Raw genomic sequence first — 57,671 nt, 5'->3', positions numbered from 1 at the left:
ATCAACATCCCGATTTCAAAGTAAAATTTGCAGATACTTTTTACAATTTCCATTTAATTTAAATCTCGTTTCTAACTTCAGCAAATAAAAAAAGCCCAGGGTAGTTTCAAAACTACTCTGAGCTTAGCAATTATTACTTCTTTGGCCGCATGGTTGGGAAGAGCAAAACATCCCGAATCGACTTAGCATCAGTCAAGAGCATGACTAACCGGTCAATGCCAACCCCGAGTCCCCCCGTAGGTGGCATTCCGTATTCGAGGGCTTCCACGAAGTCTTCATCGATTGGTTGGTATTCATCATTCCCTTGAGCATGTTCTTCGGCTTGCTTTTCAAACCGTTGCCGTTGATCAATTGGGTCGTTTAATTCACTAAAGGCGTTAGCAAATTCACTACCTAAAATATAAAGTTCAAATCGGTCAGTAAACCGTGAATCTTGTTCGTTAACTTTAGCCAATGGTGAAATTTCAACTGGGTGCCCATAAATAAAGACTGGTTCTTGGAGCTGGTCTTGGACCTTTTCTTCAAAGAAGGCGTTGATAATGTGGCCAACCTTCCACCAATCTTCATATTCAATTCCATTTTCGTCAGCGAGCTTCTTAGCGTCATCGTCTGACATCGGTTCCCAGAAATCAATCCCGGTGTACTTCTTAATTGCATCCACCATGTGCATCCGGGCAAATGGCTTGGTAAAGTCCATTTCATGCCCTTGATAAGTAAACTTAAGGTTCGGGTGAACAGCCTTAGTAGCGGCCTTGACGATCCCTTCCGTTTCTTCCATCACATCATTGAAGTCAAAGTACGCAGCATACGTTTCCATCGTATCAAACTCAGGATTGTGGCGCAGATCCATCCCCTCGTTCCGGAAAATCCGCCCTAGTTCATAAACCCGTTCCATTCCCCCAACAATCAACCGCTTCAACCGTAATTCGGTCGCAATCCGCATGTACATATCGATATCAAGGGCGTTATGGTGCGTAATAAATGGCCGAGCTTCAGCACCAGAAGCCACATTTTCCAAAATTGGGGTTTCTACTTCCGTAAAATCATTGTCATCCATGTACCGCCGAATGGCCTTGATGATTTTAGTCCGGTTTTGGAAACGTTCAAAGCTTTCCCGGTTGGTAATTAAGTCCAGGTAACGTTGCCGGTAAACCAATTCAGGGTCTTGAAGACCATGGTACTTATCTGGTAATGGCCGTAATGCCTTCGTTAAGAAGGTGATTTCAGAGGCCCGGACAGTCAATTCACCAACTTTGGTCTTAATAACATCCCCCCGGATCCCCCAGAAGTCACCAATATCAGATTCCTTAAAAAGCTTATAAGCTTCTTCGCCAACCCGGTCTTGCCGAATGTAGAACTGAATCCGCCCACCACGGTCAAGCAGGTCACCAAAGCTAGCCTTACCGCTTCCCCGCTTAGCGATCATCCGTCCAGCGATCGTAACCATGTTACCCTGTTCAAGTAAGAGCTCGCCACTGAGTTCGCCATACTTAGCGCGGATATCCGTTGAAATATCATGGTCAGGAACAAACCGGTGGCCAAATGGCGCAACACCAGCATCCCGCAAAGCTTGCATCTTTTCTCGACGAACGATCATCTGGTCGTTCAATTTTTCTTCTGCCATCTTAAAGTGATCCTCCTCTACTGTGCTCGGCGCATTTGCTTTCTTTGCTCCAGGCTTTCAATAAATTCATCAAAAATATCGTTAACTTCTTGTTGAGTCTTGGCTTCCATGACCTTAACCTTGGTCCGGGCTGACCGCGGAATTCCCTTTAGGTAATATGCTGCTTGACCGCGGAATTCAGGAACCGCATTGTGCTCTCCTTTAAGCTCAATCAGCCGGGCGAGGTGGTCCTTAGCCGTTTGTAACTTTTCCGCTGGGGTAGCTTCTGGTAATAATTCGCCCGTTTCAAGGTAATGAACCGTTTGGGTTAACATCCAAGGATTTCCCATGGCAGCTCGGCCAATCATAATTGCATCAGCGCCAGTATAATCCAAGACATACTTAGCATCTTCAGCTGAGCGGATATCGCCGTTTGCCATAAATGGAATCGTCAACTGGCTGGCAACTTCTTTTAAGATATCCCAGTCGGCATGACCAGAATACATTTGTTTCCTGGTCCGGCCATGCATCGCTAAAGCAGCAGCTCCCGCTTTTTCAGCTGCCAGGGCGTTTTCAACGGCATAAATATGCTTGTCATCCCAACCAGTCCGCATCTTAACTGTAACTGGCTTTTTAACAGCGTCCACCACATAGGCAACCATTTCGTAAACTTTCTTTGGATCAAGTAACCACCGGGAACCCGCATCAATATTAACTACCTTGTTAACTGGGCATCCCATATTAATATCAATCACATCGGCGTCGGTATTTTGGTCAATAAACTTGGCCCCTTCGACTAAGGTTTCCTTGGTTCCCCCAAAAATTTGAATTCCCATTGGGTGTTCTGATGGATCAACCCCCGTCATAGAAAGGGTCTTTTTGTTTTTGTACATGATCCCCCGGTCAGAAATCATTTCACAAACGACGTATCCAGCGCCAAACTTTTTACAGATGACCCGAAAGGCCTTATTGGTTACCCCAGCCATGGGTGCAACAACAACCTGATTTGGGATTTTAACATCCCCGATTTGCCATTCCATCTTTTCCCCCTTTATGCCCAAATAATGATTAATTTTCAGGTTCGACTTTTATATACACAATGACTAACTTACCATTTTTTTCTAATAATGACCAGTCTCGTTTTTATTTCTGCTTCTTTTGTATATCTTGATACTTTAGCATGCCTTTTAATTCAGCTTCACTGAACTGGTATTTCTTCCCACAGAATTGGCAAACAGCTTCTGCTCCATGATCTTCATCGATCATCGCCTGAATTTCATCTGGGCGTAAGGTTGCAAGTGCCCGGGTAAAACGATCCTTGGAACAATTACACTTAAATTGTACCGGCATCGTTTGATGAAGTTTTAATTCTTGATCCTTAAAAATCATCCTTAAGATCTCTTCTGGCGTTTTACCGTCTCGCAGTAACTCTGAAACCAATGGAAGATCCTTAATCGAAGCTTCAAGTTGGGTTAAGGCCTCATCGGTCGCGCCGGGTAAAGCTTGAACCAAAAAGCCCCCCGCAACGTCAATTGAATCGTCTTGATTAACAAAAACCGAAAGGCCCATTGCGGATGGGATTTGCTCGGATTGCGCTAAATAGTAAGTGAAATCTTCACCAAGCTCACCCGAAACCAGGTTTACTTCGCCGGTATATGGCGTTTTATCAGTTAGCGCCATCTTGGTGACCGACAATACCCCAGTCGTCCCAACGGCTCCCTTCACATCAATTTTACCTTGCTTGTTAAGTGGCAAGTTCACGTGGGGTTGCTTTACGTAACCACGGACATCCCCATTGGCCTGCCCATCACAAACAATAAAGCCGACTGGACCGTTTCCTTGGATCTTAACCGTTAAATGGCCATCGCCTTGCAGACCAGAAGTTGCTAATAGAATTGTCCCAACTAAGCTCCGGCCGAGGGCTGCTGAGGCGGCTGACCACGTATCATGAATTTCATGGGCATCTTCAACAACTTGACTAGCCCGAACTGCATAAGCTCGGAACATTCCGTTCATCGCCGTTCCCTTTACCAAATAATCCTTTGTCATTTATTTGCTCCCTTTCTTTTTTCTCATACCCTTAAGCATACCAATTCCCTAATGGAAGGGCAACTCAACGGTACCAGCGATAATAAAAAAGAGACTGGAGCATTGCTCCAATCTCTTTTTGGCTAATCTTCATCTGAACTCGAATCACTATTAGCTGAAGAACTAGCTGATTCATCTGTTTCCGAACTAGGGGTTGCAGGTGCCTTTGGTTCTTCACTAGCTGACGTTTGCTTTGGCTTAGGTTGATCCGCCGCTGAATTAGCCAGTTGTTCAACTGAATCTGCCGTTTGAGCTTCATCATTAGCTTCTTCGGTCGCAGTTGCCCGGGCGTTTTCCCGCCGTTCAAGTTCTCGCTTGGATTCTTCAAAAGTTTGGGCGCGGTGTTCTTCTTCCGCCACTTCAACATCCTTTTCTGGCATCTTTCCCGTCTTGTAAAGACTAAGAATTTGCTTTTCATCCAAGGTTTCGTACTCAAGTAGGGCTTCTGCAATGATCCGGTGTTGTTCCCGGTGAGTCTCAATAATGTGCAAGGCTTCTTCATGCCCTTCATTCAAGATCCGGCGAACTTCTTCATCGATTAAAGCCGCTGTCCGTTCAGAATATGGTGATTGACCAAATTCTTGGCCAGTAAAGACCGCCCCGGAAGATTGTAATTCAACCGGTCCAATCTTTTCAGACATCCCATACTGGGTAACCATGGCCCGCGCAATCTGAGTTGCTTGTTCAAAGTCGTTTGAGGCCCCAGAAGATTGGGACTTGAAGATTAATTCTTCGGCAGCCCGACCACCCATCAAACCAGCAATTTGTTCTTGGGCATTCTTCTTTGACATCAGCATTTGATCCTCTTTTGGCAACATAATTGCGTAACCGCCGGCCCGGCCCCGGGGAACAATCGTAACCTTGTGAACAACCCGGGCATCGTTAAGTACCAGCCCAACGATCGTATGACCAGCCTCGTGGTAGGCCACTGTCCGCCGTTCTTGCTTTGAAATAACCCGATCCCGCTTAGCTGGACCAGCAATTACCCGATCTTCGGCTTCATCAACGTCAGCGGCGTCAATTTCAGTCTTATTCCGCCGAGCAGCCAGCAAGGCCGCTTCGTTTAAGAGGTTAGCAAGATCAGCCCCAACGAAACCAGGCGTTTGCTTAGCGATTTCCTTTAAGTCAACATCGCTAGCTAATGGTTTATTCTTGGCATGAACCCGAAGAATAGCTTCCCGGCCTCGCACATCAGGCCGACCGACAAGAATCTTCCGATCAAACCGTCCTGGCCGTAGTAAGGCTGGGTCTAAGACATCTGCCCGGTTAGTAGCAGCCATTACAATGACCCCTTCATCACCTTGGAACCCATCCATTTCGACCAAAAGTTGGTTTAAGGTTTGTTCACGTTCATCATGACCGCCCCCCATACCATTACCACGCCGCCGACCAACGGCATCGATTTCATCGATAAAGATGATCGCTGGAGCAGCCTTCTTGGCTTGTTCAAAGAGGTCCCGAACCCGGCTAGCCCCGACCCCAACAAACATTTCAACGAAGTCAGAACCAGAAATGGAGAAGAATGGAACCCCAGCTTCCCCGGCAACGGCCCGAGCAAGCAAGGTCTTCCCAGTTCCGGGAGGGCCTTCAAGCAATACCCCAGATGGAATCTTTGCGCCTAACTTCATAAATTTCTTTGGGTTCTTCAAGAACTCAACGACTTCGACCAATTCCTGTTTTTCTTCTTCTTCCCCAGCAACGTCAGAGAAGCGAACCTTGTTTTCCTTGGCATCGGCAGGCTTGGCCTTGGATTTACCAAAGCTCATCACCCCACGTCCACCGCCACCTTGGCCGGCTTGACCCATCATCATGTAGAAGAAGAAAATCATGATTACCAATGGCAAGATCATCGTCAAGAGGTTAGCCCAAAAGCCATTACTTTCCTCTGGTTTTGTCGTGACCTTTACCTTATCATGATCAGCATATTTTTGGAGTTGGCCCATCGTAACTTCACTTTGAAGCACCGAACTTTGGAAGTTCTTAGTGGTCCCGCTTGCTTGACTAGCAAAGGAGAAACCACCCTTATCACTGCTACTTACCGATTGAGCTTTTCGATAGGTCCCAGTAATCTTGTAAACGCCCCCGTTTGGTTGCACCGTAAAGTCCTTGACCTTATTATCCTTTAATTCAGTAATGAACTCACTTTGGGAGACTTCCTTTGTTTGACCAGAATGCGTGCGACCCCCGAAAAAGTAGTACGCAATCCCCATAATACAAAGGAAAATTACTGAGTAAAAAAGGACGTTATGAGTGAACCCGTTGTTTTTCCGATTGTTGTTCATAACAACCTCCTCATCCAACGGCTATCTGCCATTCATAATGGCCTTAATATACCACACTTGACTAACATTGACCATTAATTTAAACAACAAATGTCAGTCTTGTAAAATTACTTGCTGTAAACAGCTGGCTTCAAAATCCCAACATACGGTAAGTTCCGGTAAAAGCCATCGTAATCAAGTCCATATCCAACTAAAAATTCGTTTGGCACAGTAAAGCCGGCATAATCAGCTTTAACTGTTACGGCTTCATCACGCCCGTCTGGTTTATCAAGCATGGTGGCAACCTTAATTGACTTAGCACCCCGTTTTTTTAATAAATCAACTAAGAATTGAAGCGTCCGCCCGGAATCAATGATATCTTCACAAATTAAAATATCTTTTCCCTTAACATCCGACTTTAGATCGCGGACTAATTCAACTCGACCAGATGATTCGGTTCCCCCAAAATAACTTGAAACATCGATAAAATCTAAAGTGGTATAAACATCCAACTTTTCCAGTAAGTCAACCGTAAATAAAATTGCTCCGGTTAAAACTGAAATTACCACTGGTCGCTTGTCAGCATAGTCATTTTCAATTTGCTTTGCCATTTCAGCAATCCGGCTTTGAATTTGGCTTTCACTATACAAGACACGCTCAATATCGTTATTCATGATTTTCTACCTTTCTTTGAAAGAATCGTAACTGTTGCCATCCGTTAGTTTGTTTTGGCCAATCCCACCAAGCAGTTTTATAACCAATTAACCACCAAACCCGCCCAGACTGATCAACTAAAACTTTAGCTTTTTGCCGTTGATCAACGGGAACTTTTTGATTAATAAAAATTCGCCGTACCGTCTGAAATCCCCCATTTTTCAACCGGAGACGATCTGTGAGTTTGGCCGGGCGGATCATCAACGGTAAGTCGCTTGGACGAAGCCAGACCGTTGCCACTAAGTGGTTGAGTGGTAAATCCGTTTGCCGATTGGCACTAATTAAAATTGCTCGGCTTGAATTTACAGTTTGCCAATGAGCAAATTTTACCATATTTTGCCCCGAATCATTCGGCTTTTGATTCAATTTATCCAAATTTTCCAAATAAAGCAAATGGTAGTTCCGAATTAATCGCCATTTTCCTGGTAAAGCGAAAGTTTGGTTCGGTAATTCTCCCGGTTGGAGCCGACGTTGAAGTTGTACCAAGGCCGTCCACTTATAATTTACGATTCCGTTTTGATGGAGCCATGTTTGCAATAACAACCGCTGGGTAGCCGCCGAAGATTGCCACCATAAGCGCAAATCAAGCCCCTTTTCACTAACTAATGACTGTAATTGAGTTTGTAGCTGGGTTTGCGCAAAAGTTAACCAGTCTTGCAATTGAGCCGCAGTCTGACCAAGATCCGAAATAATTTGGGGATTTTCGGTGGCAAGCTCTGGTAGATATTGATGGCGATACCGATTACGAGTAATTGATAAATCCTGATTCGTCTCATCTTCATACCACTTAACCCCGTGAGTTTTAGCATAGTCAATTAAGATCACTTTGGGGATGGTCAACAAAGGACGGATCAGTTCACCACCTGCGAAGGGCCGTTGAGGACGGAGGCCAGCTAATTGGTGGGGATCACCACCGCGAACTAGTTTCATCAAAACTGTTTCGGCTTGATCATTTGCATGATGGGCAGTTAATAAAATTTTAGCCTTGGTTTCAGACATAATCGTAGCAAAAAATTGATACCGCGCCTGACGAGCTGCCGCTTCAAGACCATTTTTAGGATGATCTTGCCACTGCATCACTCGTAAGGTTAGCTGGTGTGCTTGGCAATATTGGCGGAGATAGCGCTCTTCAATTTGACTTTGGGATCGCAAGTGGTGGTTAACATGGGCGACAATCAAACGTTCCTTCGGCACCAAATTTTGGACTAAGGTTAATAGCACCATCGAATCAACCCCGGTTGAAGTTGCCACAATGATTGGAGTTGGGGTAGCAAAAAAGCGACTCCCTTCAAGGTGCCGCTTAATTACCATTTCTAAATTCGTTACCATTAGCTTCGCCGACCACCACGGCCACCCCGTTTACCATCGGTTTGCCGCTTCAAAATGGAAAGCCGGGATTCACTTTCCTTCATAAAAGAAGCTAACATACTGTTAAAGTCATCATTTTGATGGTGGCTTGCGTGAGGCTTAAAACCCGCTTGTGAACGTGGCTGGGAATTTGTAGTTTCCCGGCGAAAATGTTCATGCCGTTCATGTCCCCGACTGCCTTCATGGTAATTATGCCGACCTTCCTGTTCGCCATGCCTTGAACGAGCTGGCCGTTCTTCAACCGCCTTCATCGAAAGGGCAATTTTTCCATCTGGGGCAACCTTAACAACTTTTGCGGTAACTTCATCCCCAACTGCCAAGACATCATGGATATCCTTAACAAATGAGTTTGAAATCTGACTGATATGCACTAATCCCGTTTGATTATCATCTAAATCTACAAACGCTCCAAAGTTAGTAATTCCTGAAATCTTTCCAGAAACCTTAGCGCCTTCTTCAACTGCCATGAACAGTAAATCCTCCTCAATAATTGTGGTAGCACCTAGAAAGAAGGCTTTCTCTGATAGCGCTCTGCGCACTAAATCTTACTTCCTAGCCGAAACCCTTAAAAATCCTTAAATTCATTGTAGTTGAGTATACCATACTCACTACTTAATTTGATCGCTTTACTTAACAAAGTTGTAGATAATTTCACCTTTCTTAGCGTAGTTATACTTTGAGCGCAGTAACTCTTGTAAGTAAGTTGGATCTTTTAATAACTTTTGTTTTTGCGTTAATTCTTTATTTTGCACCTGCTTTTTTTGCAACGTTACCTTAGCGGATTTGATTTGGCTATCAACTTGACTGATTTGACGATGCGTCGACCATAACTGAATCCCTAAGGTAGTCGCAATCACCAAAAATATGCCTAGGATTACGCTTGCTCGTCGGATATGAACTCGTTTGCGCTCTTCACGTTGGATTTGTGCCAGCTGACCAACGGCCCGAGTATATTCGTTATCTAACTTTGTTACCCGTTTATTTACCACGACCCATACTCCTTTCGACTAATCACTTCTAGTCGTAAGTATGACACACGATACTAAATAATGTCTAGCCGACATCCAAAATTAAATTCATTTTTTATTTAGTAATTTTTAATGGGAATCTCAATTACCAGGTAAGGCGCATGGAACCGCTAAACAGCCTTTGAAATAAATTAACTGCCTTGAACTTGGCTTGCTTATCATCGCAAAATTTTCGGCAAAACCTTCTTAATCATCAAACGTCTCCGCATACTCCTCGGAAAGGATGGTGTACATGGCGTCGGCGTCGGCCTTCTTAGTAGTTTCTTCAATCCGATCAATCCGGACCTTTTCAGTTTTATTGCCAAATTTGATGGTTAAAACATCCCCAATAGCCACCTTCGAAGCCGATTTTGCTTCCCGATCGTTTACCAAAATTCGCCCTTGATCGGCAATTTTCTTAGCGATCGTCCGCCGTTTAATAATTCGCGAAACCTTTAAGAATTTATCTAATCGCATCTTTTTCACCTTTCTTTTGTTCCATTATGATCACTTTTAAGTTTTCCACAAAGGTAATTAGTTGTTTCAACCAATCAGCTTGCGTCATCCGGGGCTGAATTACCAAGCGGATCGTTAGGCGCCCAACTTCATCTTCTCCCATTGTGGCTTTAAAACGAGTTTTTGATAGGGCCTGAATGATTTCTGGTGCCGTTAATTGATGGGAAGCTGCTGTTGTTAACCGGATCAAAAGGTTATCTTTTTGCCGGTGAATATAATCCAACCGGGCAAGATCAGCGTCAAGCTTTAATTCCGCTACCTGTAAGAGGGTTGCCACGGCAGCAGGATAATCACCATAGCGATCAATTAGGTCACCCGTAAGCTCCGTTAATTCCTTGGTGGAGTTAATGTTTCGTAAGGCTTTATATAGTTCAATCTTTTGACGTTGATCTTGGATATAAGTTGATGGGAAATATGCTTCTACGCCCAATTCTAGTTCGGCATCGGAAAGTTTTGGTTTAGCTTTTCCCTGCTTTTTCGCTACCGCATCCGCTAACATCGTTGAATACAGGTCATACCCAACAGAATCGATAAAGCCATGTTGTTGTTTTCCTAGCAAACTACCAGCCCCACGAATGGAAAGATCCCGCATGGCAATCTTAAAACCACTCCCTAACTCAGTAAAATCACGAATCGCCGCTAAACGCTTCTCCCCAAGTTCAGTTAAAACTTTATTAGGCTGATACATAAAGTAAGCGTAGGCGACCCGATTACTCCGGCCTATTCGACCCCGAATTTGGTATAACTGAGCCAATCCCATATGATCGGCATTCTCAACAAAGAGGGTATTAACGTTGGGAATATCTACCCCAGTTTCAATAATCGAAGTCGTAACCAGAACATCATATTCGCCCCGAATAAAGTCGTATAAGACTCCCTCCAGTTGAACCTCTGTCATTTGACCGTGAATATAGCCAATCCGCGCCTCAGGAACCAAATCTTGGAGCTGTGCAACGGTTCGTTCAATATCACTCACCCGGTTGTGTAAGTAATAAACCTGGCCTCCCCGTTGCATTTCCCGCCGGATACCGGCTTGAATTGCTCCTCCATTTTGTTCTAAAACGTAGGTCTGAATTGGATAACGTCCATCTGGTGGAGTTTCCAAGACCGAGAGATCCCGGACGCCAAGCATCGACATGTGCAAGGTCCGGGGAATTGGCGTTGCCGTTAAGGTTAAGACATCAACATTAGTTTTAAGTTGCTTTAACCGTTCCTTATGTTTGACTCCAAACCGTTGCTCTTCATCAATGATTAATAAACCAAGATCTTTAAAATGGACATCTTTTGAGAGAATCCGGTGGGTCCCGACAACTACGTCAACTGTTCCATCGGCCAATCCTTCTTCAGTCGCCTTTAGTTCTGCCCGGGTTTTAAACCGTGACATCATGGCAATCTTAACTGGGAATCCTTCAAAGCGGTCGGTTAAGGTGTCAAAGTGTTGTTGGGCAAGAATCGTGGTTGGAACTAAAAAGGCAACTTGCTTACCACCAGTAACCGCCTTAAAAATTGCGCGCATCGCAACTTCGGTTTTTCCATAGCCAACATCCCCCACCAACAACCGGTCCATTGGCTTAGCCTTCTCCATGTCAGTTTTAATTTCATCAATACTTTGTAATTGGTCTGGTGTTTCGGCATATGGAAAATTATCATCAAATTTTGCTTGCAGATAATCATCGGGTGGAAAGGCAAAGCCCTTGGCAACCTTGCGCTGAGCGTACAGATCCACTAATTCATCCGCAATATCTTCAACCTTTGCGGCTACCCGGTGCTTGGTTTTGGCCCATTCACTCCCACCTAAGCGGTTAATCCGTGGTTGTTTTCCTTCTGCGGCTACATACTTTTGGACCAGGTTTAATTGGGTAACGGGGACAAAAATTTGGGCATGGTCCCGGTAGTCGATCACGATATAATCTTGATGGACACCATCAACTTCCATCGTCTTGATCCCTGCAAATATCCCAATCCCATGATTAACATGGACCACAAAATCACCAGGCTTCAAATCGGTATACGACTTAATTCGTTCCGCATTTGATAAACGTTGGGCCCGTACCCGCCGCTTTTTTAATTGGGCAAATAATTCACTTTCAGTAATTACCACTAGTTCAGCCGGCGGAAGTTCAAAGCCATTATTTAAGCTTCCAGCCACTAGTTGTAGTTGATGAGGCTTTAATTCCGTCACCGTTGTTTCAAGGGCGCTTAACCCAAACGATGTCAGGTCAGTTGCTACTTTTCGCCGGCGTTGTTCATTTGCCGTTAAAATTACCACCGTTTCCCCTTGGTCAAGATAGCGATGGAGTTCATTTTTAAGCAAATCTACCTGGCCAAAGAAACGTTGCATTTCCCGGGCGTGGAGATCTAAGAGTTGACTAAATTGGAAGTTGCCTAACCCCTTTTTAAACCGGGCTAAGTATAACTGAGCGTGGTGATCACTAGTTAAATTGGCAATGATTTGCGGGCCAATTAGTTTCCCAGCAATCGGCCGATCAGCCTGCCAATTATTTTGATCTAAGACTAAGGTTTTCTCTTGCTCCTTAATGCGGCTCAGATCGTCAATTACTAGGCTTCCTGATTTTGGTAAGTATGCTAACAGATTCGTTGCCTTTGGAAAAATATTATCGGCATAACCAAGGGCCGTTTCCGGCACATGACCATGCTTTAATTCTTCAATCAAAGCTTGATAATCATGTTGGACTGAATTTGACTCTGCTAACGTTGATTCTAGCGTGGCTAGCTCTTCTTTTAAGCGTTTTGCGGCCGCCAGACAAGCTTGCTGATCCAAAACTAACTCGGTCGCCGGTAAAATTTCGGCTTCTTCAATATTTTGAACACTCCGCTGGCTATCAGCTTCAAAATAACGAAGTGAATCAACCTCGGTATCAAACAAGTCAATCCGCACCGGGTATGGGGTGTTAAGGGCATAAATATCAATAATCGATCCCCGGACCGCAAAATCTCCCGGAGCCATGACCATTTTTTGGCGCACATACCCCATCAGTGACAACCGTTCAATCGTTGCTGTTAAGTCTAAATCGTCACCAACGGCAACCCGAAGCGTCGCTTGATTAAAGGTGGTTGGTTGCGGTAACGGACGCATTAAACCAGCAGTAGGGGCAACGATAATTGCTGGCTGTTCAGCCTGCAAAGCATGGAGGGCCATTACCCGCGCTAATCGGTAATTTGGCGAGCTAACTGCCATCGCCATTGCCAAACTCTCTTCTGCTGGGAATGAATATACCATCGTTTCTGGCAGTAAGTTATTTAAATCATTAACCAACTCTTCCATATGGAAAAGACTATCAACCAGTACCAATTGTGGGCCAGGTAATTCTTTTTGAAGGTTTGCTAGCAAGAGGGTTTTTGCGGAACCAGCAATTCCCGTTACTAATTGCCGATGTCGCTTTTTAATTTCAACCTTTATTTTCTCGATTTGCGGAACTTGATTTAAGTAATCGGTTAACTCCATTCATCCCACCACCTAACTTTTTTAACCTGCTCTAGGTTAAGTTCTACGCAATTTTGCTTTACTTATCATCGTAGGCTTTTTGGGCAAAGCCGTTTGATTAATTATAATCATTCATCAAATGAGCGAAGTCTTCTCCCTTTACCCAATCGGCAAGGGCATCTTCGGCTTTAGCCACTGCCACATCAAAGGCTGGCCGTTCGTCCTTCGAAAATTTACCGAGGACGTGGCTCACAACCGTTCCTTGCTTAGGATGATCAATCCCAACCTTCACCCGGTTAAACTTATCCGTTCCTAAGTACTGAATAATACTCTTCAAACCATTGTGTCCCCCCGACTTACCATGAGTCTTTAAACGGACCTTACCAACTGGCATATCCAAGTCATCATTAACAATGACCAAATCAGCTAAATCAAGCCGATAGTAATCCATTAGGGGCTTAACCGCTCGCCCAGAATCATTCATATAAGTTGTCGGCTTAACCAAAATTACTTTTTCACCGTCGACAACCCCACTTGCGATAACTGCTTCAACTTTTGCGTGGGTAAATGCTCCTAGGTGATAGTCACGGGCAAATTGTTCAACCACCATAAAGCCAGTGTTATGCCGGGTTTCATCATATTGGGTACCGATATTTCCCAAGCCAACAATCATTTTCACGTTTTTCCACCTCATTTTATTATTTGGCAATCTTTTTAATTATACCGAATTTAGTGGGGAAGATTAAAGTTAACTGTTCAATAATTTTAATTTTCTTTCTCATCAGCTTCTCATTTTTCACCAATTTATGGTATGATGAAAGCCGGTATTAATTCGGTAGAAATAAAGGAGCTTTTTATGATTTTTAAATCGTTAATTAAGCCAAAGGAAACTCTTACAACCCTTTCGGAAAATGCAACGTTGGCAGACGCTTTGACCACTCTTGAAGATTCCGGATATCGGTGCGTTCCTGTGCTAGATCCTACGGGAACCATTTTTCGAGGGAATATTTACAAAATGCACCTCTATCGCCACAAATCGCGAGGCGGTGATATGAGTTTGCCTGTCACGGCATTATTAAAAAACGCTACTAAGTTTATTTCCATTAACTCATCTTTTTATACTGTTTTCTTCACTATTCGCGACTTACCATACATCGCTGTCTTGGATAGCGAAAACCATTTTTATGGGATCTTAACCCATAATAGTTTACTAAAATTATTGGCCGAAGCCTGGAACGTTAATAAAGGGAGCTACGTTATCACCGTTCGGGTTCTTGATGAACGAGGTGATCTTTCAACGATTTCAAAGGAAATTACCCGTTATACCCAAATTGTAAACGTAATTTCCTTAAATCCACACGATGATGAAACAAAGGAAATTCTGTTTACTTTACCAGCAGATGTGGATGAAGACAAACTTCAAAAAATCATTAAACGTTTGAAACGCCGCGGTTTTGAAGTTCCAGAAATTGAAAGTTTACACGCCTAATGAAAAAGGACATGTTTCAAAGTCACCCAAGAAGTGATCTTGAAACATGTCCTTTTATTTAACGTGAAAGCTAACTCGTAAAGCGTGATCAACGCGCTTCATGATAGTTGGATTAAGATGGGTTACGCGTTGACGAAGCCGATGTTTGTCAATGGTTCGCACTTGTTCCAACAAAATCATCGAGTTTTTCGCAATTCCAGAATCAGCGGCGGCTAAGAAAACGTGGGTTGGCAAACGGTGCTTGGTTAATTTCGTTGTAATAGCAGCGATAATTACCGTTGGACTATGGAGATTCCCCACATCATTTTGAACAACCAGAACCGGGCGCACCCCACCCTGTTCAGAACCAATTACAGGATCAAGGTCAGCGTAAAAAATATCGCCCCGCATGATTTCTTGGGTCCGTTTAAAGACCATTAATTAACATACTCCCGGTGTAGCCGTTCGTTCATCCCCGTCAACACCTCGTAGTTAATGGTATTTAATTGATCTGCTAAGTCGGTTGCTGTAATCTCCGCCTCGCCCGACTTACCCATCAGGACTACTTCTGTCCCTACTGGCATTTGTTTTGGTAATCGGATCATAAATTGATCCATGCAAATCCGGCCTAAAATTGGACACCTTTGACCATCCACTAGGACGTAATAACCCGTTAATCCCCGGGCATAGCCATCCGCATAACCAACTGGCACCGTGCCGACCCATTCATCTGCTTGGGCGGTATAGGTTGCTCCATAACTTACTGAGCTTCCCTTTTTAAGGCGTTTAACGAACGTTAACTTAGCTGTTAATGACATAACCGGCTCCAAATCCCAGGTTGGCGTTAGGTCGCGGCCAGAAGGATTTAATCCATATAACGAGATTCCCATCCGTACCGTATTACCAACTACCTCACCTTTATGCCAAAGGGCGGTTGCTGAGTTAGCCACGTGTACAAACGGCGGCAGATGCTTAACAACACTCGTAAGGCGTTGCCAATTAGCATATTGCTTTTCAAAATAAGCTGTGTCGGCGCTATCAGCTGTTGAAAAATGGGTAAATATCCCTTCAAACACAAAGTGCGGATCCTTTGCCAACAAGTCAACTGCTTGGGCAAGTTCTTCTTCGTCTGTAAAGCCAATTCGCCCCATCCCCGTATCTAGGCCCAGGTGAACCCGCAAGGGAGTGGTAACTTTAGCTACCCGTGCAATTTGAAGGTACTCTTGTAACCACGCTAATGATCCGACAGTCAGTGAAATTCCTTCGCGGGCCGCAACTAACGCGTACTGAACCGGGGTAATTCCCAAAACCAAAATCATTTGGCCGATCCCTTCATCACGCAATCGTAGTCCTTCGTCAAGCAAGGCCACACAAAAACCGGCAACTTCTGGTTCGTTCTTTAAACTATTAACCACTGGTACTAAGCCATTTCCGTAGGCATTAGCCTTTACCACTGGCAAAATTCGACTACCAGCGGGAAGCTTAGCAACCTGAGTTTTTAAATTATGGCGTAAAGCTGCAAGGTTTACCACCAAGTTAGCATCACGTAGTTGTGCACTAATCATCTTGCGCATTCCTTTCTAGAATTACTTCTGTCATTACCAACTCTTTAGTATGACTAACTGAAACGTGGGCTGGGCCAGGATAAGGCGATTTAGTAACAATTGGTTGCCCTAATTCGTTATCTAGAATTTCAAGGTCTAAGAAACCAACTGTTTTACTAATCCCTGTTCCCATCGCCTTACTAAAGGATTCTTTTAAAGACCACCGACCAGCAATATATTCCACTTTCCGTTGATGATGAAAGTTGGCAGCTTGAGCCTGCTCAGCTGTCGTAAGAATCCGGTCAATAAAGCTGGGATGGTTTTCAATCGCTACCTTTACCCGGGCTAATTCCGTAATATCAATTCCCAGACCGGCAATCATTTGCTAATCCTCCTTCCGGTGCATCCGGAAACCAGGTTTTTTCCCCTTACCATCATGACGTCCTCGGTTTCGCGACCCGTTAAAATGCCGTTGGTGCTCCCGGTGAAAATCACGGCGCCTACCCTTGCGATGTCCGCGATAACCACCTCGCCGATCACTCTTTCGTCGTGGTAATGGCCGTTCAGGGGTAATCTTAACTGGAACTTGTTCTGCCGTATCTTTAGTTAAGTCATTTAAAAGGGCCGCTACTAGATCAATGGCATCGTAGCTATCCAATAGTTTAGCCGCTGATTCATGGTAACGTTCAGTCGTTTTGTCCTGGATCAAATCGTTAATGTCATTAACGGCACTTGCAACTTGTCCGCGAAAAGCTTCTTCAGCCGTTGGCGGTTTCAGTGGAAGCATCCGAACCCGGGTCAATTTTTCAATTTCATGGAGGTAATCCATTTCATTTGGCGTCACAAAGGTTAATGAAACTCCGTGGTGGCCAGCCCGGCCAGTCCGCCCAATCCGGTGAACATATGAATCAGGATCAGATGGAATATCATAGTTATAAACATGGGTAACCCCAGAAATATCAAGGCCCCGGGCGGCAACATCGGTTGCAACTAAAATATCCAAGGCGCCGTTCTTAAAGCGTTTCATAATCTTCGTCCGGCGTTCTTGCGTTAAATCCCCATGGATTCCCGCTGCGTTGTAGCCCCGGGCAATCAAGCCTCGCGATAATTCATCGACTCGCCGCTTTGTGCGACCAAATACAATCGTCAAATCAGGGTCTTGGACATCAATCAACCGGGTCATGATATCAAACTTTTCATAATCCTTCGCCCGGATGTAATATTGATCAACCAGGTCCGTCGTCAATTCCTTGGCCGCAATCTTAACCGTTTGCGGTTCATGCATAAATTGAACCCCAATTTTCTTAATTTCTGGAGGCATCGTTGCTGAGAAAAGTAAGGTTTGCCGATCAGCAGGCGTCTGTTTAATGATGGCTTCAATATCATCTAAGAAGCCCATGTTTAGCATTTCGTCAGCTTCATCCAAGACTAAAGTTTTAACTTGGTCAAGTTTAACCGTTTCTCGGTTAAGGTGATCGCGTAAACGACCTGGCGTCCCAACTAAAATCTGCGGATTTTGCTTTAAGGCTTTGATTTGCCGCCGAATATCAGCCCCACCGTAAACAACTTGGACCTTAACGTGCTTTTCCCGACCTAAACGGAATAACTCTTCTTGGGTTTGAATTGCCAATTCGCGGGTCGGTGAAATAATAATGGCTTGAATTGCTGGATTATCAAGATCGACATGCTCTAAAAGCGGTAACCCAAAGGCCGCCGTCTTTCCAGTCCCTGTTTGAGCTTGACCAATCACATCTTTCCCCTCTAATACAAGCGGAATTGTTTGTTCTTGGATCGGAGTGGCTTCTTCATAACCACTCTTTTGAATTGCTCGTAATAAACTCTTTGATAAACCTAGTTCTCCAAATTTCAAATTGTCACCTCATAAAAATTATTTGTTTCTGTAAACGTAAAATGGCGGCAATAACTAAATAACCTGCCATTGCCGAGCCATTTCACCTAATTATTTGCCTTTAAAGCTGCCAAAGTTTGCTCTAAGTGAATCCCGTGACTAGCCTTTAGTAAGACCACATCATCTGCCGTTAGGTCAGTCTTTAAAGCTTCAGCCATTGCCGCTTGCTGATCCTTTGGGAAATAATGGATATCACCAGTGGGGTAACCTTGTTCAATTAGTTGCTTTTGTAACGCCTCAATTTCCGTTCCAATCAAGTAAACTTCCTTAAATTGATCGTGGTTGATCCCAGAGGCTAAGCTAGCATGCAGCTCAGCACTTGCTTCACCAAGCTCTAACATATCGCCTAAGACCAGGATCCGTTTTCCTTTAACCGGAACTTCAGCTAAGGTCTTAATGACCTCTTTCACAGCCGTTGGATTTGAGTTGTAAACATCAGAAAGAATTCGCTCACCGTTTGCTCCCGTAACCCACTCGGTTCGGTTAGCGGTTAAATCAAATTTTTTCAATGCTTCCCGCATATGATCAGGGGTAACATGCATTAATTTCCCAACTTCCATTGCTGCTAAAGCATTGTTAACGTTGTATTCCCCAACCATTGGAATTACAAAGTTTTCGTCGGGCCATTCGTTAACCTTAAATTCAACGTGGTCGCTCGCAGGTTTTACGCTCGTTGCGTACAAATCATTATCAAGTTGCCGGCCAAAAGTCCGCGTTGCTTGTTGCAAATTTTTTACCCGTTCTTGAAGCAGGGGCTCGTCCCCATCGAAAACCAAGAAGCCATCTTCTTGCAAGCCATGGGTAATTTCCATCTTGGCATCCGCGATCTTATCCCGGGTCCCAAAGAATTCAATATGCGCTTCTCCGATCATTGTTATAACCGCAATATCAGGAGTAACTAACCGACTGAGTAAATCGAGTTGGTTGAAGTGGTCCATCCCCATTTCAACAACAACTGCTTCAGTACTTGCATCCATGTTTAATAAGGTAACTGGAACCCCAATCTCATTATTAAAATTGGCATGCGTCTTCGTCACATTCATTTGGGTACTCAAAATTGCCGCTACCATATCCTTGGTAGTGGTTTTCCCGTTGCTTCCCGTAATTGCAACTACTTTCGGGTTAATTTTGTTAAGGTAGTACTTTCCCAATGCTTGAAGAGCAGTTAGGGGATCATCTACTACTAACCGCGGTTGACCGTCTGCTATGTAGTCGTGATCAGCGGCCCAAAGGCTTGCTACCGCACCATTTTCAAATGCCTTGGCAACATATTGATGACCATCATGGGCCCCTTGTAATGGGACAAAAAGCGCCCCGGGCTTTAAATTCCGACTGTCAAAGGCAACGCTTGTAACTTCCTGGTCTTGCCATTGGGAAATGTCATTTTGGGCCTGCACCGCTTGGGCGATTTCGGCTAATTCCATCTTCATCGGTAAATTTCCTCTTTTTTCTTCCTCGTATTAGACGTTTTCTTATTATATCACCGAACAGAGACGAGTGCGAATTAGATAAAAAGCTTTCTCAAGACTGAGGCCTTATTTAGAGGGTCAGATCGTTAGGGAGAGCTTCAAGGTAACCTAAAGCCATCGCACTTGTTACCTCCAATCTTATTTATGCGGGTTGCTGATTTTATACGCAATGTAATCTTAGAAATAAAAAAGAAGCCGAGATTTTCTCCCCACTTCTTAATTCATCACAGTTGCTTTAACCGTTCAATTCGCGCATCTAGCGGCGGATGGGTGTCAAACAAATGACTAAACTTACTTCCCGCCGGATCGTTAATATACAACGCTGAACTGTTTGGATCGGCATTTTGCATTGCCGGAGCCCCCTTAAGTGCTTCCAACGCTCGAATCATCCCTTGCGGATTTCTTGTTAGTTCCACTGCTCCAGCATCGGCAAGGTATTCCCGATTTCTGGAAAGGGCCATTTGGGCAATGGTAGCGGCAAGGGGCGCTAAGATAATTAGTAAAATGGAACCGAAAATGGCAATAATCCCACCACCGTCACGCCGGTCATCATCTCTATGTCCACCAAACCACCAAAAATTGCTAGCAAAGTTAACTAACAAACTAATTGCTGAAGCCAGGGCTAAGGCAATCGTTTGTAAACGAATATCATAATTTCGTACGTGAGTCATTTCATGGGCCATAACACCTTCAAGCTCTTCGCGGTCCATAATGGCCAGTAAACCAGTCGTTGCTGCCACTGCCGCATGTTCAGGGTTATTTCCCGTTGCAAAAGCATTAGGACTGGGATCATCAATTACAAAAACTCGCGGCATTGGCACTTGAGCCACCATCGCCATATCTTCCACCACGTGCCATAATTCTGGATATTGATTAGCATCCGTAATTTCATGAGCATTATTCATACTCATTACCACGTCGGTTGATTGCCCCACCATCACCGACACATAAATCAAAGTAATAATTAGGGCAATAATAACCCCACCAACGGTCGAGCCGGCAAATAATCGCCCCACCGCTGCTCCAATTAGGGACACTAAGAAGGTAAAACCGGCCATCACATAAATTGTCCGGCGTTTATTCATTGCTATTTGTTGATATAACATCGGACTTCCCCTAATCTAAATCGTCAAAAGAAACCTTTGGTGCTTCCTTAGCCGTATCTGGCACTTGGAGGTAATCCATCGCCGTAAAGTGGTGCTTTTTCGCTATAATATTTGCCGGGAAGTTTTGAATCTTAGCATTTAAATTGGCTACAACTGAGTTGTAAAGTTGGCGCGAGTAGGCAATCTTATTTTCCGTATTACTTAATTCTTCCATCAACTTACTGTACTCCGTACTTGCCTTTAAATCGGGGTAGTTTTCAGCAACCGCATAAAGTGAGTTGAGGGCCCCCGTTAGCTTATCAGCAACTTCCATTACTCCCTTGTGGTCACTTGATGGCATCGCAACCATTTGTTGCCGCAATTGGGTAACCTTTTCCAAGGTTTTTTGTTCATACTTACTGTACCCCTTAACGGTTGAAAGTAAGTTCGGGATTAAATCGTTCCGTCGTTGCAATTGAACGTCGATTTGACTCCAAGCTTCTTGCGCATGGGTCCGTAGGTTAACCAAATTGTTGTAAGCCGAAATATACCAAATAACAATTACAGCAACAATTACAATCACAATAATTAAAGCTATCATTTTTTCCTCCAATATTCTATTTGATCATCTAATTGTACCAATTCTCTTAATTTGTGCCTAGCCAAAACTAACCGGGTGGTAATTATCTTATAATTCTCTTATGATTTAGGTAGAACCATCAAAAGGAGAAATCTTTATGAAAGTATTATTTGTTTGTCTTGGTAATATTTGTCGCTCCCCAATGGCCGAGGCAATGTTTTTAAAAGAACTTCAAGATGCTAATTTAACTAGCCAAGTTGAAGTCGCATCGGCGGCCACTAGTTCCCATGAAGAAGGCAATCGTCCTCACCCAGGGGCGCGCAAGATTATGGAAAAGTACCATCTTAATGATCGCGAGCACCGGTCACGGCCGATTACAATGACAGACTTTGCTAATTACGATTTGATTATCGGGATGGACGAGATGAATATGCATAATTTAAAAGCCATGGCACCACGTCAATATCAAGATAAAGTGTATGCCATCAATGACTTTACCCCCGGTCACAAGGGCGAACCAATCCCTGATCCATGGTATACTCATCGCTTCCAAGATACCTATGACAGTTTGGCCCTGGCTTTGCCGAACTGGTTAAATTACGTGAAGAAACAGATTCAATAAAAAAAGCTGCCATAATGGCAGCCTTTTTTATTGAATCTGAGTAATCTGCTTTGTTGTGGCATTAAAGTCATATATACCGACAAAGTTGGCAACTGACCCATCCGCATTATCTTGTCGAACTTCAAACCGGTAAACATTCCCATTTTTGCTGACGGGGATAATTCCGTAGCCTTCTTTATTAAAGCCGGCTTGACTGGCAAAAGTATTAACGACATCTTCACTTGTGGCAGAAGCAACACTTGCATTAGCTGCTGAACTATTACTATTTGAATTAGCTTGACTCGTAGCGTTTGTGCTCGTCCCTGACTCTTTTGCCGAAGCAATTTGACTCCGCAACTTACTGTAAGCAGATTTCATGCTCGAACTAGTTGACTTAACTGTTGATAAACTAGTTGCCGCTTCATCGTAATTATTGTCTTTTAAGCTACTCTTAGCTGCTAAGTAGTTCTTAAGATCGCGCCGCAATGCTGATGTCGTCGTTGTCTGGTGGTCTAAAGCATTTAACTTATCAAGCGCTGCTTGGTATTTTCCTTCGCTGATCAAATGGTTGGCTTGCTTAACCGCTGTCGCCGTTGAATCCATCGTTTGGGTACTGCTTGATTTAGCCGAACTGCCACTTGGAGTAGCGGAATTACCACATGCCGCTAAGGACAAAGCCATCCCCAGTGTAACTGTCCCAATTAAAATGCGTTTTCCAAATTGGCTTGCCATGATGGATCCTCCTAATTCTTCCGAAGTTATTTTAGTTGATACAACATTATTTTAACATTTTCTGGTAATCAGTACACTTATTTTAGTACTCTCCATTAATTTTATAATTTTTTACTGTGGATCCTAATTTTAAGTTAACCGATAAAACGACTTCTTCCGGAACCGCTTGTTGGTTAAGCTTAGCTTCTAGTAATTCAATAGCTTTCTTTGCCATTGCTGGAATTGGTTGAACCACTGTAGCTAAACGGGGTAAAAGTCGTTGGGTGGTTTGGGTCCCATCATAACCAATAATTTGTAGTTGATCGGGAACTACATAGCCATTCTCAACTGCTAAATCTAACAGGGTGGCCGCATCAAGATCATTACTGGTAAAAATCGCATCAACTTCTGGGTGTTCTATGAAAATTTTTTGCAATGCTTCCCGGTTTTGTTTGGGATCCGGTAAGCTTGGATAGGTAATTGCTGGTCGATCGTGAGCTTTCATTACCGCTTCATAAGCCCGACGCCGCGCCGTATCTTGATCATTGAGCGGTGATAAATCATCCGTATGAATAATATACTTGGCTCCCCGCTGAATCAGGGCCTCACAAGCCTGTTTTGCCCCACCATAGTTATCAGAATAAACAACTGGAATATCAGACCGTAAAAATCGATCAATTGCTACAATCGGTAAATTAGTATTTTGATACTCAGGAATATTAGCGTTATGGGTTGCAATTATTAGACCATCCACCTGGTGGCCCAGTAATTGGCGTAAATAACGTTGTTCTTTTTCGGGATCATTGAGAGCATCCCCCACCAATACCTTGTAACCCTTTTTAAAAAGCTCATGTTCCATCGCTGCTGTTAGTTCTCCAAAAAACGGGTTCCCTACGGTTGGAACAATAATTCCGATTAAATTTGTACGTTGCGAATGCATCTGGCGAGCAATAACATTCGGATGATAGTCCAGTCTTTCCATTGCCTGCTCGACTTTTAAGATTGTCCTTTGACTTAAGTAGCCACGCCGATTGATTACCCGCGAAACTGTAGCTCGTGAAACTCCCGCTAGCTTTGCAACATCTTCTAATTTGATTCTTTGACTCACGTTCTCAACCCTACTCTACAAAATAATACTGATTATTTTAACAGTTTTTACCAACTAAAAACAGGATAAGGATGCCAAAAAGTCCGGCTTAGTATCCTTATCCTGTTTGTTGATTTTTAACGCAAAACGCTTTATTTAGGAGAAAAGAAGGTTAATTGGATTGCGTTAGTTTTTAGTTTTGTTCCATCACTACTTAACCATTCGCGGTAATCTTAAAGGTCTTCTTAGTAGCATCAGCTTCTAAAACGGCCACATTATCACCAGTATGGTCTTGGCGGACGACCTTAATCGTCGTTTCACTCGGAGTCGTAACTTCGATTGAACCATCTAAGTCAAAGGCCGTAAAGTTATTCCGCCACGTCAACAACTTCAATAAGTTGGCAACAACTGGCCGTTGAACTTCATGGGCAACTTCTTCTTTAGAGTAGTAATGCCGGTTGATATTCCGCCCTTCCTTCGTTTCTTCTAGCAACTTTAAGTCATTAGATCCAGCTAACAGACCAACATAGTAAATCATTGGAATCCCTGGTGCAAAAATTTGGACGGCCCGTGCAAGCAAGTATGCCCGGTCATCATCTCCTAAAGCTGAGTAGTAGGTAGAGTTAATTTGGTAAATATCTAAGTTATGATATTCCGCTGACGAGTATTTTCGCTTAACGTTCGCCCCAACCTTGTAAAGTTCATTGGAAGCGTATTCGATTTCATCATCCGTCAAAATATCCTTAGCATCAACAACTCCGATTCCATCATGAGTATCCAGAGTAGTAAATTGCTTCATCGGCGACATCTTAAGCCACTTCGCAAGCCGGTTCGTCTTACCAGAATAAAGGGTGTACAAGGTCGTCATTGGTAAAGTGAAGTCATAGATGTAAAAATCATGCGCTGAGATCTTTTGGGGAATCGTGTAGTGTTCGTGGATTTCAGGTAAAATCTCGGCCTTATAAGGTGCAAGCGTCTCCTGAATTTCATTCAAAAGATCCCAGATTTCTGGTTCAACAAAGAAATCGTTAGTACCAATCTTCTTAACGGCATAGGCAAAGGCATCCAACCGGATCATATCAGCTCCGTGTTTAACCATATCAATCAAAGTTTGCTTAAAGAAATCATTGGCAATTTTACTCTTAACGTTAATATCAATTTGTTCTTCACCGAAAGTATTCCAGAGATGTTCTTTGCTACCGTCATTAAATTCAATAACTTGTTCTGGTGCTTTATCCTTCCGTTTGTAAATCAAATCAATATCTGCTTGAGTTGGTCGATTTTCACCTGCTTGTTCCCAGAATTTTTCCCACCGAATAAAGAAGTCCCGGTACTTTGAATCATCATGTTTGGCCTTAAAATCCTGATACATTTCTGACTTCTTTGAAATGTGGTTAATCATAAAATCGAACATTAAGTAATAATCTTCCCCTAAAGCTTCAACATCGGACCAGTCACCAAAAGCTGGATCAACCATATCATAACGGTATGGTGCAAACCCCCGGTCACCCGTTGATGGAAAGAATGGTAACAGGTGAACCCCACCAATTGCATCCTTAATGTACTTCTTTAAGACTTCATGGGTTTCCTTGATATTCTTTCCCATTGAATCAGAATACGTAATCAACATGGCTTTATTTTTAATTGGCATTTTTTATTCCTCCAAATGTGTAAATTTTTGCTTTTAAATTATGCAAGGACTCAGTCTTGAATCCGGCTACGTTACCTTCTGCGACCAATTGTCCTTATTATCGTGGCATTTCGGGAAGCGACTTTTTTATTCCAATCCGCTTTCCATGAATGGTGAGATAGATTAAAGCAGCAATTATCAACAAAGCAATTCCGTAAGCTAGGAATGGAGCGGCTAAACCTGTCCCTTTAAGAGGAACGTTTAGCATCGTATTTAGCCATTCCGCCAGAGTTGGGGAGAAAAAGGCCCCAAAGTTAAATCCAATCAATACCATTGACGTTACCAAAGGTTGACGCTTAGCTGGTGCTAAACCTGGTAAAAGATTAAAGATCATTGGGGATACTAATTGTAGTGGAAAACCGATTAACAGGAGTCCCATCACTAACAAGCCAAAATTATTTCGTCCAAAATAGAACAAGAAATTAGCTAAAGCCATCAAACCTAGCCCCAGATAGATAGTTCCAAAACCAAACCGACGATTAATCGCTCCGTAGAAAATTCCACCGAGTGTGGCCCCAATTAACATTAAAGATAAGTAGTTGGCGGCCCCGGTATATGCAGATCCCTTAAGAAAAACCGCTAAACTAGCAAACCGATTTTCCATGCCAACATAATCAACAACGAGAAAGAAGGCAAATAAGATTAATAAGGCTACTCGGGGACTCGTTTTCGTGATCGTGTCTGGCGTAGCAGTTAGTTTTTCCACGGGCTGATCTTGACTTGGTCGATCATTTGGCACCTCTAAGGCAAAGAATAACAGCACTACAAAGGCCAGTAGGTAAACTAAAAATGAAAAATGCCAACCGCCAATGGTTAATAAAATACCTGCAATAAATAAGGTGGTCGCTTGCCCAATTTGTTCAGCAGCAGCCCGCCATCCAAGCATTTGCGCCCGGGTTGCCCCTTCGTACCAAACAGAGATCAAGGCAATGGCTTGCGAATTATACAGCCCATACCCTGCTCCCAATAGTAACCGAGAAGCTAAGATTAAAGCGTAATTATGAAGATTGAAGAATGGAACAATTCCCATTACCCCAACTAAAGTAACTCCAGCCATGATCATTTGCTTATCAGATACTTTGAGCCAAGTCTGTAATAGTGGTGATAAAACTACGAAGATCATCACCGCAAAGGATGGCATCGTTGCTAAATATTCGGCTTGAGTTTGACTAACATTTAGAGCTACCTTCAATTGAGGTAAAGCTCCTTGAACCGCATAGGCACTGGTCAGCATAAACGAGACCGATAAGAAGGCAAGCTTCTCAACAATCGAATCCTTTTTCTGCATCGCAATAAAAACTCCTTTGATATTAAGTATTTAGCTTTAAGGTGTAGCTAGTATTTTTCTTGACTACATCCTGTACAGTTTAGCTTTCCTAGGTGAGCTAACACTCTAGATAAGGACTTCGTCTTGAACCCGACGATCCCGTCTTATACGATTAATTGTCCTTATTCTCGTGTCATCTCGCGGCAAGCTTGTTCTTCTCTCTGGTGTGTTTCGAAACTACCAAGAGATTATCATGTAAAGCGGTTTCTGTCAATCGAGTAACATAAAAAATAATTTTAATTATTTAAATTTGTAAAGAAAAAGCGATCAAGGCGTAGTTCCTCAATCGCTTTGTAATATAAGTAGGCCGTTCCTAATTAGCTTCGCCCTCTTGCTTGAAGCGTTCGTTAAAGAGTGGGCTAACGGGCCGATTTTCATTGATCCGCTTGATTGCAGCACCAATCAGTGGTCCAACGGATACTTGCTTAATCTTATTAATTTGCTTTTCTTCTGGAAGCCGAATTGAATCGGTGACAACAACTTCTTTAATTGGAGAAGCTTCTAACCGTTCAATTGCTGGACCTGAAAGAACCGCGTGGGTACATGAAGCGTAAACTTCCTTTGCTCCGGCATCAATTAAGGCTTGCGCCCCTTTACTAATCGTCCCGGCGGTATCAATCATATCATCAATCATGATACACTTTTTACCCTTAACATCCCCAATGATGTTCATAATTTGGGCAACATTTGCCTTAGGACGCCGCTTATCGATAATGGCAATTGGTGCCTTCAAAAATTCAGCTAATGCCCGCGCCCGGACAACCCCACCATGGTCAGGAGAAATGACAACCGCATCGTCAGCGACCCCTTCCCGGATAAAGTAATCGGCTAACAATGGTGCTCCCATCAAGTGATCTACCGGAATATCAAAGAACCCTTGAATTTGGGCAGCGTGCAAGTCAAGGGCAACCACCCGGTTTACCCCCGCGTTTTGCAACATATTAGCAACTAACTTAGCGGTAATTGGTTCGCGAGAACGCGCCTTCCGATCTTGGCGCGCATAACCATAATATGGAATTACTACATTGATGGTCTTGGCACTTGCTCGCCGCAAGGCATCAACCAAAATCAATAACTCCATCAGATTGTCGTTAACTGGTGCTGATGTTGATTGAATTACGTAAACGTTGTCGCCCCGGATACTTTCCTCAATATTGATTTGAATTTCCCCATCGCTAAACCGATCAACAGACAACTTTCCAAGTTCAACCCCAACTTCAGCAGCAATTTTTTCTGCCAATGGTCGGTTGGAACTTAAAGCAAAAATTTTGAGTTTTGAATCAAAATAACGTTCTTTCATTAGGTCCTCCGATTTTGAAATACTCCCGTCATTGTTCTTCTCCATGATATTAATAAGTTGGGGAAAAAGCAAGAACTACCACGGGAGTTTCTTGGCATAATCTGCCTTATTGGTCTGGCGTGCCCGAGCAATCGCCATATCAAATTTTTGAGTATCATCCGTAATCGTTGAGCCAGCGGCAATAAAGGAATCAGCGGCGATATTAACTGGCGCTACTAAGTTGGAGTTTGAACCGATAAAAGCATGATCCCCAACATTGGTATGATGCTTGTTGGCACCATCGTAGTTGACGAAAACTACCCCACAGCCAACATTGATATTCTTACCAAGCGTCGCATCCCCAACGTATGACAAATGACCAATCTTAGTTCCTTCGCCAATGTAGGCTTTCTTCACTTCACAGAAGTTACCAATGTGAACTTCCTTACCAATTTCGGCTTGGGGCCGAAGGTGACTATTCGGTCCAATATCAGAACCATCATGCATTTCAGCTTCTTCAAGGGTTGAAGAAATTACCTTGACATTATCATGCAAAATTGAATCGGTAATCCGGGAGCCGGCACCAATCAAACAGTCACTTCCAATTTCGGTATGCCCTTTAATAACCACATTACCTTCAATAACCGTATCGTTGCCAACTTTGACCCCTGCATCAATATACGTAGTTGCTGGATCAAGCATTGTCACCCCGGCACGCATTAAGTTGACGTTAATTCGCTTTTGCATAATTTGATTAGCGCGAGCCAAGGCAACCCGATCATTAACCCCCATTGATTCATCAAAATCCTTCATCCGGTAAGCCGTGACAACTTCGTCTTGGCCCTTCAAAATCCCGATGACATCAGTTAAGTAATATTCACCTTGAGCGTTGTCATTCTTTAATAATTTTAAAGCCGCAAAGAGCTTCCGGTTATCAAAACAGTAAACCCCGGTGTTAATTTCATGGATTTCTTGTTCTTCTTTAGTGGCATCCTTTTGTTCCACAATCCGTTCAACAATGCCAACATCATTACGGACAATTCGGCCGTAACCTGTTGGATCTGGAGCTTGGGAAGTTAAGATCGTTACCGCAGCCTTCCGTTGGGTATGGTAATCAAATAATTTAGTAAAAGTATCAGCCGTAAAGAGGGGCGTATCCCCACTAACAACCAACGTTTGACCGTCCAAATTAGCTAAAAGATCAGCCGCCTGCATAACGGCATGGCCAGTCCCTAATTGCTGCTTTTGCAAGACAAATTTGGCTCGGTCACCAACTGCTTTTTCGACCGCTTCGGCCCCATAACCGACAACCGTGATGACATTATCAATGTTGGCCGCTTCCAGTTGATCTAAAACATGGGCTACCATTGGCTTCCCACAAACTTGATGGAGAACTTTGTATAGTTTCGACTTCATTCGCGTCCCCTTACCGGCAGCGAGAATAATTGCGTTCCGTTGTGTCATATTAGTTTTCACCTTCCGTAAAGACCCTTGTTAAGAAATTACCAGGTTCAGCTTTTAAATAGTCATTTGGACCTTCTTCAGTTGTAACCTTAATTAAGGATGTGCAACCACTTACTAAGCGTTCACCTTCAAATTGACCTTCCGCAAAGACATTCATGCCAACCAAATGAGCATCAAACTCCTTAATTAGTGATTGCATCCCTTTCATGGTACCACCACCCTTTAAGAAGTCATCAATAATTACCACATTGGCCCCTTCTTTAAGCGTCCGCCGGGAAAGTTCCATCTTCTTAATCCGCTTGGAAGAACCAGACACATAGTTGACACTAACCGTGGAACCTTCCGTAATGTGCGAGCTATTCCGCACAATCACAAACGGTTTGTTCAAGTACATGGCGACTGCTTGGGCCAACGGAATTCCCTTGGTTTCAACCGTCATAATGACATCAACATCAGCGTCAATGTATTGGGTAGCAATTAATTGGCCAACTTCACGTAGAATTTCCGGCCGGCCTAATAGGTCTGATAAGTAGACATAGCCGCCGGGAAGTAGCCGGGAAGGGTCGTCAACCAAGGTGACTAATTCACCAACCACCTTTTCGGCATTTTCTTTTGAGTAGCGCGGTGCAAAAAAAGCCCCACCACTAGCCCCAGGTACCGTATCAACTTTTCCCAGGCCAAATTCAGCCATGGTCCGCTTAACAATACTTAAGTCTTCACTAATGGATGACTTTGCGGCCCCGTACTGTTCACTAAAGGACTTTAATGAAACTAACTTGTGTGGGTGTTCTAATAAGTAACGGGTGATATCAACTAAACGGTTACTGCGCCTGATTTTCATAAGCTTAATTCCTTTCTTCGTTGGTTAACTTAGGTAATTCCTTTTAAAATAGTAGTAATCCTTACAAATAATACCATAATTGTTCGGGGATTGTGGTATTTTTTTCAAAAAAGCAAAAATAAAAACCCGAACGTTAGAAAAAAGGCTGAGGAAGAAACACGAGTTCCTTCCCAGCCTTTCTCATCTCCGAATATTACTCAGTAACTAAGGTCAAAAAGCACGGCCTTAGCGGATCAGGGCGAACGAAAATTGATGAATCAACTTTCGTTCTGCTTATCCCAACTAGGCCGTCAAGGAGCTTTTTCCCATCCTCTCCAAGTTATTAATCAACAACATGCTGGCGATGAACTAACGCTGCTAAATAAATGACAACCTCAATTACCGCAATGAAAAAGCTAACTGGCCAATTAGTTAAATAGCCTAAATAGAGTCCCGTCCAGGTCCCTGCTAAAGAGAACAAAATAGCTAAGCCAATCATTTTTGCAGTCCCCGTGGTGTAATACTTTGCACTGGCAGCGGGTAAAGTCAGCAAAATAAAGATTAACAAGGAACCAACAATCTGGGCGGCCACACTGACGCTTAAAGCCACTAATAGTAAGAAGATAATTGCGACGACTTGTTCACCAACCCCATTAACTTGGGCCCCAATCCGATCAAAGGACGCAAATTTTAAACGCCGGTAAATCAAAAGAATTACCAACAGAACAACGAGGGAAAGCCCAATCAATTGGCCTACTTCATTCTTGCTGATCCCCACAACACTCCCAAAGAGGATGCTCGTTGCCGAACTTGCGGTTTGACTACTAAGGGACAAGAAAAGAATCCCTAACCCAATAAACAAAGCTGAAGTTGCACTAATAACGGCTTCACGGCGAGACTCTTCAGCGCTCATCTGACCAACCATAATTGAACTTGTCATCGTAAACAATAACATCCCCGCCAAAGGTGACCAACTCATAAAAACCGCAAAGGACGCACCGGCAAAGCCAATTTCCGATAAAGTGTGGGTCAGAAAGGATAGATTACGCGCCACTACAAATACCCCAACCGTCCCCGCTACAATCGAAATAAAGGTACTGGCCCAAAAAGCATAACGCATAAAACTTAAACTAAACATTTATTCTTCCCCTTTCGGTGATGCTGGGAGATCTGCAATTACCCCCGTTGAATAACCCTTAGTGGTTAAATGTAAAAAACGGGTCCCGTAATGCTTAGCTAAGTCCCAGTCGTGGGTAATGAACATGACTGTTACCCCTTGCTGTTGAAACTTAGTGACTAAATCTAATAATTCATACTTCACCTCATTATCTAGACTTGCCGTTGATTCATCGAGAATCAATAATTGGGGGGACGCTAATAAAGCTTGTGCCAAGTAGGCCCGTTGCTTCTCACCGCCGGAAGCCAACCCGAGAGGGCGATCAGCAATCCGGGTTAAATTGGTTTGCGTTAAAATTCGTTCAACCTGTGACCGTTCTTTTTTGCTTAACCAAGGCGTTAGGCGCATTGGTAAATTCAAAGCAACAAAATCCCGAACTGACAATGGATAGTCACGTGCTAAATTCCGAAATTGGGGAACGTAACCTAATTGTGTTCCAGATTGGAAATTAATCTCACCGTGCCGGGGTTTTAATTGGTTAAATAAGGCCCGGACAAGGGTCGTCTTCCCCACCCCGTTTTCACCAATCACAATTAAAAACTCCCCTTGATTAAGGTCAAACGACAAATCATGGATAATTTCATGTTCACCATAAGCCAAGGTTAAATTTTTTACCGTTAATAATGCGATTTTAATGCACCTCCACTTGAATTTTAATTAGGCGTTGATACTCCCTTGTCATCCATTCAACGTAGGTTAAGTGATCGGGTTTAGATTCGGTAACGTTTAAGACCGGCACCTTATTTTGGTGCGCAAGTTTAACTAAATTCTTCACCGTTGAATCACTTGCTTGCGAATTATTAACAAAGAACGCAATTTGGTGATTAGTAATCGCTTGCCGTAATTGAGCAATATCACTTGGTGAAGGATCGTTGCCATCTTCAATTGCTTTTTCAAAGTGGCGATCAACTACTTGATAGCCAAGATTTTGCAATGCGTAATCAAAGACTGGTTCACTAACAGCTACCTTTTGATTCCCACTAACATTCTGCTTTGCTTTCGTAATTACTTGATTTAACTTCGCTAACTTAGCTTGGTATTTTTTAGCTTGGCTCTGGTAATATTCTCGATGCTCTGGGTCAAGCTGACCATACTGTTTGGCTAAAGTTGAAGTCAAAGCCACCATTGTCTGCGGCCGGTACCAAACATGCTCGTTTTCTCCCGCTTTTTTTCCAGCAACCTGAGTCCCAACTGTGATCACCGTTTGTCTGTCATTATCAGCTTTGACCATCTTGCTTAACCACTGGTCATAGCCAAGACCATTTTCGATTACAACGTTAGCACGACTTAACTGCCGCGCTTGGGAGGTTGTTGGTTGGTATTCATGCGGATCAACCGCTGCACTATTGATAAAAGATGTTACCTGCCCATATTTTCCAGCCACGGCCTTTGCCGCCTCACCATAAAAGTTAAGGCTGGTTACCACCCGAATTGGCTTTTGTTGTGTTGGCTTGAATGGTTGCCAATTCGTAATCATTAGTAAGAGGATTACCACTAAATAAGTCACTAACCCAATTAATCCCCAGTGTCGTCGTTTCAATTTAATCCTTCTCTCATGCCTAATTTTCATTAAATAGTAATTGTTATCATTAGAACGACAGTATGATACACAGGATCGTTACATAATGCAAATAATTTTTTAATCTTTTCCCAACTTTGAAAAATTAAAACCAGTTCTTAAAGGTTCATCCACAAACTAAAAGCCGGTAAAATTCACCGTCCAAGCAATTTTACCGGCTTATAAAACCTCGTTTACAATTAAAATTTTCATCCTACTCCTTCGATTCCCGGGTGCACCATCGTAACATGTTCCCGTTCCGCTTCGATAAAGTGCTCCCCAACGCTTTGAAAATTAAATTGGGCATAAAAGGCTTCTACTTGGACCTGGGCATGAATCGTAATCGGGCGGTTAGGGAAGTTTTGCTTAATCCCATCAAAGATGTGGTCCATTAATTGCTTTCCCAACCCTTTTTGTCGGTATTCTTTTGCCACCACAACTCGCCCAAAAGTTAAGCCCTGGTCCCCAATAAAATAACGGGCATAGGCAACTACCTGCTCAGCATCTAGCGCAAAAACATGGTGACAAACTCGATCTTTTAAATCCGGATCGGGGAAAGTACACCCTTGCTCGCCATTAAAAACAACGGCCCGGAGCCGATATACTTCAGCCAATTCGGTTAAGGTTAAGGCTGAAAATTCCTTATCAAACCATTCCATCTGCATACCTCATAATAAAACCACTTGATAGACCTCACTACAAAAACCACGTAAGCCATTGTAAATCCGTTTTGCTCGCGATTCACTGCGACAAATCGCAAAAACCGTTGGCCCCGTTCCACTCATTTGAGCACAATCAGCCCCTAATTTGAGCATCTTTTGTTTTAAACGTCTAATCTCAGGATATTGACTTTCCGTTAATGGTTCTAAAACATTGCCCATTTTAGCTAAGGCCCTGTCCCAATTACCGTTTTGCATTTCTCTTAAGAGGCCTTCGTTATCCAAATGCTCAAGGGTTTCATAATTAATTTGACGCAAAATTGTGGGCGTTGAAACACTTACTTTGGGCTTAGCCACTACGACCCAGTCATGGGGGACTGGTGGTAGTGGCGCCACTAGTTCGCCATGGCCAGTAACATGCGCTGTTTGACTATAAACACAATATGGCACGTCAGAATCAATCGCCAAAGAAAGCTTTGCTAATTCTGCTAAACTTAACCCCAATCGCCAGCCCTTGTTAAGACCACGCAAAACGGCAGCCGCATCTGAAGAACCACCTCCCAGTCCGGCAGCGACCGGAATATTTTTTTTAATTCGAATCGTTACCCCCGCCGTTTGATGAAACCGAGTTTTTAGCACATGGGCGGCTTGATAAGCTAAATTTCGTTGGTCATTCGGAAGAAAACCACTATCCGAGTAGACCTTAATCGTTTGCGGCCGCTCATGGATATCGATCGTCAAATAATCAGCCAGGTCAATTGAGGCCATAATCATATCCCACTTTGGCAAACCGTCGAGGTATCGCATTGGCGTATCCAGCGAAAGATTGATTTTGGCTGGAGCCTTTTCCGTCACAATCATTACGATGCCCCCTTTCCATTTCTTTTTGTTTTTTTAATTATAACGATCAACCACCCCCGCTTTCAAATTAAAAAGGATTTGTTAAGAAAGCTTCAACCTTTTAGGAAAAGAAAGAGGGTGGGAATTTCTTCCCACCCTCTTGTCATCTCCGAATGTTACTCAGTAACTAAGGTCAAAGCAGTAGCTGAATGGCAGTTGCTTCCCTGGCGGTCGCACCAACCGATTCAGCCTTGCATGGGCTCACAAACGCCAAACCAGTTGGCTGGTTCGCTCCAAAGCACGGCCTTAGCGGATAAGTGCGAACGAAAGGCCGATTCTAATGAATCAACCTTCGTTCTTCTTATCCCAACCAGGCCGTCAAGGAGCTTTTTTCCCAACCTTTTTCTTTAATCTAAGCTTCTTTTCCACTAACCAAATAATTTTGCTTCCCCCATGGCATTTGCTAACGCTATAAACTGGTTTAAAGTTAACCGCTCCGGCCGAATTTGGGGATCAAGGGCTTGCTTAGCCAAAATAGTTTCCATTTGTTTTTGCTTGACCGCATCCTTTTTAAAGTACGGCTTTAAGTTATTCCACAAACTCTTGCGCCGGTGAGTAAAGCATGACTTAATCAACCCAAAAAGTTGCTTTTCGTCGCGGGGTTGCACCGACAAAGCTTCCGCTCGCTTTGTCAAAGTAACAATCGCTGAGTCGACATTTGGGGCCGGCACAAAGGACCGTCGCGAAACGTTAAAAGCGATTTTGGCATCCATCCGATATTCAATTGCCAGGGTCAATGATCCGTATTCCTTGGTTCCTGGTTTAGCAGCTAATCGCTCAGCCACTTCCTTTTGCATCATTACCGTGATCCCCGCCCAATCAATTTTGGTTCCTAAAAGGTGCATCAAAATCGGACTCGTAATGTAGTACGGTAAGTTGGCAACCACCTTGATAGGCTTAGTCGGATCGTCAAAATGATTTTGAATTAGTTGTGGCAGGTCAACCTTTAAAACGTCCTGGTTAAGCACTTCAACATTATCAAAATCACTTAAGACATCTGCCAAAACCGGGATTAAATCGGTATCCAATTCCAGGGCGACAACCTTCCCAGCTCGTTGGGCGAGCTGCTCGGTTAATGCCCCTAAACCAGGACCGATCTCAATGACATTATCAACCTTGCTTATTTCCGCCGCATCAACGATGCCCCTTAAAACGGTTGGATTCGTTAGAAAATTTTGACCGAAACCCTTCTTAGCGTGCAAACCATACTTTTGCATGATTTCTTTAGTGCGTTTAAAGTTTCCGATTGCTGGTTGTGTCATTTTTTTCTCCTTCCCGATTAAGCTGTGCAAGGGCAGCTTGAAAATTGGCCTTTGAAATCCGAAAAAGGTTTAGCCGGACCAAAAGTTGTTTAGCATTGCCATATCCAATTCCTAAAATCTGGCCTAAACGTTCACGACGTTGCCGGGCTGCTTGACCGCCCATCAACTTGGCCGCTTGTAAATCCGCCCGGGTAAATTCAGCTGGAGCCGCCGGTTCTTCCGTATAGACTTCCGCAAGGGCCGCCCGAATCGTTGCTGGACTAGCATGTTCGACCCCCAAACTTCCATGAGCTTCCGTGGGAACACCTTGGTCCCGACGAATAAAAGCATGTTTTACCCCGGGAATCGCTTGGCTAATCATTTTTCGTAGCCGTTCCCCATTAAAATCAGGATCGGTAAACACAATTAGGCCCCGCCTTTCCTGAAGTTTTTTTAGCTGGGCCAGACCAGTTTTATCCAAGGCCGACCCATTCGTTTCATAAGTATCCGCGTTCACAGCCATCTGGATCCGTTTGGTATCGTCTTTGCCTTCAACGACAATCACTTCTTTAATTTTCTGCATTTTTCCTCCTAAAAAGGCGGTCAGCCATTTGGTAGCTGGCATTAGCGATCGTTGCCGGGGTTTCGTTTAGTAAGTCAGCCAAACCTAAAACCGTAAAGTAAGTAAAGGCGGGCTCATTTTGCTTACCCCGGTAAGGTATCGGAGTGAGGTAAGGGGCGTCGGTTTCAACCATCAGGCGATCGAGTGGTGTCACCTTCGCCGCTGCTTGAACATCAACCGCCTTATTAAAAGTTACCACTCCACTATAAGAAAGATCCATTCCCAAATCCAAGAAGCGTTTGGCCCATTCTGCATTCTCAGCAAAGCTATGCATCACGCCACCATAATCACCAACGTGGTTTACTTTTAAAATCCGGTAAGCATCTTCAATTGCCTCTCGGCAGTGGATTACCACTGGTAAATGTAAATCATGTGCAATCGCTAACTGGCGAGCAAAAACCCGTTGTTGTTCTTCTCTAGGAACAGCATTCCAGTAATAATCGAGACCAATTTCGCCAACTGCAACTACGGCTGGATCCGCTAATTGGCGGATTAGCGTTTCTTCAGCTTGCTCATCGTAGTTCACTAAATCTTCCGGGTGCCAACCAATCACGGCGGCAAGTTGTGAGTATTGGTGGGCCAACTTAATTGCCCGTGCATTTAGTTTAGTATTTGACCCTACCATATTCATCCTAACGACGCCAAAATGGGCGGCCCGCGCTAGGTAGGCCGCCACATCGTTATAAAACACATCATCATTAAGGTGCGTGTGTGAATCATAGATTGTTAGTTTTTGCAATTGCATTATTCAACGCCAGAACCATTAACTAAGTTATCAGGAACCGTCACAACTTGAACCTCACCATCATGTTCAGCGGAAAGGATCATCCCCTGACTAACTTCTCCCCGCATCTTCCGTGGCTTCAAATTGGCAACAATCACAACTTTTTTACCAACTAAGACTTGCGGATCTGGGTACCATTGAGCAATTCCAGAGAGAATTTGGCGACCAGTTTCCGAACCATCATCAAGTTGGAACTTCAACAGCTTATCAGCGCCTTTAACGTGATCAACAGCCTTGACTTGGGCTACCTTTAATTCAACCTTATCAAAAACATCAATCCGAATTTCTTTCTTACCAGCTGGTACTTCACTAGCTGCTTGCTTAGCGGACTCTTTCTTTTGTTCCATTGCTTTACGCCCCTTTTGCTTTTGGTTAGCACTCATTTGACTTTGGATAAAGGCCACCTCTTCTTCGGCATCCCGCCGTGGGAAAATTGGCGTCCCCTTCTTAACAACCGTTACTTCAGCCGGAAAATCATCAAAGGCTAAGGCTGTTAAGTTAACTTCAGCTGTTGGCAAACCAAGTTGACTCCAGATTTCCTTTGGCGCATCTGGCATGAATGGTTGTAGCATTGCGGCTACAAAACGCAAGGCCTTTGCCAAATGAGTTAAAACATCAGACAATTCAGCCGCTTTTGCTTCATCCTTTGCCAAAATCCATGGCTCTGTTTCGTCAATGTACTTATTTGCGCGAGAAATCACTTGCCAAATAGCACTCAAAGCATCCGCAAACCGCGTTTGATCCATTAATTGGCAATATTGATCAAAAGCATGCTTAGCGGTTGCTTCAAGCTCGGCATCAAAAGCCGTCGTTGCACTTGGTTGGCCCACTAGTTTCCCCGCTTGGTACTTATTTACCATTGCGACCGTCCGGTTTAACAAGTTTCCAAGGTCGTTGGCAAGATCATAGTTGACCTTTGCGACAAAGTCTTCTGGACTGAAGACTCCATCGTTACCGAACGGCATTGCCTTAAGTAAATAGTAACGAGTAGCATCAAGGCCATAACGATCAATCAGGGTTTCGGGATAAACCACGTTTCCCTTGGACTTGGACATTTTACCTTCCTTCATCGTCAACCAACCATGACCAATGACGTGCTTTGGCAATGGTAAACCTAAAGCATGAAGCATAATCGGCCAGTAAATAGTATGGAAACGAACAATTTCTTTCCCAACCATGTGAACATCGGCTGGCCAGTACTTCTTGAAGTTAGCATCATTATCACTACCATAACCAAGCGCCGTGATATAGTTGGACAAAGCATCAATCCATACATAAACGACATGCTTTGGATCACTAGGGACCTTAACCCCCCAGTTAAAAGAAGTCCGGGTAACGGCCAAATCTTCAAGCCCTGGTTTCAAGAAATTATTAATCATTTCATTCATCCGAGATTGCGGTTGGATGAAGTCTGGATGTTCTTGATAGTAGTTCATCAACCAGTTGGCATATTTACTCATCTTAAAGAAGTAAGATTCTTCTTCAACTAATTGAACTTCATGGCCAGATGGAGCCTTTCCACCGATAACATTACCATTATCATCCCGATAAACTTCGGCCAATTGGCTTTCCGTGAAGTATTCTTCATCATCAACTGAGTACCAACCACTGTACTTGCCCTTATAAATATCACCTTGGTCAAGTAATTGTTGGAAAATCTTTTGGACCGCTTTTTCATGATAATCATCGGTTGTCCGGATAAACTTATCATTTGTAATCTTAAGTTTCTTCCACAATGCCTTAATACCGGCTGCCATACCGTCAACGTAAGCTTGCGGTGTTTGGCCCAGTTGCTCAGCCTTTTGTTCAATCTTTAAGCCGTGTTCATCCGTCCCGGTCAAGAAAAAGACGTCATAACCACGGAGCCGCTTAAAGCGGGCTTCAGCATCACAGGCCACCGTAGTATAGGAATTTCCGATATGGAGTTTCCCTGATGGATAATAAATTGGAGTTGTAATATAGTAAGTTGGTTTTGCTTCAGCCATTCCCATTCCTCTTTTCAACACTTGTTAATTAAACTCTAGTATAGCAAACTTAGTGGCTGGTGTCGCACTTCCTGATGAGATTTTAGAACAAGTTAAGTTGCTCGGGAGATCGCGGAACCAAACCTTGAAAATGCAAATTCATTTGTTGCGTTAACATTTGAGCGTTTGGCGCCGCATCCCCACCAGAATTATTATTGAAAATAATACACAGTTCCTGGGGTTGCGGTTTTAATTGTTCAATTACCTTTTTTAATCCGGTCAGTTCTTCTTTGGAGTAAGCATACAAGGTCCGCTTTTTTCGCCAATCACTGCCCTGGTGATTCCACCCTTGCGCATTCCGGCCGTGCAAGCGAATCAAACCTAGTTTAGGATTAGTCAGCCTGAGCTTAAAAGGAACACTCGTTGGTAGCTGATGGGGTTCATCCACTGCCACTAAAGTGAAATTTAATTCCCGACAATAATTAATTAATGACGGGAAAACGCCTTGCCGATACCAAGACTGATGGCGAAATTCAATTGCAATCGGTAAAGTTGGCAACCACTTTCGTATTTGCATTAAGTATTCAATATTCATCGTGGTCGCTGTAAAGGTTGGTGGAAACTGAAAAAGCACCGCTTTTAGTTGATTCGCTGCCACTAGCGGCGCCACCGTTCGTCTAAAAAGTTGAAACATTTCTGTTAGGGACCGCTCATTTGGCAACTGGGCTTGCGGGTGTTTGGTCATCGTTTGGTGAGCCTTAACAATAAATTGAAAGGCCGGGGAAACTTCCCCTAACCACTTTTGTACCGTCGTAACTTGGGGTAAAGCATAGAAAAAAGTATCCACTTCGACTACTGGAAAATGCTGGGCATATTCATTTAGGGTGACTGGTCGTTGCGCGTGAATCAAAGCGTGATGTTCACTCCATGTGGTTAAACCAACTGTTATTTCCATTATTTTCAATCCTTTTTATGTAATAAAGCCACCAAACGACAACGATTCAGTCCACGTTGCTTTGGTGGCATTGTTTCAAGCCCTTCTTTATTGTAGTTTCCTTTTTAATTTGGATCAATAATCCGAGGCTGAGTTATTTATTTGTATATTTCCCACTAAATGCTTTTTGGACAGATTGTGGAGCTTGATCAAAATCAACGGCCTTAACGTAGTTTCCGCGGATCATCAACCGATTTTTACCAGTCGCATCGCAGGTAATCAAAGTGACGATCTTCTTTGACGTATTGTTAACCACGTCAACTCGGGTTGCTAAGATAAACTTACGTTGGTAAATCTTGTAATAATAGATCTTCTTCATGTCCGTTAGGTAGATCATTTGCCCAACCTTCGCATGGTAATACAAAGGTGAGAAAAGAATCTTGGAACCATTTGCCATGTTATGGCCCGCTAATGGGTAGTTACCTTGTCCTAGCTTTTGATCCGGACGCATCGTCCCAGCAGCCACCGCTAAAGTCGCATTAGACACTCCAGTGGCGATTGGAATATTTAAATTAATCGCTGGAATAGCAATCTGACCAATCACATTAACCGCCTGCTTATTTGCCCGCGCTTTAGCAACCGCCTGTAAATTTAAATCTTTCGTCTGCGAAAAATCATACTCTTTTTGATCAACTTTTTTCTGCTGATTTTTAGCTACCGTCGTCTTAGTAATCGTTGGGCGATAACTTCCCACCAAATAGTATTTAATCTGTTGGTTAAAAATTAAGGCGAGACTAACGATAAGCAGAATAATTATTCCCGTCCACGAAAGCCATTTTCGTTTCTTCATCTTTTTTCCTCCTAACCACCATTATAAGTTAGATGATGATAAGATAACCTCCTTAGTATACCATCATTTTCCGGAAAAACGCTTATTTTTTGTCAGTGAACTCTGCTTTAAATTTGAAACACGGAGCGTGGGATTAAGCAATGGTGATCGCTGTCCAAGACTTCTAGTGATCTTAATCAATTCCTGTTGGTGGCGAACAACTGCTTTAACTTCCTGATCTGGTTGGCGGAGTTGCACCTTCCCGTTAATATCAAAATGATAACCACCCCACATATGTTGGTGAATCGGCGGCATCGGTGAACTAGCAACCAACCGTAATTTACCAATTAGATCGTGACAATTAACATACCCTAAAGTAACGGGATCATAGATATCGACATAGTTATTCACCTTGTGCCTAAATTTCCGGACATGGTGTTTCTCTTTACGGGAAAGTAAGGGATATAGGTTAGTCCCCTCGTAGAGGTAAGCAGCCCTAATTTGACCAATAAAGCGACAATGGGCAAGGGCAAATTGAAGATTGATTGCCCCTAGGGAATGGCCCACTAGATATAACTTTGCGTCTTGGTATTGGTGACACAGCTGGTTCAAGGTCCGGGCGGCCGTTTTTAGCTGGCTCGGAATGGTTCGCTTTTGGATGAGCATAGCTTCTAAAATCGGCAGATTGGTAGTCAACCATTCCTGATCAAAGGTCGTCAAATTTCCCTTCCGTAAACCAGAAGAACCTTTAAATAAAATAACTACTTGTTTTGGGTGCGGATTTTGGCCCACCACAAAGAGTTGCATTCCATCTGCGGCATAGTAGTGTTGCAAAACCTGCCCTAAACAATGGTGACCAATCACGATGTCTTGACCTACCTCGAGCGGTTGATATTCTTGCTTGGCTAAGGCGACCCAATCCCGATCTGTTAGTTGTTTGCGTAAATCCAAATTGCTCACCCCCTCTTAATATATTTTATCTTATTATGAGGACAAAATAAAAAGAGGTTGGGAAAAAAGCTCCTTGACGGCCTGGTCGGGATAAGAAGAACGAAGGTTGATTCATTAGAATCGGCCTTTCGTTCGCACTTATCCACTAAGGCCGTGCTTTTTGACCTTAGTTACTGAGTAACATTCGGAGATGACAAAGAGGGTGGGAAGAAACTTGAGTTTCTTCCCACCCTCTTTCTGAAGCTTTGGCTGATTACTTGAGACCGTACTTCTTGTTGAACTTGTCGACTGCCCCATCGGCTTGCGTAAACTTTTGCTTACCAGTGTAGAATGGGTGTGAGTCGGAAGTAACTTCAACCCGGATTAATGGGTATTCGTTACCGTCTTCCCACTTAACAGTTTCCTTGGACGTAGCCGTAGAACCTGATAAGAACTTAAAGCCAGTAGATGAGTCTTCAAATACAACGTAGTGATAATCTGGGTGAATTCCTTGCTTCATAATTTAATACGCTCCTTTGCCATGAATCATTGCCTGAAACATAGATTATTTTCAATAACCTAGCCAGAATAACATAGTTTTACCAAAATGGCAACTATTCATCTTCAATCTTAACATTTGCATTCAACCGATTAAGTTTCCAAACAACTCGGTCGTAACCCCGTAAAATATGGTCAGCTTGGTGAATAACAGTGGTTCCTTGGGCCATCAAACCAGTAATCATAAGGGAAGCCCCCGCGCGAATTTCGCCAGCTTCGACCTCAGCGCCATGAAGCATTGCGCTGTCGGTATGATCAATCACAATTTTGCCATCACCAGCTACAATTTTCATGCCCATTTTTTGCAATTGTGCAATGTGTTTAACCCGCTTTGGATAAATTGTATCAACAACCACGCTTTCTCCTTTGGCCAATGCCATCAGTGGCGTAAGTGGTTGTTGTAAATCAGTCGCAAAGCCTGGATAAGGCATCGTCTTGACATGAATTGCTTTTAATTGCTTAACTGGTGGAACAAAAATTTTATCACTGTCGATCTGAAGGTTAACCCCCATCTCAATCATCTTACTGGTGTAAGCTTCCAGGTGTTCAGGAATAACATTATTAACCATTACTCCATCACCAAGAGCAGCTGCCAGTGACAGATAGGTTCCCGTTTCAATTCGGTCAGCGATAATGGTATGCGTGTTCATAGACTGAAGGGTCTTAACTCCCGTAATCCGAATCACGTCGGTTCCAACGCCCCGAATCTGGGCCCCCATGTTGTTTAGAAATGTTGCCAAATCAACGATTTCCGGTTCCCGCGCGGCATTTTCGATTACGGTCATACCTTCCGCCCGAACCGCTGCTAAAATGGCATTGATCGTTGCTCCAACGGAAACCATATCCATAAAAATCCGATTTCCATGAAGACCATTAGGGGCGGCTAGATGCACCGTCCCACCGTTTTGGCTAACAGTTGCTCCTAAAGCTTCAAATGCTTTTAAATGTTGATCGATTGGCCGTGGCCCAATATTGTCACCACCAGGAAAAGTTAAGGTTGCCCGGTGAAAACGGCCGAGGAGGGCTCCCATGAAATAATAGGACGCCCGCAGACTCTTAATTGCCTTACTTGGTAACTCTGCTTCGACAATCTGGGTCGGATCGATATCAAGTACCCCATGCGAAAATGAGGACTTAACATTCATTGACTCCAGAATAATCATTAGATTGTGAACATCCAGGATGTCCGGCACGGTATCAAACTGCACAGGAGTGTCGGCTAAAATTGCCGCAGGGATTAAGGCAACAGTGCTATTTTTAGCACCGCCAATGGTAACCTCACCCGCCAGGCGGTTTCCTCCTTGAATGATCATTTTTTTCATGATTGTCTTTCCTCACTTAATAACACGATAAATTCATACTAAAACCCTGTTTTACAAAATAAAACAGTCAATAGATATGATAATGAATCATCCGTAAAATTACAACCTTTTACCAGTATTCTTAACAAATCAATCTTGATCTGCTCGGATTTAGCGAAAATTTTCGATCAGTCTGCCAAAAAAACAGAAAAACTTTTCTGCTAGCCAAACACCAAATTAAGCTTCTTCCTTACCTGCTAATGCGGCCTTAATAAAGGCGGCAAACATTCCCTCTGGCCGGTTTGGCCGGGATAAGAATTCAGGGTGATATTGAGCAGCCATGTAGAACCGATTCTCTGGTACTTCAACAACTTCGACTAGGTTCCGTTCTGGGTTAACCCCCGCTACCTTTAAGCCCGCTGCTTCGAGTTCTTCACGGTAAGCATTGTTAAATTCGTAACGATGCCGGTGTCGTTCATGAATAATCGATTGGTTTCCATAGGCCGCATAGGCTTTCGTTCCTGGAATCAGCTTACATGCATAAGCACCCAGCCGTTGGGTCCCACCCATATCTTCAGTTTCCGCTTGATCAGCCATTAAGTCGATCACATTGTGCTCTGTGTTCGGGTTAAATTCCGTTGAATTTGCATCTTCGTACCCTAAGACGTGGCGAGCATATTCGATAGTTGCAATTTGCATTCCCAAGCAAATCCCCATGTAAGGAACATCATTTTCCCGTGCATATTGGGCAGCCGTGATCATGCCTTCAATTCCCCGACTACCAAAACCACCAGGAACTAAGATTCCATCATAGCTGCCAAGGACATCAGCCACGTTATCGACATTAATATTTTCAGCGTTAAAGTGATCAATCTTAACCTTAGCATCAACAGGATAGCCAGCATGCCGTAAGGATTCATTAACTGAAATGTAGGCATCTTGCAAGTCAGTATACTTGCCAACCATTGCAATCTTAACCGTCTTTGTAAGGCCATTTTCAATGTGGTTAACCATTTCCGTCCAGGAACGCATATCGGCAACTGGTACATCCAACTTAAAGTGGTCAACTACCAATTGATCTAAGCCTTGCTTTTGCATATTCAATGGGATTTCGTAAAGGTATGGCACGTCCATTGATTCAACAACTGCCTTGGGATCAACGTCACAGAAAAGGGCAATCTTCTTCCGCATTTCATCCGTGATTGGCTTTTCCGTCCGTACAACCAAAATGTTTGGTTGAATCCCTAAGCCCCGCAATTCCCGCACTGAGTGTTGGGTTGGCTTTGTCTTCATTTCGCCAGCGGCAGCTAAGTATGGCACTAAGGTCGTATGGATGTAGAGAACATTATCACTCCCAGCATCCTTTTTCATTTGCCGAATTGCTTCCATAAATGGTTGGGATTCGATATCCCCAACGGTCCCACCAATTTCGGTAATCACTACTTCAGCATCGGTACTTTCTCCAGCCCGTTTGATCTTTTCTTTGATCATGTTAGTGATGTGCGGAATAACTTGAACGGTCCGGCCAAGATAGTCACCCCGCCGTTCCTTACGTAACACTTCTGAATAAATCTTCCCAGTTGTTACGTTGGAATATTTGTTCAAATCATTATCAATAAACCGTTCATAGTGACCAAGATCAAGGTCGGTTTCCGTTCCATCATCAGTAACGAAAACCTCCCCGTGTTGGTATGGACTCATCGTTCCAGGATCGACATTAATGTAAGGGTCAAACTTTTGAATGGCAATCTTTAATCCCCGGTTCTTTAACAACCGGCCTAGTGAAGCGGCCACAATCCCCTTTCCAAGTGATGAAACAACTCCACCAGTAACAAAAATATACTTTGTCATGCTCTTCCTCCTAAATAAAATTGACAAACTCCGGGTGACCCTTTTCCAAATATAAAAACTCCCCATTTCAAACGAAATAGGGAGCTGAAATTTTGCTTTTAATTGGCCCAATTTTTTCTTGGGAGCCCAAGTATCATAATACCGAGGCCAATTCCGATAGTCAAGGAATAAGTTTAAGCTTCCTTATTCCTCATCGTTGTCTTCGTCGTCATCATCGTCGAAGTCTTCATCGTCTAATTCTGACAATTGGTCCTCGATGTTATTATCATCGTCGCCATCATCAACCGGATTGTCATCATCATAATCGTCATCGTCGTAATCATCGTTGCCATCGTCGTCATCATCCAGATCATCGTCCTCTGGATCATCGTTGTCGTAATCAATTACGTCGTCATCGTCATCGCTACCAGCCAAGAAGGCATTAACCTTGCGGCTCTTCTTCTTTGGACGATCTTCATCATCGTCACTTTCACCAACCGTAGCTTCATCGATTGATTCGTATGGATACCATGCCCGAAGACCCCACGTATTGTCACCGAGGGAAATAAAGCTACCATCGACGTTCAAGTCCGTGTAGAACTGGGAAAGCCGTTCGCGAATTTCCTCATCGCTTTTTCCAAGGTACTGTTGAATTTCGTTTGTTAAATCCGCAAAGGCCATTGCTTCCCCATGGTACGCTAAGATCGCATGTGCGACCTCAACCATTGAGAGTTCTGACTTGTCTTGGCCATCGAAAACCTTTAAATCCAAATTGGTGCACATCCCTTCAAAAAGTCTAACCTACATAATACTATCTTCTAAAGTTTAAATCAAGATGATACTTACCTAAAACCATCGCGCCATTTTTTAAACGGTAATCAACTTGTAACGTGCCACTTGCTTGGTCTAAATCAATTAGTGACAGCAACCGATCAGTCAAGACTTCTAAATTGATTACTCCGTATTCAGTCTTGTACCGAGTCTGTGTGCTTTGCTGCGGGTCAAAATGTAATCGGGTTCGCCGGGCACCATCTCTTGTAACCATTAATTGCCCCTCGTCCAAACGAATTCGCACCGGAATTGACTGACCTGCCTGGTGTTCAATATAAGTTAAATAGTGCTGATGTTCATTTAAAGTCACCAAACGACCAGCTTCTGTAAAAGAAAATTCTTCTTTTTGACCATCAATCATGGTGATCGTCTTGAGCTTAATTTTAACGGCCTCTTCTTGCTTAATCTTTAATCCCTCCATTACATCCCAATTTAGTTTCTTTAATTATAGGAAACTAGCCGTTAAATCTCAATTCCAGTGAAGTTTAGTTTCAGATTCGATATAATTAGAAAAGAAATTTTTAATGAGAGGACATACCATGGGATTTTTTGACGAACAATTACCACAAGAAAAAGTTTTCCGGGACCCCATTCACCACTACATCGTGGTCGATAACCAAATCATCCTAGATTTAATCAATACTCCTGAATTTCAACGACTGCGGCGGGTAAAGCAACTAGGAACGAGTTCTTTGATTTTTCACGGGGCAGAACATTCGCGTTTTGGTCACAGCCTCGGAGTTTATGAAATTACTCGTCGCATGTGTAATCATTTCCAACGAAACTACCCGAGCCAAAGAACTGGTGATGGATTGTGGGATGAACAAGAACGGCCAGTCGCCCTTTGTGCTGCTCTGTTGCATGACCTCGGCCATGGCCCTTTTTCACATACTTTTGAGCACATTTTTCACACTAATCACGAAAACATCACCCAGCGATTAATCACCAGTCCCGAGACCCAAATCAATCAGATTTTACAGCGGGTTAGTCCAGATTTTCCGGCCAAGGTTGCTAGCGTCATTGACCATACTTACCCTAACCCTCAAGTTGTACAAATGATCTCATCCCAAATTGATGCTGATCGCATGGACTATTTACAACGCGATGCTTTTTACACCGGGACTAACTATGGAAAATTCGATCTCGATCGGGTCTTAAAAGTAATGCGGCCAATTCATAATGGAATCGCCTTTCAAATTGCCGGAATGCATGCCGTGGAAGATTACATTTTGAGTCGGCTTCAAATGTACCTCCAAGTCTATTTTCACCCAGTTACGCGGTCAATGGAAGTCATTTTAGCTCACCAACTCAAACGGGCCAAGTGGCTTTATCAGCATCCAAATGAATATCAACCTAAATTTACCCCTGAATTATTAATGCCATTCTTCAATGGTCGGTTCTCACTTGACGATTACCTCGCCTTAGATGATGGCGTTTTAACCACCTACTTCGCTCACTGGCGGCGATCAAATGACGATATTTTAGCCGACTTAGCAGATCGCTTTTTAAATCGCCGTCCTTTTAAATCGGTGCTCTATGATCAAACAACCGCCAAATTATTGCCACAACTCAAAGACTTAATTACCACAGCTGGCTTTAATCCAGACTACTACACGGCCACTAACTCGTCCTTTAAATTACCGTACGATATTTATAATCCCCAGGATAAAAAGCCGCAAAGTCAAATCGAACTTGTCCAGCCAAACGGCGAGCTCGTTGAATTATCCCAAGTTTCAACCCTGGTCGCAAGTGTTGCCGGTAAAGAAGCCGGTGATCAACGGTTCTTCTTCCCAAAAGAAATGCTTGCCCAACGCCAGAACATCGAAATTTTTCAACCAATTTACGATGAGTTTCAAAGCTACATTCAAAACAATCATTTAATTACTAAAGGAGAATAAATATGGCAATCAAATTAATTGCAATCGATATCGACGGAACCCTAATCAATGACCAACGTGAGATCACTCCAGCAACCAAAGCGGCTTTAGCCAAAGCAACTGCTAGTGGACTCAAAGTTGTCCTTTGTACTGGGCGACCAATGACTGGCGTTGCGGCTTACCTCGATGAACTTAATTTAAATGGCCAAGCTGATCAATATGTGATTAGTTTTAACGGCGGTCTCGCTCAGTCGACCGATGAACATCCCATTGTTGAAGCCACCATTTCCTTTGATGACTACCTTGATTTACAAAACTTCTACCGTAAAAACAAGGTCAAATGCATCATCGAAACCAGTGATTTTATCTACACAGCTAACCAAGATATTAGTCCTTATACGGTTCACGAATCCGATCTAGTTTCAATGCCAATTCATTACCGGACGATTGATCAACAAATTGCGCTCCGCAACCAAATGGAAATTGGTAAGGTCATGTTAACTGACGAACCAGCCAAAATCGACGCTATCCTGCCCAAAATTCCAGCTGAACTAAAAACTCGCTTTGCCTTTGTCCGGAGTGAAGCGTTTTATTTAGAAGCTGTGAATCCCAAGGCCGGGAAAGGGAATACTTTAAAGGCCCTTGCCGCACACCTTGGTTTTACCATGGATGAAGTGATGGCGATTGGCAATGCGCAAAACGATGAATCAATGATTAAAGTTGCAGGGGTTGGCGTTGCCATGGGAAATTCGATTGCCTCGACCCTAGCTTGTGCTGATATTACCGTTGCTGATAATAATCACGATGGGGTTGCCGAAGCCGTTGAAAAAGCCATGACCGGTAATTACTAAATTAAAACCGTCAACCAGTTTAAGGTCCGGAAAACTCAATAATGCCCTCTAAGTATACAGATGAAATAGAAAATTCATCTTATACTTGGAGGGGATTTTTATGTTTAGAAAACCAAAAGCTAAATATCTTGAAAGAGACTGGACATTCTAGCTTCAGATAAGTAGCTAAAAAGTATTAGTTTAATGAGGGACGATCATGACTTAGTATCGTTTGTATCGGTATCAAGGAAGGCGCGCCTGCCAAAACCTGGGCGAAGCTGGAACAATCCGTTCAGCAGGCAATTAAATATTTCAATACAGAACGTGCTTATGCAGCAAAAAACGGCTTGACCGCGGAAAAATTCCGTGCTCAAGCCGCTTAAATAATTTTTCTGTTTGCACTGTATCCTTGATGGGTAATAATGCCCTCCGACATAAAGGCTGGGAAGAAACTCATGTTTCTTCCCAGCCTCTCTTGCATCCCCGAATGTTACTCAGTAACTAAGGTCAAAAAGCACGGCCTTAGCGGATAAGTGCGAACGAAAGGCCGATTCTAATGAATCAACCTTCGTTCTTCTTATCCCAACCAGGCCGTCAAGGAGCTTTTTTCCCACCCTCTTTATTTTCTCTTTACCAAGCGAAGCAGGTCGCGAAGGTAATAAAACTAAAGAAGATCCCAGGGAAGTTGGCCCAGAATACAAACCAGTCCCGATCTTGCTTAAAGTAAGCATAAATACTCCACAACGTACAGTTGACCCCAGCAACAAATGGTTGTAATGGCGCTGCGTATTGGCCATGCAAGTTGTTATAAATTTGAGCAATATAAGAAACGTACATTAAAATTGCAATCACGCTGGCGATCCGTCCAAGCCATAAAATAAACTTTTTTTCTTCCATTTGTTCCTTCTCCTTTTGAATAAAGCGTTTTCTTCTTTTCGCACCAGCAATGATAGCGCTTATTTTATTCGCTGTCAACCGCTTGACAGTTAACTGCAACAAAAAAGAGCTGGTCGTAAACTTTATCCTAGCCAACTCTTCATTAATTTTTAAAGCTACCCTCGCTTAAGCCGTTGTTCCCGGAATTAATTTTACTGGTAAAGTCACTGAACTAACGCTTTGATCAGCTAATCGTTTTTGAAGAAGGTCAACTGCGACTTTCGCCATTTCCGCAATTGGTTGCTGAATCGTCGTTAAATCTGGGAATAATAATTGGGTTGAACTCGCCCCATCATAACCGATAACCTTAACGTCTTCTGGCACCCGTTTTCCAGCTTGTCGAGCTGCGTTGATTGCTAGCCGCGCGTTGGTATCATTATCGGCAAAAATTCCATCACACTCGGGATGATCAATAAAAATTTGTTTAAAGATTGCTGCCTTCTCCTCGTTTGGTGAATCGAAGCTAATTTCGTAAGTAATTTTTTCCATCCCGTGTTCATTCACTAATTCTTCGTATCCCCGCCGCCGTTCTTGGTTGGGCGTTGAACTTGTTGCCGGATAGTTAGTATGGATAATGTGCTGACAGCCGTCATCTAATAATCGTTGCGTTGCCAGCCGCCCGCCAGTATAGTTATCTGCCGCAACTACGGGGATTTGTTTGCTAACAATCCGTTCAATCGAGACAATTGGTAAGTTCGTATTATGATAGGCTTCAATTCCTTCGTTGTGGGCCCCCACAATCAAACCATCAATTTGTCCATTCAACAATAACTGTAAATATTGTTCCTCTTTTTGTGGGTTATTTTGACTATTGCCCATCACTACCCGGTAGCCAAGTTCATACAAGCGTTCTTCAAGTTCGGCTTCAAGCTCCCCAAAAAAAGGATTATTCACAGTTGGAAAAACCAATCCTACTAAATCAGTTTTTTGCTTGAACAGCTGGCGCGCCACCGCATTCGGACGGTAATTTAATTCTTCCATTGCTTGGTGAACCTTCTGGATAGTTTGCTTACTTAAGTACCCCCGATTATTTAAGACTCGCGATACCGTTGTAACTGAAACCCCTGCCCGTTCAGCAACATCTTGTAGTTTCACCCTTGTCATTCCATTTACTCCGTTCTCATAAGATAATTATTACCATTATAGCAAACTTTATCCTAACTTTGAAAACCCTTTCTATGTTTTTCTAATTCCCTGACTATCATTTTATCAATTTCCAGAAAACCTGATAATAATGCCTTGTTATCAACGATTAGCTATGGTATGCTTACCTATATCTTAAGAGATTATTTATCGGAGGGATTAGTAATGAACAAAGCAGAATTAGTAGGTAACGTTGCTACTGCCACTGGCTTAGCTAAGAAGGATGCTACGCGTGCCGTTGATGCCGTATTTAGCTCCATCCAAGCTTCCCTTGCAAAGGGTGAAAAGGTCCAATTGATCGGCTTTGGTAACTTTGAAGTTCGAAACCGGGCTGCTCGTAAGGGTCGTAACCCACAAACTGGGGCAGAAATTCAAATTCCAGCAAGCAAGGTTCCTGCTTTCAAGCCTGGTAAGGCTTTGAAGGACGCTGTTAAGTAATTCTTACTTAATTCAAAACACCACCATCGAGCATTCTTGATGGCGGTGTTTTTTTGTGCTTTTTATTTATTGACAGCATAATACTATATTCAATATAATATTATTGAAAGAAAGAGGTGGTGACATGAAAATTCCCGTTAGTGCTGATTTACTGGATGGTCTAGTTTTAGCCCTATTAAATCAACAAGACAACTATGGTTATGCAATTACCCAGGCCATGCAAGCCGCTATTCCAGTTTCAGAATCAACCTTATACCCAGTTTTACGAAGATTGAAAAAGGATGGTTTAGTGACCACCTATGATCAACCTTACCAAGGACGTAATCGCCGTTACTACCAAATTACTGATCTCGGTAAGACACGCTTAACCGTGATTACCGAGGAATGGAATCATTACAAGCAACAATTAGACCGCATCTTTAAGGGGGGATCAGACAGATGAATAGCGAAGTTAAACAATACCTTAGTGAATTACAACATCGTCTTCGGCGCCTACCGGCTGAAGATCTAGCTGAGGTCATGGAATACTATACCGAATACTGTGAAGACGCCAGTTTCACTAATCGACAAGCAGTCGAAAAAGCCCTCGGTAGCCCCCGAACTTTAAGTTTGCAAATCTTAGCCGAGCATAGTTTTGATGCTAAGCCACAGGGGCACTGGTGGCACCCAGAAACTAATATCAAAACGGCTTGGCTAGTTGTCTTAGCTCTCTTAGCTTCACCAGTAACCTTCTTTATTGGCATCATCTTACTAGCTGGATTAATTGCCGTAATCGCTGTGATTTTCTCAATCGTGGTTGCTGCCATTGCTTTAATTGGGAGCGCAATTTTGGTTACCGGCGCCTTTTTCTATGTCGGAATCGCCTTACTCTTTACGAAATTAGGCGTTGGGCTATTTTACCTTGGGTTAGGTTTCGCCTTCCTTGGGCTTGGTTTGCTTATCATTACCATTGGTACCTGGTTCTGCCTAGCATTAATCCGCTTAGTTACCCGTGGTTGCCAATGGCTATACCACCGCTTTGTTAAACGGGAGGGAGTAAAATGAAAAAACTTATCATTACTGGACTAACCTTCCTTGGACTTGGTTTAGTCCTTACCATTATTGGAATTGGCTTAGGTGGCAACCAGTCAGTGGAATTTAATGGTTTGCAACCAAAAGTCATCACTTCTAAAGTTATTCATCAAACTCATCAATTTGAGCAAGTTGATCAAGTTGATTTGAACGTTAACCAGGGGCAAGTCAACTTTAAAACTGGTAAACAATTTAAAGTAAGTTATCAAGGAAGCAAAGGGAGTGCCCCCCGAGTTACTCAAAGTGGTAACCAGGTAACCATCACCCAACCGAGAGCAACTAACCATTATCTTTTTATGAACTTTGGGCAATTAAATCATCACGCAATGCGTAATCAAATCACAATTACCTTGCCTAAAAAAGAACTCACTAAGCTGCAAATCACGAGTCACGATACCCGTATCTCAAGTGACGCCAAGTTTACGCTACAAACGCTCCAACTCGACTTGACCGATAGTGACTTTATGCTTAACCAAGCAACGGTTAAGCAATTAACTGCTAATGCTTCTGATACGGACATTACTTTAAACCACAGCCAGTTTAAGAACGGTGATTTAACTACTCACGATGGTGATGTAACGGTTAATAATACCGACTTACAGCAGGTTAAGCTCGACATCCATGATGGTGATAGCTACTTCCATCAAGTAACTGCTACTGGTGGTCAAGTCAACCTCGTCGATGGTGATCTGAATGCTCATGATTTGAAAATCCTACAAGGCTACGCGGTTAAGACCAATGATGGCGATGTTACCATTGTTAATCCACAAGCTGATGGTTACCAACTCCAAACTACCGATGGTGACCTTTACCTCTTTAACCAGCACCATGAAGGTGGGAGCCTCAGTCAAAACCCAACTGCATCCAATCGCCTTACCATTACAACTAGTGATGGGGATGTAATGGTTCGCTAGCTAAGAAAGCGGGTAGGAAGAAACCTCGCGTTTCTTCTTACCCGCTTCTATCCTCTCCGGATCCGAAAAGAGATCCCGAAGGCAAACATTAAGAAAACGATCACAATTAGGTATGGGACTTGGTAGTTCATGTCTAAAGTGGCACCAGAAAGTAAGGGGCCGACGATGTTACCGATACTGGTTAAAGACATGTTGACCCCATTAATTAACCCTTGATCGTGATCACTGGCTTTCGTAAGTAAAGTCGTAATTGCCGGTCGTAAAAGATCAAACGCTTCAAAACTAACCAAGGTAGCCACGATAATTTGCCAGTGCGAATGGTCATAAATAACAACAAAGGTTGCTAAGGCACTTAAAAAGTAACTATACCGAATTAAGCGGACTTCACCCAACCACATGGTTAATTTCTCAAAGAAAAAGACCTGGAGAATTAAAGAAATAATCCCATTGAGCGTTAAAACCGTGGCAATAGCTCCCAAACTAAATTGGTGGACTTCGTTAACATACAGACTGTAGATACTTTCAAAGCCGGCAAGGCCAAAAGAAGCCACGAAGATCATCAGAAATAAGGCTACTAGCTCTGGTGTTAATAACTCCTTTAGCTTATGCCACATGCCTTTTTCCTCATGATGATTACTTTGATGGAGGACAATCCCGGCCTTCCGCTCATCTGGTAAACCAATTATCGCTACCACCACACTTAACGTTCCTAAAATTCCGGCAACCCAAAACGGAACCTTGTAACCATAAGTTGCCAGTAAGCCACCTAATCCTGGCCCTAAAATCAAGCCCCCGCTAAAGGCCGCTGATAGCCAGCCAATCACCTTAGCACGTTCCCGTTCGGTAGTAATATCTGCTGCTAATGCCATTGAGGTTGGGACAAACATAGCCGCTGATAAGCCATCAATTACCCGGGATAAATTAAATAACCATAAGTGGTTTGCGGCCGCAAAAATAAATTCACCGAGGGCAAAGATGATAATTCCCCAAACAAGCATTGGCTTCCGCCCCGTCTTATCTGAGATCCGACCAACTACTGGAGAAGCAATGAATTGGACTAACGCAAAGAGGGCTGACATCACCCCCATATCAAAAGCGGAAAAGTGGTACTCATTCTTAATAAAGGGCATTACTGGAAAGATCAAACTGATTCCCAAACAAATTAAAAATTCGCAGGCGAGAATGATCCAAATTGTGCGTTTTACCATTTTCGTCATGCTAAAGCATCTTCCTTTCTTAATTACTGTAAAGACAAACCGCCGTGGGGCTTCCCCTCATGGCGGTTATTTTTATTCACTTATTTAACTTGTAATTCGTTGAAAAATTCAACTGCATCTCCGGTTACCATCGAAAAGTCACCCGGTAATGACAATGGTTCTTGGTTAACGGCCAAAATTTTGGCGCCTGAATTAGCGTAGTTAAGTAATCCTGCAAACGGATAGACCTTCATCGAAGTACCAACAATTACTACTAGGTCTGCCGCTTGTAAGGCCGCTAACGATTGACTTAAAGCTACTTCGGGAATTGCTTCATCGTACAGGACAATATCTGGTCGCAAGCTTCCACCGTCAGCCTCATGAATTCGGCTCTTTAAGTAATCAGCTACCGGAACCGTTTGGTGGCACTTTTCGCAGTAAACCCGTTCCAGCGTCCCGTGAAAATTAATCAAGTGCTTAGTGTGGGCCTTTTCGTACAAGCCATCAATATTTTGGGTGATTACCGTTGCCCGATCCGCTTGGGTAAACGCCGCTTGTTTTTCATGAATGACATTGGGCTTAGCATCCGGGAAGTATAGATTATCCTTGCAGAACCGATAAAAGCCCTCTGGATCACTCATAAAGTAACGGTGGCTAAGGTAGTATTCAGCATTTTTATTTTTAGTATATAGCCCATTGGCCGACCGAAAATCCGGAATTCCGGACGCCGTTGAAACTCCCGCTCCCGTCATAAAAACAATGTGTTGCGCTTGATCAAATAAGGTTTGGATCGCTCCATCCATGTAATCACTTCCTTAAAATGTACGGAATACCATGATTTTCCAAAAACTCTTGCACTGGTTGGTCATAGAGTTTAACGAAAGTTTCTGGCTTATTAGGTTTGGGGGCATCAATTACAAATGAATTTTGCCCATCGTTGCGTCGTACCCCAACATAAACATCTTTTTCACCGTGTCGCCCAGTCATTTCAGAGTGAAAAATTTCAAAAACTTGCCGGACCTTTAATCGTAATTGTCGTTCACTCAGCGCGGGCGTTAACGTCGTAAATTCCCGATTCCGTAAAGCTGGTAACCCCCACTTCTGGAGTTGTTGATCAAACAGGCCAAACAACTTTACAATTTGGCGTCGCATTTCAAAAGGCGACGTAACTGGCTTAGTTGCCCACTCTTGGTACAACTTTTGGGCAGCCGCAAAGGCAAGCGGATAATCTCGTTTTAACTCCGTAGCAACTTGATCAAGGTGGTCACCATAAAAGACAATCGCATCAAGCAAGGTAAGTAAGCGGAGGGTCCGTTCATCATTATCCCCGGCCTTCTCCGGCTTTAAGGTTGCCTGAATTCCCTTTAAATATTGGGCTTCAATTTCAGTATCAATCAAGCCGTGTTGGCGTTGGACATCGACCACTACCCGGTGCATGGCTGTATCGTAAAGGTCGGTCGCCATAATCATCATCTGTTCATCGAGCTGACTGTTACCCAACGACAATTGGAAAAAGATCTGCGGGAAGCCTTTTAACAACATCAACAAGTGTAATAATTCATGACTCGCGGTGTAATCCGGGGCCGTAATATCATTAACGGTAATAAATAAACCGCCCGGCAAAACCTTTTGACTCGCTTGGTCATGGCGGACGTAACCAGTTTTTTGATCACCAAATTGAACGAAGACGCTTCCTTCTGGATAGTTTGCGTTAACCTCATCCAATAATTTTTTAACTTCTGTGTTTAATTCAATTTGTGCCATGTTGGCTTCTCATCTCCCTTAAAATCTCCCGGGCAAGCGTTGCGTCCACATGAGCATGTTGCTGTAGCTGATCCACTAAGATTTCGACTTCAGCAGTGGTTGCCCCCACGCTCATTGCTAAGGAACGGTATTGTAATCTCATATGACCAGCTTGAATCCCCGCGGTGGCTAGCGCCCGTAAAGCGGCTAAATTTTGGGCTAGCCCGAGACTCACGATCACCCGCGCGAGTTCTTGGGCTGTTTGAATTCCACTAATTTGATAATTAACCTTGGATTGAGGGGTTAACTTAATTGAACCCCCAACTACGCCCACTGGCATTGGCAAAGTTAGTTGCCCGACTAACTGCTCCCCATCCAAGTGCCAAGTAGCTAATCCTTTATAATGGCCATCCTTAGCGGCGTAAGCATGGGCCCCACTTTCGATCGCCCGCCAATCGTTACCGCTGGCTAGCACAGCCGCATCAATACCATTCATGATCCCCTTATTATGGGTTGCTGCCCGGTAAGGATCAACTTGAGCCAGTTCGCTTAATTTGGCAATCTTTTCTGCGACTGACGCCCCATCAAATTGCGGAGTTGCTAAGGCTGTAAAGTTGACCCGACAAGTTACCGCGACTAAGGATTGGTCAGCGAGGTTACTGAGAATGGCCGTTAAAACATGATAGCCACTTTGTCGTAAATTTTGCGCAACCGCTTCAGCCATTGTATTGACCGTATTAGCTCCCATCGCTTGTTGGACATCAATTAAGAGATCCACGCTGATAAAGTCACCAACTTGACGAATCCGTAAATGTTTAGCCCCACCACCACGCTTTTTCATCGATGGATGGGCACCATTGGCAACTTGGAGTAATTCATCCTGATGCATCAATAAATCAGTTGTTACCCGCTCAGGATTCTCAACATCAGTTAAAACGACTTGCCCCACTAAATAGCGTTCCTTCGCTTCAGCAAAAAAACCCCCACTTTGGGCGACTCGCTTAGCACCATTTGAAGCCGCCGCAATGACTGATGGTTCTTCGGTTGCCATTGGAACGGTGTAATTTTTCCCATTAACAACTAGTCCAAGGGCCACTCCTTCCGGCAAGCGATAATCAGTAATGTAATTTTCAATTACCAAATTGTGCTGCATCGTCATATTAGCCTGAAGTTGTTTAAGGGTCGCTGGATCCAGTTGCCGTCCTTGAACTAACCGTACTTGCCGATCAATTAGTGACCGCCGATAAAAACCGTGTTGCCAATCTTCAGCCATTTTCCTTCGGTCCTTTCTGCTGTTGGATGTATTCAGTGATTATTCCTTCACGCACACCGCTTTCGGAGAAAATCACCCGTCCATCGCTATTACGCT

General features: G+C 43.4%; 57 protein-coding genes (1 of these 57 only partly in view). 8 read left to right on the top strand and 49 right to left on the bottom strand.

Annotated elements, in window-relative coordinates:
- Positions 1 to 133: 133 nt before the first annotated feature.
- The 11 genes from lysS to pth form a co-directional block, all read right to left on the bottom strand.
- Positions 134 to 1,624, bottom strand: coding sequence for a lysine--tRNA ligase (gene lysS, locus GTO83_RS01590; RefSeq protein ID WP_180871427.1), 1,491 nt, complete (start codon positions 1,622 to 1,624; stop codon positions 134 to 136).
- Positions 1,625 to 1,641: 17 nt separating this feature from the next.
- The gene (gene dusB, locus GTO83_RS01585) at positions 1,642 to 2,643 is read right to left on the bottom strand and encodes a tRNA dihydrouridine synthase DusB (RefSeq protein ID WP_180871426.1); all 1,002 of its coding nucleotides are present in this window, start codon (positions 2,641 to 2,643) and stop codon (positions 1,642 to 1,644) included.
- 103 nt (positions 2,644 to 2,746) lie between these two features.
- Positions 2,747 to 3,652, bottom strand: coding sequence for an Hsp33 family molecular chaperone HslO (hslO, locus tag GTO83_RS01580; protein WP_180871425.1), 906 nt, complete (start codon positions 3,650 to 3,652; stop codon positions 2,747 to 2,749).
- Positions 3,653 to 3,774: 122 nt separating this feature from the next.
- A complete protein-coding gene (gene ftsH, locus GTO83_RS01575) occupies positions 3,775 to 5,973 on the bottom strand; it encodes an ATP-dependent zinc metalloprotease FtsH (RefSeq protein WP_180871424.1) in 2,199 nt (732 codons plus the stop codon).
- Positions 5,974 to 6,080: 107 nt separating this feature from the next.
- The gene (hpt, locus tag GTO83_RS01570; protein ID WP_180871423.1) at positions 6,081 to 6,626 is read right to left on the bottom strand and encodes a hypoxanthine phosphoribosyltransferase; all 546 of its coding nucleotides are present in this window, start codon (positions 6,624 to 6,626) and stop codon (positions 6,081 to 6,083) included.
- On the bottom strand, positions 6,619 to 7,995 hold the full coding sequence (gene tilS / locus GTO83_RS01565; RefSeq protein ID WP_180871422.1) for a tRNA lysidine(34) synthetase TilS: 1,377 nt from the start codon (positions 7,993 to 7,995) through the stop codon (positions 6,619 to 6,621). Before tilS ends, hpt begins: the two co-directional genes overlap by 8 nt.
- The gene (locus GTO83_RS01560) at positions 7,995 to 8,501 is read right to left on the bottom strand and encodes a S1 RNA-binding domain-containing protein (protein WP_180871421.1); all 507 of its coding nucleotides are present in this window, start codon (positions 8,499 to 8,501) and stop codon (positions 7,995 to 7,997) included. The genes tilS and GTO83_RS01560 overlap by 1 nt, the downstream gene beginning before the upstream one ends.
- 159 nt (positions 8,502 to 8,660) lie before the next feature.
- Positions 8,661 to 9,023, bottom strand: a complete 363-nt coding sequence (locus GTO83_RS01555) for a septum formation initiator family protein (RefSeq protein ID WP_180871420.1) — start codon at positions 9,021 to 9,023, stop codon at positions 8,661 to 8,663.
- A 225-nt stretch (positions 9,024 to 9,248) separates the two neighbouring features.
- On the bottom strand, positions 9,249 to 9,518 hold the full coding sequence (locus GTO83_RS01550; RefSeq protein WP_180871419.1) for an RNA-binding S4 domain-containing protein: 270 nt from the start codon (positions 9,516 to 9,518) through the stop codon (positions 9,249 to 9,251).
- A complete protein-coding gene (gene mfd / locus GTO83_RS01545) occupies positions 9,505 to 13,023 on the bottom strand; it encodes a transcription-repair coupling factor (protein ID WP_180871418.1) in 3,519 nt (1,172 codons plus the stop codon). The genes GTO83_RS01550 and mfd overlap by 14 nt, the downstream gene beginning before the upstream one ends.
- A gap of 97 nt (positions 13,024 to 13,120) precedes the next feature.
- Positions 13,121 to 13,681, bottom strand: coding sequence for an aminoacyl-tRNA hydrolase (pth, locus tag GTO83_RS01540; RefSeq protein ID WP_180871417.1), 561 nt, complete (start codon positions 13,679 to 13,681; stop codon positions 13,121 to 13,123).
- Positions 13,682 to 13,858: 177 nt separating this feature from the next.
- On the opposite strand from pth, the gene cbpA reads away from it, so the two are divergent.
- Entirely contained in the window at positions 13,859 to 14,491 is a 633-nt protein-coding gene (gene cbpA / locus GTO83_RS01535; protein ID WP_180871416.1) for a cyclic di-AMP binding protein CbpA, read from the top strand.
- 54 nt (positions 14,492 to 14,545) lie between these two features.
- Here cbpA and GTO83_RS01530 read toward each other — a convergent pair whose 3' ends face one another.
- The 7 genes from GTO83_RS01530 to GTO83_RS01500 form a co-directional block, all read right to left on the bottom strand.
- Positions 14,546 to 14,908: a type II toxin-antitoxin system PemK/MazF family toxin gene (locus tag GTO83_RS01530; RefSeq protein ID WP_180871415.1), complete on the bottom strand. Its 363-nt coding sequence runs from the start codon at positions 14,906 to 14,908 to the stop codon at positions 14,546 to 14,548.
- Positions 14,908 to 16,035, bottom strand: coding sequence for an alanine racemase (alr, locus tag GTO83_RS01525; protein ID WP_180871414.1), 1,128 nt, complete (start codon positions 16,033 to 16,035; stop codon positions 14,908 to 14,910). Before alr ends, GTO83_RS01530 begins: the two co-directional genes overlap by 1 nt.
- A complete protein-coding gene (gene acpS, locus GTO83_RS01520; RefSeq protein ID WP_180871413.1) occupies positions 16,028 to 16,396 on the bottom strand; it encodes a holo-ACP synthase in 369 nt (122 codons plus the stop codon). The genes alr and acpS overlap by 8 nt, the downstream gene beginning before the upstream one ends.
- Before the next feature lie 3 nt (positions 16,397 to 16,399).
- Positions 16,400 to 17,884 (bottom strand): DEAD/DEAH box helicase, encoded by a 1,485-nt coding sequence (locus GTO83_RS01515; RefSeq protein ID WP_180871412.1) that lies wholly within the window; start codon positions 17,882 to 17,884, stop codon positions 16,400 to 16,402.
- An 86-nt stretch (positions 17,885 to 17,970) separates the two neighbouring features.
- Positions 17,971 to 19,353 (bottom strand): UDP-N-acetylmuramoyl-tripeptide--D-alanyl-D-alanine ligase, encoded by a 1,383-nt coding sequence (gene murF / locus GTO83_RS01510; RefSeq protein WP_180871411.1) that lies wholly within the window; start codon positions 19,351 to 19,353, stop codon positions 17,971 to 17,973.
- A gap of 263 nt (positions 19,354 to 19,616) precedes the next feature.
- A complete protein-coding gene (gene htpX, locus GTO83_RS01505; RefSeq protein ID WP_180871410.1) occupies positions 19,617 to 20,498 on the bottom strand; it encodes a zinc metalloprotease HtpX in 882 nt (293 codons plus the stop codon).
- 10 nt (positions 20,499 to 20,508) lie between these two features.
- On the bottom strand, positions 20,509 to 21,075 hold the full coding sequence (locus GTO83_RS01500) for a LemA family protein (protein WP_180872087.1): 567 nt from the start codon (positions 21,073 to 21,075) through the stop codon (positions 20,509 to 20,511).
- Between the two features lie 139 nt (positions 21,076 to 21,214).
- Here GTO83_RS01500 and GTO83_RS01495 point away from each other — a divergent pair, with 139 nt between their 5' ends.
- The gene (locus GTO83_RS01495) at positions 21,215 to 21,679 is read left to right on the top strand and encodes a low molecular weight protein-tyrosine-phosphatase (RefSeq protein ID WP_180871409.1); all 465 of its coding nucleotides are present in this window, start codon (positions 21,215 to 21,217) and stop codon (positions 21,677 to 21,679) included.
- A 27-nt stretch (positions 21,680 to 21,706) separates the two neighbouring features.
- On the opposite strand, the gene GTO83_RS01490 is transcribed toward GTO83_RS01495, so the two are convergent.
- From GTO83_RS01490 to GTO83_RS01375, 24 genes are all read right to left on the bottom strand, one after another.
- A complete protein-coding gene (locus GTO83_RS01490; protein ID WP_180871408.1) occupies positions 21,707 to 22,390 on the bottom strand; it encodes a hypothetical protein in 684 nt (227 codons plus the stop codon).
- 82 nt (positions 22,391 to 22,472) lie between these two features.
- Positions 22,473 to 23,477, bottom strand: coding sequence for a LacI family DNA-binding transcriptional regulator (locus tag GTO83_RS01485; RefSeq protein ID WP_180871407.1), 1,005 nt, complete (start codon positions 23,475 to 23,477; stop codon positions 22,473 to 22,475).
- Between the two features lie 193 nt (positions 23,478 to 23,670).
- Positions 23,671 to 25,107, bottom strand: coding sequence for a sucrose phosphorylase (gene gtfA, locus GTO83_RS01480; RefSeq protein ID WP_180871406.1), 1,437 nt, complete (start codon positions 25,105 to 25,107; stop codon positions 23,671 to 23,673).
- A gap of 97 nt (positions 25,108 to 25,204) precedes the next feature.
- A complete protein-coding gene (locus tag GTO83_RS01475; protein WP_180871405.1) occupies positions 25,205 to 26,434 on the bottom strand; it encodes an MFS transporter in 1,230 nt (409 codons plus the stop codon).
- Positions 26,435 to 26,786: 352 nt separating this feature from the next.
- On the bottom strand, positions 26,787 to 27,773 hold the full coding sequence (locus GTO83_RS01470) for a ribose-phosphate diphosphokinase (RefSeq protein WP_180871404.1): 987 nt from the start codon (positions 27,771 to 27,773) through the stop codon (positions 26,787 to 26,789).
- Positions 27,774 to 27,848: 75 nt separating this feature from the next.
- Positions 27,849 to 29,216 carry a bifunctional UDP-N-acetylglucosamine diphosphorylase/glucosamine-1-phosphate N-acetyltransferase GlmU gene (gene glmU / locus GTO83_RS01465; protein WP_180871403.1) on the bottom strand — a complete coding sequence of 456 codons (1,368 nt, stop codon included), beginning with the start codon at positions 29,214 to 29,216 and terminating at the stop codon, positions 27,849 to 27,851.
- 1 nt (position 29,217) lies between these two features.
- Positions 29,218 to 30,057, bottom strand: a complete 840-nt coding sequence (purR, locus tag GTO83_RS01460; RefSeq protein ID WP_180871402.1) for a pur operon repressor — start codon at positions 30,055 to 30,057, stop codon at positions 29,218 to 29,220.
- Between the two features lie 322 nt (positions 30,058 to 30,379).
- Positions 30,380 to 31,174: a metal ABC transporter permease gene (locus GTO83_RS01455; RefSeq protein ID WP_180871401.1), complete on the bottom strand. Its 795-nt coding sequence runs from the start codon at positions 31,172 to 31,174 to the stop codon at positions 30,380 to 30,382.
- Positions 31,175 to 31,843 (bottom strand): metal ABC transporter ATP-binding protein, encoded by a 669-nt coding sequence (locus tag GTO83_RS01450; protein WP_180872086.1) that lies wholly within the window; start codon positions 31,841 to 31,843, stop codon positions 31,175 to 31,177.
- Between the two features lies 1 nt (position 31,844).
- The gene (locus GTO83_RS01445) at positions 31,845 to 32,753 is read right to left on the bottom strand and encodes a metal ABC transporter solute-binding protein, Zn/Mn family (protein WP_180871400.1); all 909 of its coding nucleotides are present in this window, start codon (positions 32,751 to 32,753) and stop codon (positions 31,845 to 31,847) included.
- Between the two features lie 227 nt (positions 32,754 to 32,980).
- A complete protein-coding gene (locus tag GTO83_RS01440; protein WP_180871399.1) occupies positions 32,981 to 33,430 on the bottom strand; it encodes a GNAT family N-acetyltransferase in 450 nt (149 codons plus the stop codon).
- Between the two features lie 9 nt (positions 33,431 to 33,439).
- Positions 33,440 to 34,291 (bottom strand): 4-(cytidine 5'-diphospho)-2-C-methyl-D-erythritol kinase, encoded by an 852-nt coding sequence (gene ispE, locus GTO83_RS01435; protein WP_180871398.1) that lies wholly within the window; start codon positions 34,289 to 34,291, stop codon positions 33,440 to 33,442.
- 407 nt (positions 34,292 to 34,698) lie between these two features.
- Positions 34,699 to 35,592, bottom strand: a complete 894-nt coding sequence (rsmA, locus tag GTO83_RS01430; protein ID WP_180871397.1) for a 16S rRNA (adenine(1518)-N(6)/adenine(1519)-N(6))-dimethyltransferase RsmA — start codon at positions 35,590 to 35,592, stop codon at positions 34,699 to 34,701.
- Positions 35,564 to 36,154 carry a ribonuclease M5 gene (gene rnmV / locus GTO83_RS01425; protein ID WP_180871396.1) on the bottom strand — a complete coding sequence of 197 codons (591 nt, stop codon included), beginning with the start codon at positions 36,152 to 36,154 and terminating at the stop codon, positions 35,564 to 35,566. Before rnmV ends, rsmA begins: the two co-directional genes overlap by 29 nt.
- A complete protein-coding gene (locus GTO83_RS01420) occupies positions 36,141 to 36,938 on the bottom strand; it encodes a TatD family hydrolase (RefSeq protein WP_180871395.1) in 798 nt (265 codons plus the stop codon). The genes rnmV and GTO83_RS01420 overlap by 14 nt, the downstream gene beginning before the upstream one ends.
- A complete protein-coding gene (metG, locus tag GTO83_RS01415; RefSeq protein WP_180871394.1) occupies positions 36,938 to 38,962 on the bottom strand; it encodes a methionine--tRNA ligase in 2,025 nt (674 codons plus the stop codon). Before metG ends, GTO83_RS01420 begins: the two co-directional genes overlap by 1 nt.
- A gap of 82 nt (positions 38,963 to 39,044) precedes the next feature.
- Entirely contained in the window at positions 39,045 to 39,896 is an 852-nt protein-coding gene (locus tag GTO83_RS01410) for a DUF72 domain-containing protein (RefSeq protein ID WP_180871393.1), read from the bottom strand.
- A 133-nt stretch (positions 39,897 to 40,029) separates the two neighbouring features.
- Positions 40,030 to 40,725 carry a class A sortase gene (locus GTO83_RS01405; RefSeq protein WP_180871392.1) on the bottom strand — a complete coding sequence of 232 codons (696 nt, stop codon included), beginning with the start codon at positions 40,723 to 40,725 and terminating at the stop codon, positions 40,030 to 40,032.
- Positions 40,726 to 40,788: 63 nt separating this feature from the next.
- Positions 40,789 to 41,655 carry a hypothetical protein gene (locus GTO83_RS01400; protein ID WP_180871391.1) on the bottom strand — a complete coding sequence of 289 codons (867 nt, stop codon included), beginning with the start codon at positions 41,653 to 41,655 and terminating at the stop codon, positions 40,789 to 40,791.
- A gap of 253 nt (positions 41,656 to 41,908) precedes the next feature.
- Positions 41,909 to 42,154, bottom strand: a complete 246-nt coding sequence (locus GTO83_RS01395; RefSeq protein ID WP_019206491.1) for a type B 50S ribosomal protein L31 — start codon at positions 42,152 to 42,154, stop codon at positions 41,909 to 41,911.
- A 94-nt stretch (positions 42,155 to 42,248) separates the two neighbouring features.
- Entirely contained in the window at positions 42,249 to 43,514 is a 1,266-nt protein-coding gene (locus tag GTO83_RS01390) for a UDP-N-acetylglucosamine 1-carboxyvinyltransferase (protein ID WP_180871390.1), read from the bottom strand.
- 216 nt (positions 43,515 to 43,730) lie between these two features.
- Entirely contained in the window at positions 43,731 to 45,344 is a 1,614-nt protein-coding gene (locus GTO83_RS01385; protein ID WP_180871389.1) for a CTP synthase, read from the bottom strand.
- Positions 45,345 to 45,527: 183 nt separating this feature from the next.
- Positions 45,528 to 46,094 (bottom strand): DNA-directed RNA polymerase subunit delta, encoded by a 567-nt coding sequence (rpoE, locus tag GTO83_RS01380; protein WP_180871388.1) that lies wholly within the window; start codon positions 46,092 to 46,094, stop codon positions 45,528 to 45,530.
- 40 nt (positions 46,095 to 46,134) lie between these two features.
- Positions 46,135 to 46,575 carry a DUF1934 domain-containing protein gene (locus GTO83_RS01375; protein ID WP_180871387.1) on the bottom strand — a complete coding sequence of 147 codons (441 nt, stop codon included), beginning with the start codon at positions 46,573 to 46,575 and terminating at the stop codon, positions 46,135 to 46,137.
- Positions 46,576 to 46,693: 118 nt separating this feature from the next.
- Between GTO83_RS01375 and GTO83_RS01370 the strand changes: the two genes are divergently transcribed.
- Positions 46,694 to 48,052 carry an HD domain-containing protein gene (locus GTO83_RS01370; RefSeq protein WP_180871386.1) on the top strand — a complete coding sequence of 453 codons (1,359 nt, stop codon included), beginning with the start codon at positions 46,694 to 46,696 and terminating at the stop codon, positions 48,050 to 48,052.
- A gap of 2 nt (positions 48,053 to 48,054) precedes the next feature.
- Positions 48,055 to 48,882, top strand: coding sequence for a sugar-phosphatase (yidA, locus tag GTO83_RS01365; protein ID WP_180871385.1), 828 nt, complete (start codon positions 48,055 to 48,057; stop codon positions 48,880 to 48,882).
- Between the two features lie 609 nt (positions 48,883 to 49,491).
- On the opposite strand, the gene GTO83_RS01360 is transcribed toward yidA, so the two are convergent.
- Both GTO83_RS01360 and GTO83_RS01355 read right to left on the bottom strand, forming a co-directional pair.
- On the bottom strand, positions 49,492 to 49,758 hold the full coding sequence (locus GTO83_RS01360; RefSeq protein ID WP_180871384.1) for a SemiSWEET family transporter: 267 nt from the start codon (positions 49,756 to 49,758) through the stop codon (positions 49,492 to 49,494).
- 165 nt (positions 49,759 to 49,923) lie between these two features.
- The gene (locus GTO83_RS01355) at positions 49,924 to 50,901 is read right to left on the bottom strand and encodes a LacI family DNA-binding transcriptional regulator (protein ID WP_180871383.1); all 978 of its coding nucleotides are present in this window, start codon (positions 50,899 to 50,901) and stop codon (positions 49,924 to 49,926) included.
- A gap of 204 nt (positions 50,902 to 51,105) precedes the next feature.
- On the opposite strand from GTO83_RS01355, the gene GTO83_RS01350 reads away from it, so the two are divergent.
- The 4 genes from GTO83_RS01350 to GTO83_RS01335 all read left to right on the top strand — a co-directional run bounded on the left by GTO83_RS01350 (position 51,106) and on the right by GTO83_RS01335 (position 53,363).
- Complete coding sequence (locus tag GTO83_RS01350; RefSeq protein WP_180871382.1) at positions 51,106 to 51,378, top strand: HU family DNA-binding protein; 273 nt, start codon at positions 51,106 to 51,108, stop codon at positions 51,376 to 51,378.
- A gap of 124 nt (positions 51,379 to 51,502) precedes the next feature.
- The gene (locus tag GTO83_RS01345; protein WP_180871381.1) at positions 51,503 to 51,820 is read left to right on the top strand and encodes a PadR family transcriptional regulator; all 318 of its coding nucleotides are present in this window, start codon (positions 51,503 to 51,505) and stop codon (positions 51,818 to 51,820) included.
- Positions 51,817 to 52,422 (top strand): DUF1700 domain-containing protein, encoded by a 606-nt coding sequence (locus GTO83_RS01340; protein ID WP_180871380.1) that lies wholly within the window; start codon positions 51,817 to 51,819, stop codon positions 52,420 to 52,422. Before GTO83_RS01345 ends, GTO83_RS01340 begins: the two co-directional genes overlap by 4 nt.
- Positions 52,419 to 53,363, top strand: coding sequence for a DUF4097 family beta strand repeat-containing protein (locus tag GTO83_RS01335; RefSeq protein WP_180871379.1), 945 nt, complete (start codon positions 52,419 to 52,421; stop codon positions 53,361 to 53,363). Before GTO83_RS01340 ends, GTO83_RS01335 begins: the two co-directional genes overlap by 4 nt.
- Before the next feature lie 47 nt (positions 53,364 to 53,410).
- Here the strand turns inward: GTO83_RS01335 and GTO83_RS01330 are convergent, their stop codons facing one another.
- From GTO83_RS01330 to GTO83_RS01310, 5 genes are all read right to left on the bottom strand, one after another.
- Entirely contained in the window at positions 53,411 to 54,580 is a 1,170-nt protein-coding gene (locus GTO83_RS01330) for an MFS transporter (RefSeq protein ID WP_180871378.1), read from the bottom strand.
- Between the two features lie 80 nt (positions 54,581 to 54,660).
- The gene (locus tag GTO83_RS01325) at positions 54,661 to 55,362 is read right to left on the bottom strand and encodes an NAD-dependent protein deacylase (protein ID WP_180871377.1); all 702 of its coding nucleotides are present in this window, start codon (positions 55,360 to 55,362) and stop codon (positions 54,661 to 54,663) included.
- A gap of 4 nt (positions 55,363 to 55,366) precedes the next feature.
- Entirely contained in the window at positions 55,367 to 56,323 is a 957-nt protein-coding gene (locus GTO83_RS01320; RefSeq protein ID WP_180871376.1) for an IpaB/EvcA family protein, read from the bottom strand.
- The gene (locus GTO83_RS01315) at positions 56,310 to 57,575 is read right to left on the bottom strand and encodes a hydroxymethylglutaryl-CoA reductase, degradative (RefSeq protein ID WP_180871375.1); all 1,266 of its coding nucleotides are present in this window, start codon (positions 57,573 to 57,575) and stop codon (positions 56,310 to 56,312) included. The genes GTO83_RS01320 and GTO83_RS01315 overlap by 14 nt, the downstream gene beginning before the upstream one ends.
- On the bottom strand, positions 57,568 to 57,671 hold the 3' end of the coding sequence (locus GTO83_RS01310; RefSeq protein ID WP_180871374.1) for a Ppx/GppA family phosphatase. It continues 835 nt past the right edge of the window; only the last 104 of its 939 coding nucleotides appear in the window; its start codon lies beyond the right edge, outside the window; it ends in the stop codon at positions 57,568 to 57,570. The genes GTO83_RS01315 and GTO83_RS01310 overlap by 8 nt, the downstream gene beginning before the upstream one ends.

The sequence above is a fragment of the Lactobacillus sp. 3B(2020) genome (assembly GCF_013487845.1).
GTDB classification, from domain to species: Bacteria; Bacillota; Bacilli; order Lactobacillales; family Lactobacillaceae; genus Limosilactobacillus; species Limosilactobacillus alvi.
The sequence above is the reverse complement of the archived record's forward strand: the minus strand, read 5'-3'. Positions and strand labels throughout refer to the sequence as shown.

Excerpts from the sequence above, each read along its gene's own strand:
- cbpA (WP_180871416.1), top strand. The coding sequence starts at position 13,859 with ATGATTTTTAAATCGTTAATTAAGCCAAAGGAAACTCTTACAACCCTT.
- GTO83_RS01405 (WP_180871392.1), bottom strand. The coding sequence starts at position 40,725 with ATGAAGAAACGAAAATGGCTTTCGTGGACGGGAATAATTATTCTGCTT.
- GTO83_RS01530 (WP_180871415.1), bottom strand. The coding sequence starts at position 14,908 with ATGGTCTTTAAACGGACCCAAGAAATCATGCGGGGCGATATTTTTTAC.
- GTO83_RS01495 (WP_180871409.1), top strand. The coding sequence starts at position 21,215 with ATGAAAGTATTATTTGTTTGTCTTGGTAATATTTGTCGCTCCCCAATG.
- htpX (WP_180871410.1), bottom strand. The coding sequence starts at position 20,498 with ATGTTATATCAACAAATAGCAATGAATAAACGCCGGACAATTTATGTG.
- GTO83_RS01395 (WP_019206491.1), bottom strand. The coding sequence starts at position 42,154 with ATGAAGCAAGGAATTCACCCAGATTATCACTACGTTGTATTTGAAGAC.
- mfd (WP_180871418.1), bottom strand. The coding sequence starts at position 13,023 with ATGGAGTTAACCGATTACTTAAATCAAGTTCCGCAAATCGAGAAAATA.
- GTO83_RS01390 (WP_180871390.1), bottom strand. The coding sequence starts at position 43,514 with ATGAAAAAAATGATCATTCAAGGAGGAAACCGCCTGGCGGGTGAGGTT.
- GTO83_RS01440 (WP_180871399.1), bottom strand. The coding sequence starts at position 33,430 with ATGGAATGGTTTGATAAGGAATTTTCAGCCTTAACCTTAACCGAATTG.
- ispE (WP_180871398.1), bottom strand. The coding sequence starts at position 34,291 with ATGATTGTGACGGAAAAGGCTCCAGCCAAAATCAATCTTTCGCTGGAT.
- GTO83_RS01325 (WP_180871377.1), bottom strand. The coding sequence starts at position 55,362 with ATGGATGGAGCGATCCAAACCTTATTTGATCAAGCGCAACACATTGTT.
- murF (WP_180871411.1), bottom strand. The coding sequence starts at position 19,353 with ATGAAGATGGAATTAGCCGAAATCGCCCAAGCGGTGCAGGCCCAAAAT.
- GTO83_RS01320 (WP_180871376.1), bottom strand. The coding sequence starts at position 56,323 with ATGGCACAAATTGAATTAAACACAGAAGTTAAAAAATTATTGGATGAG.
- purR (WP_180871402.1), bottom strand. The coding sequence starts at position 30,057 with ATGAAAATCAGGCGCAGTAACCGTTTAGTTGATATCACCCGTTACTTA.
- GTO83_RS01475 (WP_180871405.1), bottom strand. The coding sequence starts at position 26,434 with ATGCAGAAAAAGGATTCGATTGTTGAGAAGCTTGCCTTCTTATCGGTC.
- alr (WP_180871414.1), bottom strand. The coding sequence starts at position 16,035 with ATGATTAGTGCACAACTACGTGATGCTAACTTGGTGGTAAACCTTGCA.
- hpt (WP_180871423.1), bottom strand. The coding sequence starts at position 6,626 with ATGAATAACGATATTGAGCGTGTCTTGTATAGTGAAAGCCAAATTCAA.
- yidA (WP_180871385.1), top strand. The coding sequence starts at position 48,055 with ATGGCAATCAAATTAATTGCAATCGATATCGACGGAACCCTAATCAAT.
- GTO83_RS01420 (WP_180871395.1), bottom strand. The coding sequence starts at position 36,938 with ATGCAATTGCAAAAACTAACAATCTATGATTCACACACGCACCTTAAT.
- GTO83_RS01355 (WP_180871383.1), bottom strand. The coding sequence starts at position 50,901 with ATGACAAGGGTGAAACTACAAGATGTTGCTGAACGGGCAGGGGTTTCA.
- rnmV (WP_180871396.1), bottom strand. The coding sequence starts at position 36,154 with ATGCAGAAAATTAAAGAAGTGATTGTCGTTGAAGGCAAAGACGATACC.
- GTO83_RS01350 (WP_180871382.1), top strand. The coding sequence starts at position 51,106 with ATGAACAAAGCAGAATTAGTAGGTAACGTTGCTACTGCCACTGGCTTA.
- GTO83_RS01335 (WP_180871379.1), top strand. The coding sequence starts at position 52,419 with ATGAAAAAACTTATCATTACTGGACTAACCTTCCTTGGACTTGGTTTA.
- GTO83_RS01410 (WP_180871393.1), bottom strand. The coding sequence starts at position 39,896 with ATGGAAATAACAGTTGGTTTAACCACATGGAGTGAACATCACGCTTTG.
- rsmA (WP_180871397.1), bottom strand. The coding sequence starts at position 35,592 with ATGACACAACCAGCAATCGGAAACTTTAAACGCACTAAAGAAATCATG.
- acpS (WP_180871413.1), bottom strand. The coding sequence starts at position 16,396 with ATGATTGCCGGTCTGGGAATTGATATTACGGAATTAGCCCGGGTAAAG.
- GTO83_RS01385 (WP_180871389.1), bottom strand. The coding sequence starts at position 45,344 with ATGACAAAGTATATTTTTGTTACTGGTGGAGTTGTTTCATCACTTGGA.
- GTO83_RS01345 (WP_180871381.1), top strand. The coding sequence starts at position 51,503 with ATGAAAATTCCCGTTAGTGCTGATTTACTGGATGGTCTAGTTTTAGCC.
- ftsH (WP_180871424.1), bottom strand. The coding sequence starts at position 5,973 with ATGAACAACAATCGGAAAAACAACGGGTTCACTCATAACGTCCTTTTT.
- metG (WP_180871394.1), bottom strand. The coding sequence starts at position 38,962 with ATGGCTGAAGCAAAACCAACTTACTATATTACAACTCCAATTTATTAT.
- GTO83_RS01330 (WP_180871378.1), bottom strand. The coding sequence starts at position 54,580 with ATGACGAAAATGGTAAAACGCACAATTTGGATCATTCTCGCCTGCGAA.
- gtfA (WP_180871406.1), bottom strand. The coding sequence starts at position 25,107 with ATGCCAATTAAAAATAAAGCCATGTTGATTACGTATTCTGATTCAATG.
- GTO83_RS01370 (WP_180871386.1), top strand. The coding sequence starts at position 46,694 with ATGGGATTTTTTGACGAACAATTACCACAAGAAAAAGTTTTCCGGGAC.
- GTO83_RS01315 (WP_180871375.1), bottom strand. The coding sequence starts at position 57,575 with ATGGCTGAAGATTGGCAACACGGTTTTTATCGGCGGTCACTAATTGAT.
- GTO83_RS01470 (WP_180871404.1), bottom strand. The coding sequence starts at position 27,773 with ATGAAAGAACGTTATTTTGATTCAAAACTCAAAATTTTTGCTTTAAGT.
- dusB (WP_180871426.1), bottom strand. The coding sequence starts at position 2,643 with ATGGAATGGCAAATCGGGGATGTTAAAATCCCAAATCAGGTTGTTGTT.
- hslO (WP_180871425.1), bottom strand. The coding sequence starts at position 3,652 with ATGACAAAGGATTATTTGGTAAAGGGAACGGCGATGAACGGAATGTTC.
- glmU (WP_180871403.1), bottom strand. The coding sequence starts at position 29,216 with ATGACACAACGGAACGCAATTATTCTCGCTGCCGGTAAGGGGACGCGA.
- lysS (WP_180871427.1), bottom strand. The coding sequence starts at position 1,624 with ATGGCAGAAGAAAAATTGAACGACCAGATGATCGTTCGTCGAGAAAAG.
- GTO83_RS01360 (WP_180871384.1), bottom strand. The coding sequence starts at position 49,758 with ATGGAAGAAAAAAAGTTTATTTTATGGCTTGGACGGATCGCCAGCGTG.
- tilS (WP_180871422.1), bottom strand. The coding sequence starts at position 7,995 with ATGGTAACGAATTTAGAAATGGTAATTAAGCGGCACCTTGAAGGGAGT.
- GTO83_RS01340 (WP_180871380.1), top strand. The coding sequence starts at position 51,817 with ATGAATAGCGAAGTTAAACAATACCTTAGTGAATTACAACATCGTCTT.
- GTO83_RS01490 (WP_180871408.1), bottom strand. The coding sequence starts at position 22,390 with ATGGCAAGCCAATTTGGAAAACGCATTTTAATTGGGACAGTTACACTG.
- GTO83_RS01455 (WP_180871401.1), bottom strand. The coding sequence starts at position 31,174 with ATGTTTAGTTTAAGTTTTATGCGTTATGCTTTTTGGGCCAGTACCTTT.
- GTO83_RS01560 (WP_180871421.1), bottom strand. The coding sequence starts at position 8,501 with ATGGCAGTTGAAGAAGGCGCTAAGGTTTCTGGAAAGATTTCAGGAATT.
- GTO83_RS01550 (WP_180871419.1), bottom strand. The coding sequence starts at position 9,518 with ATGCGATTAGATAAATTCTTAAAGGTTTCGCGAATTATTAAACGGCGG.
- GTO83_RS01375 (WP_180871387.1), bottom strand. The coding sequence starts at position 46,575 with ATGGAGGGATTAAAGATTAAGCAAGAAGAGGCCGTTAAAATTAAGCTC.